Origin of the sequence: Neobacillus sp. KR4-4 (assembly GCF_042136325.1) — a bacterium.
Lineage (GTDB): Bacteria > Bacillota > Bacilli > Bacillales > Cytobacillaceae > Neobacillus.
In genome coordinates, this window is the sequence record NZ_JBHHJU010000006.1 from 171,688 (window position 1) to 228,308 (window position 56,621).

General features: G+C 37.8%; 31 protein-coding genes, 2 rRNA genes and 2 pseudogenes. 10 read left to right on the top strand and 25 right to left on the bottom strand.

Going from position 1 to position 56,621, the window contains the following annotated elements:
• The first annotated feature begins 267 nt into the window (after positions 1 to 267).
• Both ACE198_RS08945 and ACE198_RS08950 read left to right on the top strand, forming a co-directional pair.
• Positions 268 to 900 (top strand): YigZ family protein, encoded by a 633-nt coding sequence (locus ACE198_RS08945; protein ID WP_375375271.1) that lies wholly within the window; start codon positions 268 to 270, stop codon positions 898 to 900.
• A 144-nt stretch (positions 901 to 1,044) separates the two neighbouring features.
• Positions 1,045 to 2,064 (top strand): LCP family protein, encoded by a 1,020-nt coding sequence (locus tag ACE198_RS08950; protein ID WP_375375272.1) that lies wholly within the window; start codon positions 1,045 to 1,047, stop codon positions 2,062 to 2,064.
• A gap of 124 nt (positions 2,065 to 2,188) precedes the next feature.
• Here the strand turns inward: ACE198_RS08950 and ACE198_RS08955 are convergent, their stop codons facing one another.
• From ACE198_RS08955 to ACE198_RS09000, 10 genes and pseudogenes are all read right to left on the bottom strand, one after another.
• A complete protein-coding gene (locus ACE198_RS08955; protein ID WP_375375273.1) occupies positions 2,189 to 3,238 on the bottom strand; it encodes a glycosyltransferase family 4 protein in 1,050 nt (349 codons plus the stop codon).
• A 227-nt stretch (positions 3,239 to 3,465) separates the two neighbouring features.
• Positions 3,466 to 4,212 (bottom strand): WecB/TagA/CpsF family glycosyltransferase, encoded by a 747-nt coding sequence (locus ACE198_RS08960; RefSeq protein WP_375375274.1) that lies wholly within the window; start codon positions 4,210 to 4,212, stop codon positions 3,466 to 3,468.
• 84 nt (positions 4,213 to 4,296) lie between these two features.
• Positions 4,297 to 5,082 (bottom strand): annotated as a pseudogene (tagH, locus tag ACE198_RS08965) (teichoic acids export ABC transporter ATP-binding subunit TagH); the annotation flags it as partial.
• 17 nt (positions 5,083 to 5,099) lie between these two features.
• Entirely contained in the window at positions 5,100 to 5,930 is an 831-nt protein-coding gene (locus tag ACE198_RS08970) for an ABC transporter permease (RefSeq protein ID WP_375375275.1), read from the bottom strand.
• A 120-nt stretch (positions 5,931 to 6,050) separates the two neighbouring features.
• On the bottom strand, positions 6,051 to 7,259 hold the full coding sequence (locus ACE198_RS08975; RefSeq protein WP_251458254.1) for a CDP-glycerol glycerophosphotransferase family protein: 1,209 nt from the start codon (positions 7,257 to 7,259) through the stop codon (positions 6,051 to 6,053).
• Positions 7,240 to 7,638 carry a glycerol-3-phosphate cytidylyltransferase gene (gene tagD, locus ACE198_RS08980; protein WP_098576370.1) on the bottom strand — a complete coding sequence of 133 codons (399 nt, stop codon included), beginning with the start codon at positions 7,636 to 7,638 and terminating at the stop codon, positions 7,240 to 7,242. Before tagD ends, ACE198_RS08975 begins: the two co-directional genes overlap by 20 nt.
• Positions 7,639 to 7,856: 218 nt before the next feature.
• Positions 7,857 to 10,181, bottom strand: coding sequence for an SH3 domain-containing protein (locus tag ACE198_RS08985; RefSeq protein WP_375375276.1), 2,325 nt, complete (start codon positions 10,179 to 10,181; stop codon positions 7,857 to 7,859).
• A gap of 322 nt (positions 10,182 to 10,503) precedes the next feature.
• Positions 10,504 to 11,679 (bottom strand): annotated as a pseudogene (locus ACE198_RS08990) (CDP-glycerol glycerophosphotransferase family protein); the annotation flags it as partial.
• 81 nt (positions 11,680 to 11,760) lie between these two features.
• The gene (galU, locus tag ACE198_RS08995) at positions 11,761 to 12,645 is read right to left on the bottom strand and encodes a UTP--glucose-1-phosphate uridylyltransferase GalU (RefSeq protein ID WP_251458257.1); all 885 of its coding nucleotides are present in this window, start codon (positions 12,643 to 12,645) and stop codon (positions 11,761 to 11,763) included.
• Positions 12,646 to 12,698: 53 nt separating this feature from the next.
• Positions 12,699 to 15,824 (bottom strand): CDP-glycerol glycerophosphotransferase family protein, encoded by a 3,126-nt coding sequence (locus ACE198_RS09000; RefSeq protein WP_375375277.1) that lies wholly within the window; start codon positions 15,822 to 15,824, stop codon positions 12,699 to 12,701.
• A 314-nt stretch (positions 15,825 to 16,138) separates the two neighbouring features.
• Between ACE198_RS09000 and ACE198_RS09005 the strand changes: the two genes are divergently transcribed.
• Positions 16,139 to 17,476 (top strand): glycosyltransferase family 2 protein, encoded by a 1,338-nt coding sequence (locus ACE198_RS09005; protein ID WP_375375278.1) that lies wholly within the window; start codon positions 16,139 to 16,141, stop codon positions 17,474 to 17,476.
• A 53-nt stretch (positions 17,477 to 17,529) separates the two neighbouring features.
• On the opposite strand, the gene ACE198_RS09010 is transcribed toward ACE198_RS09005, so the two are convergent.
• The 6 genes from ACE198_RS09010 to ACE198_RS09035 all read right to left on the bottom strand — a co-directional run bounded on the left by ACE198_RS09010 (position 17,530) and on the right by ACE198_RS09035 (position 28,899).
• The gene (locus tag ACE198_RS09010; protein ID WP_375375279.1) at positions 17,530 to 19,890 is read right to left on the bottom strand and encodes a glucosaminidase domain-containing protein; all 2,361 of its coding nucleotides are present in this window, start codon (positions 19,888 to 19,890) and stop codon (positions 17,530 to 17,532) included.
• 311 nt (positions 19,891 to 20,201) lie between these two features.
• Positions 20,202 to 22,907 carry a bifunctional glycosyltransferase/CDP-glycerol:glycerophosphate glycerophosphotransferase gene (locus ACE198_RS09015; RefSeq protein ID WP_375375280.1) on the bottom strand — a complete coding sequence of 902 codons (2,706 nt, stop codon included), beginning with the start codon at positions 22,905 to 22,907 and terminating at the stop codon, positions 20,202 to 20,204.
• 48 nt (positions 22,908 to 22,955) lie between these two features.
• Entirely contained in the window at positions 22,956 to 24,158 is a 1,203-nt protein-coding gene (locus ACE198_RS09020) for a DHHW family protein (RefSeq protein WP_375375281.1), read from the bottom strand.
• 17 nt (positions 24,159 to 24,175) lie between these two features.
• Entirely contained in the window at positions 24,176 to 25,594 is a 1,419-nt protein-coding gene (locus ACE198_RS09025) for an MBOAT family O-acyltransferase (protein ID WP_375375282.1), read from the bottom strand.
• Between the two features lie 5 nt (positions 25,595 to 25,599).
• Positions 25,600 to 27,774, bottom strand: a complete 2,175-nt coding sequence (locus ACE198_RS09030) for a bifunctional glycosyltransferase/CDP-glycerol:glycerophosphate glycerophosphotransferase (protein WP_375375283.1) — start codon at positions 27,772 to 27,774, stop codon at positions 25,600 to 25,602.
• A 408-nt stretch (positions 27,775 to 28,182) separates the two neighbouring features.
• Entirely contained in the window at positions 28,183 to 28,899 is a 717-nt protein-coding gene (locus tag ACE198_RS09035) for a polysaccharide deacetylase family protein (RefSeq protein WP_375375284.1), read from the bottom strand.
• Between the two features lie 171 nt (positions 28,900 to 29,070).
• On the opposite strand from ACE198_RS09035, the gene ACE198_RS09040 reads away from it, so the two are divergent.
• Positions 29,071 to 30,195, top strand: coding sequence for an acyltransferase family protein (locus ACE198_RS09040; protein WP_375375285.1), 1,125 nt, complete (start codon positions 29,071 to 29,073; stop codon positions 30,193 to 30,195).
• On the opposite strand, the gene ACE198_RS09045 is transcribed toward ACE198_RS09040, so the two are convergent.
• From ACE198_RS09045 to ACE198_RS09055, 3 genes are all read right to left on the bottom strand, one after another.
• The gene (locus ACE198_RS09045) at positions 30,192 to 31,145 is read right to left on the bottom strand and encodes a C39 family peptidase (RefSeq protein WP_375375286.1); all 954 of its coding nucleotides are present in this window, start codon (positions 31,143 to 31,145) and stop codon (positions 30,192 to 30,194) included. The genes ACE198_RS09040 and ACE198_RS09045 overlap by 4 nt on opposite strands.
• Positions 31,146 to 31,215: 70 nt before the next feature.
• Complete coding sequence (locus tag ACE198_RS09050) at positions 31,216 to 32,487, bottom strand: serine hydrolase (RefSeq protein ID WP_375375287.1); 1,272 nt, start codon at positions 32,485 to 32,487, stop codon at positions 31,216 to 31,218.
• A 214-nt stretch (positions 32,488 to 32,701) separates the two neighbouring features.
• Entirely contained in the window at positions 32,702 to 38,767 is a 6,066-nt protein-coding gene (locus ACE198_RS09055) for an Ig-like domain-containing protein (protein ID WP_375375288.1), read from the bottom strand.
• A gap of 274 nt (positions 38,768 to 39,041) precedes the next feature.
• On the opposite strand from ACE198_RS09055, the gene ACE198_RS09060 reads away from it, so the two are divergent.
• A complete protein-coding gene (locus tag ACE198_RS09060) occupies positions 39,042 to 40,256 on the top strand; it encodes a HupE/UreJ family protein (RefSeq protein WP_375375289.1) in 1,215 nt (404 codons plus the stop codon).
• Positions 40,257 to 40,314: 58 nt separating this feature from the next.
• Here the strand turns inward: ACE198_RS09060 and ACE198_RS09065 are convergent, their stop codons facing one another.
• Positions 40,315 to 45,186 (bottom strand): bifunctional 2',3'-cyclic-nucleotide 2'-phosphodiesterase/3'-nucleotidase, encoded by a 4,872-nt coding sequence (locus tag ACE198_RS09065; RefSeq protein WP_375375290.1) that lies wholly within the window; start codon positions 45,184 to 45,186, stop codon positions 40,315 to 40,317.
• Positions 45,187 to 45,488: 302 nt separating this feature from the next.
• Here ACE198_RS09065 and tagU point away from each other — a divergent pair, with 302 nt between their 5' ends.
• The gene (gene tagU / locus ACE198_RS09070) at positions 45,489 to 46,412 is read left to right on the top strand and encodes a polyisoprenyl-teichoic acid--peptidoglycan teichoic acid transferase TagU (protein WP_375375291.1); all 924 of its coding nucleotides are present in this window, start codon (positions 45,489 to 45,491) and stop codon (positions 46,410 to 46,412) included.
• Between the two features lie 42 nt (positions 46,413 to 46,454).
• Here tagU and ACE198_RS09075 read toward each other — a convergent pair whose 3' ends face one another.
• Positions 46,455 to 49,445, bottom strand: a complete 2,991-nt coding sequence (locus tag ACE198_RS09075) for a S8 family serine peptidase (protein WP_375375292.1) — start codon at positions 49,443 to 49,445, stop codon at positions 46,455 to 46,457.
• Between the two features lie 350 nt (positions 49,446 to 49,795).
• On the opposite strand from ACE198_RS09075, the gene ACE198_RS09080 reads away from it, so the two are divergent.
• Positions 49,796 to 50,368: a 3D domain-containing protein gene (locus tag ACE198_RS09080; RefSeq protein ID WP_098576207.1), complete on the top strand. Its 573-nt coding sequence runs from the start codon at positions 49,796 to 49,798 to the stop codon at positions 50,366 to 50,368.
• A gap of 137 nt (positions 50,369 to 50,505) precedes the next feature.
• Here the strand turns inward: ACE198_RS09080 and ACE198_RS09085 are convergent, their stop codons facing one another.
• Positions 50,506 to 51,894 carry a L,D-transpeptidase family protein gene (locus tag ACE198_RS09085; protein WP_375375293.1) on the bottom strand — a complete coding sequence of 463 codons (1,389 nt, stop codon included), beginning with the start codon at positions 51,892 to 51,894 and terminating at the stop codon, positions 50,506 to 50,508.
• 322 nt (positions 51,895 to 52,216) lie between these two features.
• On the opposite strand from ACE198_RS09085, the gene ACE198_RS09090 reads away from it, so the two are divergent.
• Positions 52,217 to 52,828: a hypothetical protein gene (locus ACE198_RS09090; RefSeq protein ID WP_375375294.1), complete on the top strand. Its 612-nt coding sequence runs from the start codon at positions 52,217 to 52,219 to the stop codon at positions 52,826 to 52,828.
• Between the two features lie 39 nt (positions 52,829 to 52,867).
• Here the strand turns inward: ACE198_RS09090 and ACE198_RS09095 are convergent, their stop codons facing one another.
• Positions 52,868 to 53,800 carry a CPBP family intramembrane glutamic endopeptidase gene (locus ACE198_RS09095; RefSeq protein ID WP_375375295.1) on the bottom strand — a complete coding sequence of 311 codons (933 nt, stop codon included), beginning with the start codon at positions 53,798 to 53,800 and terminating at the stop codon, positions 52,868 to 52,870.
• A gap of 349 nt (positions 53,801 to 54,149) precedes the next feature.
• Here ACE198_RS09095 and ACE198_RS09100 point away from each other — a divergent pair, with 349 nt between their 5' ends.
• Together ACE198_RS09100 and ACE198_RS09105 are read left to right on the top strand one after the other, a co-directional pair.
• A complete protein-coding gene (locus tag ACE198_RS09100; protein ID WP_098576203.1) occupies positions 54,150 to 54,449 on the top strand; it encodes a DUF4359 domain-containing protein in 300 nt (99 codons plus the stop codon).
• Positions 54,450 to 54,700: 251 nt separating this feature from the next.
• Complete coding sequence (locus ACE198_RS09105; protein ID WP_375375296.1) at positions 54,701 to 56,230, top strand: vWA domain-containing protein; 1,530 nt, start codon at positions 54,701 to 54,703, stop codon at positions 56,228 to 56,230.
• A 68-nt stretch (positions 56,231 to 56,298) separates the two neighbouring features.
• Here ACE198_RS09105 and rrf read toward each other — a convergent pair.
• A 5S ribosomal RNA gene (gene rrf, locus ACE198_RS09110) occupies positions 56,299 to 56,415 on the bottom strand.
• Positions 56,416 to 56,492: 77 nt separating this feature from the next.
• A 23S ribosomal RNA gene (locus tag ACE198_RS09115) occupies positions 56,493 to 56,621 on the bottom strand; the annotation flags it as partial.

Below are 56,621 nucleotides of genomic sequence, written 5' to 3' on the forward strand. Positions count from 1 at the left end.
TTTAATTTCAAACAAATGAATTCATTATCTTTGGATTTTTACCTACATACCTTGTAACATATAATACATTGGTTTGATTCAATTTGCTATTCTTAACATACACGTTACCATTAATTTCAGTAAATAGTAGTAGTATAATAGGAGTGCCACTATTTCCCCATAACACAGGTATTTACTACTTTTATCTGTTTTATTATAACATGTATATTTTACTGCCATATTAAAGTTATATTACACCATTATGAAATTTAGGAAGGAGTGCACTGAATGCTGCCTCGATATCATACAGTCAAAAAAGCTGGTGAACATGAAATTATTATTCAAAAATCACGATTTATTGCCCACGTCAAAAGAACGGAAACTGAATTGGAAGCACAAGAATTCATTCAAGCCTTGAAAAAAAAGTATTGGGATGCCACCCATAACTGTTCTGCCTATCTCATTGGTGAGAATGATCAAATTCAAAAAGCCAATGATGATGGAGAACCAAGCGGTACAGCTGGCGTGCCGATTCTTGAGGTTTTGAAAAAAAGAAAACTAAAGGATACTGCCGTGGTCGTTACCCGTTATTTTGGCGGAATCAAATTAGGGGCCGGCGGTCTAATCCGTGCTTATGGGAAATCTACTTCGGAAGGACTAGATGCTGTCGGAATCGTCGAAAGAAAGTTGATGCAGGTCTTCCATATTACAATTGATTATTCTTGGCTTGGAAAGATTGAAAACGAATTAAGATCGTCCATTTATATTCTTAAGAATATTCAGTACCAAGAAAAGGTCGAATTTGAAGTATTTGTGGAAGAGGAACAGCAGCAGACATTTATAGACTGGATGACTGAATTAACAAATGGACAGGCCGAAATGGCAAAAGGAGAAATGACCTATCTAGAAACCGATATTTAGGCTTTCTCTGCTTTCACTTTGTCCAAATGAAGGAAATTTAAATTTACAAAAAATTTCATTTTACCAATCTCTATAAATATTATAAAATAGAATAGATTTTCAACAAAAGCTGACATTTTTCTACTTTATACTAGGAGGCAATCTATGTCTATAAATAGACAGGTTTATAAAAATAAGAAAAAAGGTAAGAAAAAACGAAAACGAATTTTGTTATGGATTATCATGCCAATTCTATTATTGATTATCGGTGCAACAGCATACGGCGGATTTCTATATAACAAAGCAGAATCTGTTATGAATAAATCCTACAAGCCGATTGAGCGCGATACAAAGGCAGCAAAAGCCAATGTTAAACTTGAAAATACATCGATCTTATTTATTGGTGTAGATGACAGTGAAAAACGAAAGGCGAGCGGCAGTTCCCGTTCCGATGCGTTAATGCTGGCTACTTTTAATAAAGAAGATAAATCTATTAAACTATTAAGTATCCCACGTGATTCCTATGTTCATATTCCTGAGAAGGATATATATACTAAAATTAATCACGCCCACGCGTACGGCGGCGTAAAACTGACGCTTGAAACAGTCGAAGAATTACTTGATGTTCCTGTCGATTATTATGTGAAAATGAACTTTAACGCGTTTATTGATGTCATTGATGCTCTTGATGGTGTCAAAATAGATGTCCCGTTCACCTTTTCTGAACAGGATTCCAAGGACCATGCCAAAGCTATTACCTTGAAAAAAGGTTTACAAGAACTAGATGGTGAAGAAGCTCTGGCATTTGCACGTACCAGAAAAATTGATAATGATATTCAAAGAGGTCTTCGCCAGCAGCAAATCTTTAAGGCGATTCTCGCCAAAGGTGCTTCCCTTAAGTCCATTACCAATTACACCGATGTCATGGAAGCGGTCGGGAAAAACATGTCGACAGACTTGACGTTTGATCAAATGAAATCATTTATCAGCTATGTCCAGGCTGGATCTGGAATTGATGTTGAATCGATGTCACTAAAAGGATCTGACTCTTATATTGATCGTGTATATTATTATCAACTTGACGAAGCAGCTTTAGAAGAAACAAAAGCTAAACTGAAAGCACAACTAAACTCAACAACAACAGCAAGTACAACAGAAACAGAAACAGAAACAGAAACAGAATAAACCAAAGAACCCGGATTTTTAAAGAATCCGGGTTCTATTTTTTTGCATAACTTTCAAGAAAAAGAAAACAATAAAAGGGTAATCCACAGTTGAGATTTACCCTTTTTAACTATTCTATTAGATTTTATCTGTTTTTGTTCAATAACCCCATAATACGGAGGAGCGGCCGATAATTTTTATTAATTAATCCAATCGTTTCAACAAATAGTTCAATCGCCAGCACAATAATGGTCATGATTAAGATTGAACCCCAAACGGTTGTGATGGTAAAAATAAAGGCTGCAAGGCCAAACATGGCGCTCATTGCATAAATTAACAGAACTGTTTCACGATGTGTAAACCCTAGTTCCAGTAAGCAATGGTGTAAATGGGATTTGTCTGGAGCTGCTAATGATTTCTTGTTGTAAATACGACGGATGATAGCAAAGAATGTATCCGAAATGGGAACACCTAAAATAATGATTGGAACAACAAACGAGATTAATGTTACATTTTTAAAACCGAGCAATGAAAGGACCGAGATCATATATCCAAGAAAAAGCGCACCGGAATCGCCCATAAAAATTTTAGCTGGATGAAAATTATAAATCAAAAATCCTAACGTGCTTGCTAGAAGGATTGTCCCCATTGCGACTACATAGCCATTCCCCATCACAATCGCCATTCCAGAAATAGTGATAAAGGCGATTGAAGATACACCAGCGGCCAAGCCATCCAAACCATCAATCAAATTGATCGCATTCGTAACACCAACAATCCAAATGACAGTAATCGGGATACTGAAGATCCCAAATTCTAAGTAGCCGTTAAACGGTAAGTTAATAAATTCAACTTCCACGCCGCCCCACATAACAACAATCAGAGCTGCAATGATTTGTAAAGCAAATTTTACTTTGGCTGATAATTCATAGATATCATCTAACATACCAGTAGCTAATATGATGACTCCCCCAGCAATAATGGCTGCATGGTAGGGGCTATATGGTTGGAGTATTAATATACCGAAAAGGAAACTAATATAAATCGCTAACCCGCCTAAACGCGGCATAATTTTAGAATGTACTTTGCGTTGATTAGGACTGTCCGTTGCTCCTAATTTAAAAGCCAATCTTTTCACAATTGGAGTAATTAAAATGGAGCATAAAAAACATAATATTAAGGTCAGATATAACATGAAGACCCTCCCTATTAGTATAATGCCCCATTAATAAATTTTAGAAACAGGCACATATTTCTAAGTACACTACAACGAACATATTATAGCACACCCAATTTTACTTTGGTATAAGTTAATAAATTGTTGAAAAATTCCGACTATAACAAAATAATTAGACCTATTAATGCCAATATATTCTCTTATAATGTAAGACATAAGAATGCTACAAAAAGTTACATTTTTTATTAACTTTCAGTTCTATTTCTCGTTAGTTTTACTTTAAAAATTTGTGATAAAAATTTAGGGATAGCAAGCATTCTTCTCCACCTTGAAGGCTGAGTAATCAAACGATATAACCATTCGAGGTTTATTTTCTGCCAGATTCGCGGGGCCCGTTGGACTTCGCCAGCGAGCACGTCGATGCTTCCCCCCACCCCCATAAATAATCCCTTTGAAAAATACGGAAGATTTTCTTTAATCCATTTTTCTTGTCTAGGAAAACCCAAGGCAACAAAAATAATATCCGGACCTTTGGCTTTTATCTCAGAGGTTATTGTGTTTTTCTGCCAATCAAAAAAACCATGATGGCTGCCTGCAATATGTATCTGGTTAAATTGCCTTTGGATAGTTGCTACAGCTTTTTGATTTGTTTCTTCCTTTCCACCCAAGAGGTAGATGCTCCATTTTTTCTTATTCGCCTCCTCTAGAAGTCGAATAGTTAAGTCATATCCAGTGACACGCTCATAAATAGGTTGATTCAATATTTTCGAAGCAATAATAATCCCAGCACCATCAGGGACAATCATATCAGCGGATTGAACAATCGTCAGATACTCTGGATGATCTTTTGCATACATAACAATTTCTGGATTTGCCGTTACGATGAAGTACTTTTTTTGGTCGTGAATGGCTTTAATAAGTATTTCCACTACTTCATTAAATCTTTTATTTAAAAAGTTAATCCCTAATATATTAACCAAATTAGTTTTCATATTTAGAATCCTCTTAACATTTTTCCTCAAAATTATTTATGTAAGAAAACTCGCCCACTGGCGAGTTAATTAAATTGTAGTTAAGCCTCTTTGTTTTTGCATTACTGCTTCACGGAATTTTTTCTGTTCCACATCAGTCATTGATTTATATTTCTTTAAGAAGGTTTCGTATTTTGGAATAACCTCTTTAACAGGACCAAATTCTTTTATTTCGCCGTACTCAAGCCAAACTGCCTTTTCACAAAATTCCTTTATCTGTCTCATGGAGTGACTAACAAAGAAAATCGTTTTTCCCTTTTCTTTAAAGTCAAACATCTTTTTCTTGGATTTTTCTGCAAAAACCTGATCTCCTACTGACAAAGCTTCATCAACGATGAGAATATCAGGGTTCACGGTAACAGAGATTGCAAAACCAAGACGAGATTTCATCCCGCTTGAGTACTTCTTAACCGGCTGGTCAATAAATTTTCCTATATCGGCAAAATCAATGATTTCCTGTTCCATATCTTTAATCTCTTTCTTTTTGAAACCAAGCATTAAACATTTTAATTCTATATTTTCCCTGCCTGTTAATTGATTATCAAGCCCCGAGGAAATGGCGATAATTGAGGTTGTACCTTTTGTGATGACCTCGCCGGAAGTAGGGGGAATTACCCCTGCAATAATATTAGACAAAGTCGACTTACCAGAACCATTAACCCCAACAAGACCAATTACATCACCACGATTGGCAGTAAAGGATATATCCTGAAGTGCATAAAAATCCTCCCCATACCCCCCTGGTAAAATTACGTCGAGAAGTTTTTCTTTTGGTGACCTATGCATCTTATACTTTTTAAAAACATTTTTGACATTTACTGTTTCATTCATTTGGATTCACCACCTATTTACAAGTAATCCACAAAGCGATTTCTAAATTTTAAATGCAAGACAGCTCCAATCATGAATAACCCAATGACAATTATCCAGAAATATAAAGTATATTCCGGGTATTCAAGCGGATACCACGTTGTACCAAGTAAGGCTGCCCTGTAGCCCTCTACAATATAGTATAAAGGATTTATTTTTAATAAAAAGGCATAATCAATTCCATTTATCACCAAATCATCAACATGCCATAAAAAAGGAGTAACATACAACAGCATTTTTAATATGGACTGGACCACCTGCTGTACATCCCTGACAATTGTTGAGAGAGTGGACGTCACTAGTGCAAGTCCTAATAAAAATAGTAAGGTTGCCAGCATAAAATATGGTAATTGAACAAAATATACCGTTAGTTTAAAATCGGTAAATTGTAAAAAAATAGTAACTACAACCACTAACATTAGGTGGGTATAAAAATTTGCCATAATCACAAATGATGGAATGGCACTCATGGGAAAACTCATTTTCGAGATCAATTGTATTCTAGAATAGATAGACCTAGAAGAAGCAGAAATAGCTGGATTCACAAAGAACCAGACAATCATTCCTGTGACCATCCAAATAAAAAACGGAACATCGATACCATTTTCCATCGGAACCTCTCGGCCTTTCCGAATTCCGGCTCCAAATACAAACCAATATATGGTCAACTGAATCATTGGATTCAGTATTTCCCAAAATCTGCCGAGATAATTATTCGTATTCGCACTCTTTAGTTCAAAGGCAGATAACCTCAGGATCAGGTAAAAGGAACTGATTTGTTCCTTTACAATAGTAATCATCGATTTCATGAAAATTGTCCTTCCTATAGCTAATAATAACCTTGTTCATTATACATTAATTTCTCCAAAGGGACATAATAAAAACAAAGCTTCGACATGAAAATATCGAAGCTTGTCATATTTATTAAATTAATACCCAGTACTCTTTGCCTTAAAACTCTCTTCAGCAAATATGTACTGCACAAGGTTTTGGCTTGAACAGCCTTTAGAATATTGGTTCCATTTTTCTGCATAATATTCGACAAGGCTAAGGTCGAAGCGGTTGTTTTGAATAAGGTCAATAATTGATTGGGTATCTTTGACAAGCGGTCCTGGTAAGTTGTCTTCAAATCCTTCCATTAGACCACGATGTTCTTTATACTCATCTAAATCGTAGGCGAAAAAGATGATCGGTTTATGTAAGATTGAAAAATCGTAGGGAATCGACGAATAATCAGTAATCAAATAATCAGCGGCAACCAGTAGTTCATTAATATCATACTGACTTGAGGAAAGGTCAACAACGAAATCTGAGTATCGCAGGACATACTCATCCTTGTGAACAATTGCCGGATGTAACCTGAGAATTAACCGATAGTCTTGTCCTAACTCATGTGCCATTTTTTCAACCTCTAAGACAAGGTTAAAGTGTTCTAACTCATGGTCTCGATAAGTAGGAGCATAGAGAATAATTTTTTTAGCTCTCAAGCTAGGATGTTGATGTAGTAAGGTGTCGATTGCCTTTCGTTTTGCCTCTTCATTATAGAAGAAATCAGTTCTTGGGACGCCTGTCGGCAGGATATTCTCCTTTTTGAGGTTAAAAGACTTCATAAAAATCTCTGTCATCACATCCGAGCCGGCTATTACTCGATCAAATTTCCTGTATACCTGTAAAAAACGCTCTCTCGCACGATCGGTTCTCGTTTTAATCGATTCATCTTCCAGACCGAACTTTTTCATCGCCCCCGAGGCATGCCATAACTGAATACACTTGACTTCTTTTTTAAAGGTTACGGCAGCTAGAAAGCCAAAGTAGTTATCAATAAAAATATGGCGGGAAGTGGCTATATGAAATACCGCTTTCAGCCAATTCATGATATGTTTCGCTTCAAAGAGAATAGTTGTGGCCTCTTGAACATCCTTAAATTTAGGGAACACCTTTTGTTCGCAGAGAAACACCACATCAGTTAAAATGTGCTGCCTGCGAATTTCTTCATACACATACTGGGTGTTATCACCAAAACTAACCACAAACGTGGTTTTGTTTCTTAGCGGCCACAGACTAAATATGGAAAACAGGCACTTAAAGACAAATAAATAAAAACAAATGGCTAGTTCCCTAACCATTTGTGACAGCATTTAAATCTTCTTTTATTTGTGAAGTAGAAATCCCGATTGTTCTTGGCAGGTAAACCACTTCACAATATTCTTTAAGAAAGTCAAATTTGCCTTTCCAATCATCACCCATCACAAAAACATCAATTTCATGTTTGATCACGTCTTGAATTTTTTGGTCCCAAGTATTTTCAGGAATCACTTCATCCACAAAACGAATGGATTCTAAAATTAACTTTCTGTTTTCAAAGCTGTGGTAAGCTTGTTTATTCTTGCCTTTATTGAATTCATCTGTGGATAGACCAACAACTAAATAATCTCCTAAGTCTTTGGCACGGCTAAGTAAATTTATATGACCAAAATGTAATAAATCAAATGTTCCATATGTTAACACCTTTTTCATAAGAGTAACTCCTCCTGCTATTAGTATTCGGAAAATGCGGCAATATTTATTCAATATCAAAAATTATTTTTCATTTTTAATGTAGTTGACTTCACCAAATCATTATAAGACTATCAAACTTAAAATTCAAATAAGAACTGAATAATTTCCAACAAAATACCATTAATTACTTAATTTTATTGAAAAAGCTGACTTGGTGAACAAGTCAGCCTCTAACACTATTTCAGTTCCTGAGTAATATACATTTTACTAACCCAGCCTTTGCTTCCATTGGCTGTTTTCACTTGATACCATGTTTTCGTCCCATCCATCGTTACTGTGCCATCTGCTTTCATGATAAGAGAAACATAATCATTTAACGGCAGCTTTCCTAGCGAGGAATTGGATGTGGATGGCCCGGTTCGGATATTTAACTCCGAAACTGTCACTCTCCCTAGATTTTGAACAGATATGTAGTTTTTATAGTTGCTAAAGTCTACATCATTGGTCCAGTATTCTTTATTGTCCATTTTCACCCGCAGCCAAAAGTCATTAGTTTTTTCTAGGACAGTAAAGGAGGTTCCTCTTTTCATCGTTTTCACTGCATCATGTACGCCCTTTTTACTATTTAGAACAATTTGTTTATTTGCAGGGATGGTAGCAATGGCGACGATATCAGCGGGAAACTTATCTCCGCCAGCAGGAATTAACGGCCTCTGAGGGATATTGGCATCGGGATCTGCCTTTGCATAATAGGCTTTATCATAGGAAAGAATCTTTTCCATATGCTGGCTGATTGCTTTACCCCAATACGGATCAGTAGCATAAAAGAAGTTCATGCCCTCACTACTAGCATCAATTCTTGCATTCGTTAATGATGTGGTACTGAAACCCAGATATGCCCCTTGAAACTTCCAATTAGCTGGATTTAAGTACGTAGATTTCATTTCACGGGCAATAAAGTCAATACACAACTCTACACTAGCAAAACGATAGGCAGCTACAAATGGCGCTGCATCATAGGCACCAAAGCCAAATAAGTTGTTCTTGGTAATCGAAATACTAGAGGTTCCATAGGCACTCTCATGAATGGCATGGGCTGCCAAGTAAAGTGGATTGACCCCATACTTTCGCCCGGCATCAATAAATACCTGTCCTTTATTCGTCAAAATACTCGGCTTCCCCGTATTTTTTACATAGCCAGCAATATAATTATTAATTTGACTTGCCTTAACAGGAGATTGAGTCCTTAAATCAATAAACTGATAGGTATCCCTCGTGCCCATTGGATCACCCGTTATCACCTGTTGAAGGTACGTGCCAAATACATAGCCGCTTTTCCCGGCATAGCTGACCTTATACCAGCCATTAGACGTCTTGCTGGTTGGAATAATGATTGTTCCTCTAGGAATCGAGGTTAAAATGGCAGCAGTTGTAGCCGCAGCTTGTCTAACATTTAATTGATCCGTAACCGCATAAGTTGTCTTGGTTATGGCTTGCTCGGCAATGGTATCGGTTGGAGGAATGTTTACCCCACCGTTGTCAGTTCCTCCCTTGTCGGTTGTCTCGGCAGGCTTAGCATATTTCGAAATATCGCCGCCATAGACATAGCCAGATTTCCCGTTATAGGAGACTTTATACCAATCTCCGATTCTTTGCTTAGAAGAAATGATTGTTTGCTTTGGTATCTTTACTAGTTTTGTATAGACCTTCCCATAGGATGCGTATACATATGTATCTAGTTTGGCCTGATAGTCTGCTGCCGCAAAGGAAGTCACCGGAGCTTTGCTTACCTCTCCGCTAAAAACATACAGTGTTTTGCCGTTGTAAGACACCCTATACCATACCTGCCCGACACTATTAACTGCTTGATAGGCAGAATAAAGTCCGTTTCCGCTTGCAAGGCTGTAAAGAACGCTTTTCTTTGTATCAGGAGTAGAATAAAGCTTCACTGTCTTTTTGGGAAAATAATAGCCTCCGGCAAACGCACTATATTTATAGTATTCCTTTAAAAAAGTCCCTTTTACCCAGCCAGTAGTTGTTACATTTTTCCCTTTAGAAGAATAGGTGTAGGTCACCTTATACCAATCCGTTACTTTCTCCGCGCTTGTGATGGTCTTGCCCTTTGGAATTGAAAGTAATGTTTTATATTTCGTGCTGGCTCCTGAGCGGATGTTAACATTATCGGTCGTCTGATACATTGTTTTTGCAAATTTAACCGTTTTTGGTGCTGTAGAAATTTTCTTGATATAGGAGGCGCTAACCCAACCTGTTTGGACGACTTTCTTCCCTTTTAGGGTGTATTGGTACGAAACCTTTACCCAGGTGCCTTTTTGTTCAGTGGCAGTGATCGTTTTTGATTTAGGGACCTGAAGGATTGCTTTATATTTTGTCGAAGGACCCGTTCGCAAATTAACATTGTCAGTCGTTTGGTAACTGATATTTGCTAATTTTATAGTGCTGGCGGCATAGGCAAGTTGCACCTTTGATGGAATAATTGGGGTGACAACCTCTCCTACTAATAAACTAGTTGATAAGAGAAGAACTTTCCCGATATTTCTCATTGACACACCTCCCTGTCGGATTTTGAATGCTGCATTTATGATTTTTCTACAAAAATATAAAAAAACTCAAATTATGCCGAAAGTTGCATCCTCCCATTAAATCTGGGAAAATATAACGTTATCAAATTCTATTATCGCTGATATCCTCTTAATTTTAAATAGTTTCCAATAAATACTTGTTGCAATTCGAAAAAATAGGTCGATTTACTCATGAGAATTAGGGGGATTCTTCGGAGAATTTGTCAACTATCACTGTCCTATGTGGGACAAAATGACAAAAACACCCAAATTTCAACCTTGGGTGTTTTCGATCCGTTTATTTTCAATTTTTTAAAATGACTTCATTGACCACTCTTTCTGCCGCATGCCCATCTTCTAGGTAACAAAACTGTTGATAAAAATCATTCATCCGTTCATTTGAAACCGTAGGATTGACTTGGTCTTTAATAGCAGCAATCACTTCTTCAGTTGTTTCGACGAGCGGTCCTGGTGCTTTTTCTTCAAAATTAAAGTAAAAACCTCTTATATCGTCCTTATATTCCTCAAGATCGTAGGTAAAGAATATCATCGGCCGTTTCAAATTCGCATAATCAAAAAATACAGACGAATAATCCGTAATCAGTAAATCACTGATTAAATATAGTTCTCGGATGTCCTCATGCTTGGAAAAATCCCAAGCAAAGCCTTTATACGCCTCCAAGTCAAAGTTTTCAGCGACTAGATAATGCATCCGGAGAATGATAATATATTCATCCCCGAGGTCTTGTTTAAGTTTTTCCAAATCCAACTGCAAATCAAGCTTATATTTACCTTCTTGATGAAATTGATTGTCGCGCCACGTCGGCGCATAAAGGATCACCTTTTTATCCTCAGGAAGCTGATGCTTCTGCTTAAATTCCTTGGCACGATCGTCACGATCATCTTTATAAAAAATATCATTTCGTGGATAACCCGATTCAATCATTTCTTTATCGAATTTAAAGGCACGCTTAAATATTTCTGTTGAATACCGATTGGGAGAAATTAAATAATCCCAGTTCCGTGATTCAAGATAAAATTCTTGCTTATACTGCTCCGTCGTTGTCCCTGCCATGAGCACTTCTTTCATATCATGGGCCAGCTTTTTCAAGGGGGTCCCATGCCATGTTTGCAAGTAAATGGTCTGCTTTGGCTTCGGAATCCACAGGGGCATCCGGCTATTCGTTACCCAAAACCTTGCCCTCGCCATCAAAAACAGCCATTTTACCGAAAAGCGTCGGGCATACGGAATTCCTTTCTCAACAAAGCCTTTTTCAAACCGGGGATCGACACTCCAAATAAGTTCATATTCAGGATGATTTCTTTGCAGGTATTCGTAAATCGCCCGAGGATTACAACTGTATTGCTTGCCAAGAAAGCTTTCAAACATAATTAATTTTTTCTGTGGCGGGAAAAGTGAAACCAACTGAAATAACCATTTGTATCCTGCTATTACTAACTTTTTCACGGATGATACCAATAAAACCGCGCTCCTAACCGTTGAAGAAGAAACACTGAAAGGGCTGCATAAAAAAAAGCAGCCTCGTGTTTACTCAAAAAACTATTTATTCATTTTCACTTCTTGATTAACCAGTTTCACTAGGTACTCAAGCAATTGCTCCCTTAGTTCCTCTCTGCTTAAAGCCATTTCAATCGTTGTCTTAATAAAACCAAATTTCTCACCCACGTCATAGCGGATTCCTTCAAAGTCATAGGCAAAAACATCCTGGATACTATTCAAGCGTTGAATCGCATCTGTCAGTTGAATTTCACCGCCTGATCCTGTTTCTTGATTTTCAAGGAGATCAAAAATCTCAGGTGTTAAAATATATCTTCCCAAAATGGCAAGATTTGATGGCGCTAACTCGACGGGCGGCTTTTCAACAAAATTTCTTACCTCATACATGCGTCCATCTTGCCGGCTGGGATCAATAATCCCGTAGCGGTTTGTTTCTTCCATTGGAACGGGCTGCACCCCAATAACAGAAGAACCTACTTTATCATATATGTTCATTAACTGTTTTAATGAAGGCACCTTTGCTTGGACAATATCATCCCCTAATAACACCGCAAATGGCTCATTGCCAATGAACTTTCTCGCACACCAAATCGCATGACCTAACCCTCTTGGCTCTTTTTGTCTTATGTAATGTATATCAACATTCCCGGGCTTACGAACTTCTTCGAGGAGCTCGAACTTCTCTTTACGAGCTAAATTTTCTTCCAGTTCAAATGCGCTGTCAAAGTGATCTTCGATGGCTCTTTTCCCTTTACCGGTTACGATGATAATATCTTCAATTCCTGATTCGATTGCTTCCTCAACAATATATTGAATCGTTGGTTTATCAACGATTGGCAGCATTTCCTTCGGCATTGCTTTCGTAGCAGGTAAAAACCTTGTGCCCAATCCCGCTGCTGGAATAATCGCCTTTTTGACTTTACTCATTTTTATGTCTCCTTATTTCGTATTCAAATTATGATCCATTCTACATTCCTGCATCAATCTAATATTTGATAAAACGATGCCATTGCCTTTTTATTGTATTCTTCTGGAATAAATTCATCAAGCTTAATATCCAGCTCATTTCCCGCCAATTGAGTGAGACCTTTTTCCAGCCCTTCAATGCTATTTTCAACTAATAACCCATACCGCCCATTTTCCAATACATTTCGATTCGCAACAATATCTGTCGCAATGATTTTCATCCCATGGGTCATCGCCTCTAGTAACACCATTGGCTGGCCCTCATAATGGGAGGAAAGAACAAAACAATCGCATTTCTTCATTAATATAAATGGGTTCTCTAATTGGCCCATCAAGTATACAGAATCTGATAGCTCCAATTCCGCAATCAAATTCTCCAAGTCATTCCTTAACGGACCTTCACCTAGAATAAACAACTTTGAATTTGGGAATTTCTGCTGAAATTGACTGAAGGCCTTAATCAAGTTATCCTGGCCTTTTTCAGGAGATAATCGTCCCATCGTAATGAAATTATAATTTTCTGCAAGCGGCTGAGGAGGGATCACTGTTTCTTCAATCGTTTCAAGTTTTTCTTCTATTTTAGTTGGAACCACTAGTTTGTATTTTTTCGAATGGAGCATTTTATACAACGGAGGATGGATCTTGGAATGAAGTTGCTTCCTTCCATCATATTCCCGAACAATCGTCAATGCCGACGAATCAATCCAGCCAATCATGGTTCCCTTGATAGAAAGCCGGCTATAGATTCCTTGCTGTGTTCTTGCTTCTTCATCTACATCGACTAATCGACCTTTATAATCCTTGCCAGAAGCGACTTTCTCTGTTCCTTCTAGATTATAGGGCATACTCCAAATGTCATATCTATTTCCATGAGAAATAATCGCTAATTTCTGCACGGGCGTATGGAATAAGACACGATCTGGAAGCAATTCAAAACAGCCTTGGTCAAGCCAGCCAACGATCCGGTCATCGATACTAAATTTATAATAATTAGTAGACTTTGTTTGCACCTCTCGTAAAATGGCGACTTCCTCGTTTAGGTATTTCAGAGCTGGTGCCACTTCAGCTGCTCCGCTTACGACAGGTGGTCTGTTCCAGATTACCTCGCTTTTTGGATTCGTGATCCTTGCACTTGCTTTAAAGACCGTATTACTGATGATTTGGTCTTCAGCGATAACCTCATTGATTATCGATTTCGTTATACTTTCTGTCCATTCTTCATTCCCTAGTCTCAGAATTTTCTCTGGATTAATCGAGTTCATGACAAAATCAAATTTAAATTCCTCAGCAAATTCCGCTAAATTACTTCTGTTTAGCTCCATTGTTGCTGGTGATACACTTACCAGTTTGTCAAACCGATCATAGACGGAAAAGAGACCCCGTAAATTTATTCGATGGGGACGACGCCCATTAATGACCTTTTCACTATCCGAACGGATGTCATTATGCATATAACAGATTTTTTTCTTTGCATCGGAAGCAAGCAAATATTTGGCCCAATACAAGCTGTAACCACTAAAATCGATGGCATAATCAAATTGTGCCCGACCTGATAATCTGTTGTATTCCCGCTTATAGGCGTTCTCTGGGTAAAGTTTTTTGGTCACTTTACTATGTGCTCCTCGATTATGAACAAATTTATCCCGATACACTTCAAAAAGACTATGTACTTCTAATCCATTTCGAAACAAGAACCTAGCATTCTTATTTACCTTTGCGATATTATTTAAGGTTTCTTTCGATTTTGGTGATTTCATGAAAATACTAACATCAAACTTACTAAAGTCAATATTGTCGACTAGATTGATAAAGGATGAGGTAATGCCATTGTTTTGCAACCCGCCCGGATAAATAAGGATTTTCTTTTTTTCCCGGTCCAATTGATTAATGATATTGATTGGAGTCTTTTCCTGGTTAAAGACGTATTGGACGATTCTAGCCGTCACCTTTCCATCATCATGTGATGTGAATTTGTTTTTTGCTGCCTGATAGACAGAGCGATAGCTATCACTTATTTTTTTAATATCTTGAACGGCGTCAGCTACTTCTTCGATGGTAAAGAGCGTAGGTCCTGGTAGTTCATCCTCGGATAAATACATACCTCTTTCTTCCTGGTAATCGTCATAATCCCAAATATAGAATAATATTGGTTTTTCAGTTACAAGGTAATCAAAAAAGATACTCGAGTAATCGGTGATTAAAAGATCCACAGTACTTAACAGCTCGTTAGTATCTACAAAGTCCGGAACTAAGATCTCTTTAATTTCAGTAAATTTCTTCGCTTGATTATACAAAAAGGGATGAACTTTGATTAAAAGGTTATACTCGTTTCCTACCTTTTGCCTCAAATAGGTCATTTCACTAATGATTTGGAACATATCATTTTTTGCTTTTGATACATTTGTCCCTTTCCATGTAGGTGCATACAGAATCGTCTGTTTATTTTTATCGATTTCTAGCCCTAATCGAGTGAGTAAAGAATGAAATCTATCTGCATCAGTATGATAGGTTAGATCTATTCTTGGATAGCCTTCTTGAATAATTTCTCCATTATATAGTCCGTTTAGTTTATAACTTTTAAGAAACATTTTGGTTGTATGGTCATTGGGACTTAAGAGATAATCCGCACTAAGAAAATTCCTCACTACATTCTGCGAGTGGGCTGGATTTCCAGGGATATCAAATCCCATTCTTTTTAACGGAGTCCCATGCCAGGTATTAATATAGACTTGCTCTTTTTTGGGAATAAAAAAAGGCTGAAAGGTAGAATTATTAATCAAGTACTTGCTCGTGGCTAACCACTTAAGATATTCCTTTGAATTCCGTTTCACAAATATCACATTTTTCAAGTCTTTATAGTTGGCGATCACGCTTTCTAACTCTTTCTCATGATGGATTGACCAAATATGTTTGAAATGCTGAAATTCGGGGTGATGTAAGAGGTATTTAAAAATAGCATATGGGCTATCGGTTACACTTTTTCCGTCCCTGCTTTCATAAAGTATAGTATGGTCCCTCACCTTTGATTTTCCATAAAATCTTCTATACTGAAAATTTCTGCGATGATTGGCCTTTCTAACATAATTATAGAGGGGTCCGAAAATAAATTTAATTCTTCTTTTTAAAACCTTTTTATTCATGAACATCTACAGCTCCCTTACCAGTTCACTTTCTTCTAATTTTTTATTAGTTATTCTTACCATTTTTGATGCATTATATGTACGGAGCTGACCATCTACTTTTTCTAAACGACAAAAAAGCAAATGGATATCAGGATTTCCCGGTCATCCATTTGCTTGATAAAGAACTTCCAATATTGTTCGTAGTGTAATAATAACTAGCAGTTGTTGCGAGATTGTTGAATTCTGATTACAAGGAATATTGTACTCATCCAGACACTCTACTATAATGAATACAATACCTACCACAAATACAGTTAAGGGGCAGTTACCGCATGCTTTTTTCGATGATCATTCCTGTCTATAATGCAGAGAAATATGTACAAGAAGCGATTGAAAGCCTTATCCATCAAACAGTTGACTTTAAACAAAATGTCGAAATAATTCTTGTTGATGACGGAAGTACCGATCAATCAAAAGATATCTGTCAAAACTACGTCAACCAATATCCTAGTAATATTAAATATGTTTACCGTGAAAATGCCGGTCCTGGCAGTGCAAGGAATACCGGCTTTGATCATGTATCACCACATTCAGATTATATTGGTTTTCTAGATGCCGATGACCTTCTGTCTGAGGATACACTTGAAAAAGTGGGTTCTTTTTTTTCGCGGAATTCTGAAATACAACTAGCTGTGATTCCTCTCTACCATTTTGAACGAATCGATACTCCGCACAGATTGAACTATCGTTTTGAGCAAGGAGACCGTGTTATCCATATTCTCGAGGAGTATACGGCGATTCATTTTCATATTGGCGGATGCTTTTTTAAAGCGAAACATTTCCTAACTAATCCGGATTTGCGATTTCAAACCGACATCAAATTTTGGGAGGATGCCCTCTTTATCAATACCTTTTTATTAGAGCACAAGCAATATGGGGTAGTCTCGGAAGCAAAATATCATTACCGCCGACGTGTCGATGAGGATTCACTTGTTAGTAATGCTTGGTATCAAAAATCACGATACACGGAAATGATTAGACGCTGTTATTTAACGTTGATTAACGAATCAAAGAGCCGTTATAACGAGATCCTCCCTTATGTGCAGTTTTTAATCACGTACCATATTCGGTTGTATCTTTTTCCAAAGAACAACCCGATAATCTTTGAAGTATTAACCAAAGAAGAACAAGATGAGTTTTTCGAGGAATTTGTGAAGTTAATTCAACTGTTTGATCAGAAATACATCAAGGAACAGGACATGCCTTTTTATTATAAAACCTATTTGTTAAACCTAAGTGAAAATGGCTGGCCGTACAAAGAAAATATAAGTCCCAAGAAGATTGAAAAACAGAAAGTAGTCATAACTGAATGTCATCACCGTGCATTAAAGTGGACAATAAAAGGTCACTTCATGAATAAAGTCTATTTTATGAAGGAAAATGATCGGCTGTTTATCCAGGCGAAAGACAAGATCACGTATTTGCCAAAAGTCGAAATTCCAGGAAAACTGCGGATCATCTGGGGAACCGTCGTCCGAAACTACGAGCATGCTGGTTTTGAAACCACTTTGCCCTTCTATCGGAGTAAATTCCAATTCGGCCTAGAAACTGAATCTGGCAGAAAATTTCTGTTAAACAAAGTAAACCTGAAAGTAGTAGACTTGAATTAATAGTAAAAAGGGTGAATCCAAAAATAAAATGGATCCACCCTTTTTCTTTTTCATTATTGATAAACAGGAATATCATAGAGCAGCGTAAATTGTGTTAGCGTACTTAACATCTGTGACATTCTCGTCGTTTGTTTTACAGCCCAGCCAATATCTGTTGCATATTGATGGGAGGCATAACCATAGGTATTCATCGCATCTGGATTCCAGCGCATTTTATAGAGCGTGTCTTGTCCTGCATGAATATACTTTTCAGCAGCAAACTTGGCACCGCCAATTATTGCTTTCTCGACAGTTGTCCACCCTTGTTCATAAGCAAACTGAGCACCATAATAATCTGGGTTGATGTCAAAGGCACCGACGCCATAAACATTATAGACCGTTACGCCATTTACTTTTATCCCAGTGGCAAGCTTACTTGAACCATTACCAGTTTCTAAAAGTGAATGACTGATGAGGTAGATCTCATTGACATGGTAAGTTTGGGCTGCATTTATATAGGAATTCCCCTTACCTGCAAGAACACCTTTTCCATAAAGAATCCGGTTATTCAACTCAGTTGCGTTTGTCCCTGCCGGATGCGACAAGATTAAGAATTGCAAATACGTATCCGAATTAGATTGGAAGTTTAGAGGGTCCAGATAATATTCAACTTGTTCGCTTGTAGCGGATAACCACTCTGCGTCTTTATCGGTTACTGGCGAAGCATTCTTTTGCATATTTACCGCTTGATCTAAAGTCAAATCATAGACCGTTATTCGCTGTTCACCAATATCTGACTTGTTAATATAGCAGATCACAACTTTTCCATTTACTGTAGCATAGGATTTATACCAGTGTTCACTATAGTTATAAAATTTTAGTATCATATTTTTCGGATAATCTCTTAGAATCTTCGAATCTCTTGAAGGCAATGAATAAACATGAGTAGATGATCTTAATGACAGACCTTGTAAAGTAGTATTCGAGAAGTTAGATTGCTCGAGATCATCCTTATGAATATAAATCGTCTGAACAGTCCCATTTACTGTTACATACGACTTTTTCCAATGAGTTGTATACGAATAATATTTTAAAATGGATCCTGGTTTATAGCTTTTCAATACTTTCGCATCCCTAGTTGGAGAAGCGTACAATTTGGTAGGATTTAAAAGCGCAATTCCTTCCTCTTTTTCCGCTTGATTAACCAGCTGGTCCACTTCATCCTTTGCAATATAGACAACAGTTGGGACCCCATTATAAGTCACAGTTGACTTATACCATTGTGATGAAAACGTGTAATACAATAACTTTGCACCGGGACGATAGGTTTTTAAAACCTTTGACCCCTTTACTGGAGCAGAGTACATGTTTGTTGGGTTTGATACCGCGATCCCGGATTGTTTCACAGGATTGGTTGTTGGTTTTTCAACATCGTCTTTATGAATATAAATCGTACGGATCTGTCCATTCACAGATACGGCCGATTTATACCAATCAGATGTATAGGTATAAAAAGAAAGATAGGAATTTTCTGCAAAGGTTCGTAATACTTGAGCATTTCTTGATGGTGAGGCATAAAAATTAGTTGGGTTCTTTGCAGCAAAACCTTCTTGTTTAACTGGATTAGCGATAATCTGCTCGACATCATCCTTGTTAATGTAGACGGATTGCAGCACACCATTAACATTCACGCTTGATTTATACCAACCGGATGTATAGGTATAATATTTTAATAGAGAGCCTTCGCTATAAATTCTTACAACTTTTGAACTTCTCATTGGTGAGGTGTATAAATTAGTCGGATCCTTCAACGCAATCCCTTCAGACTTAACCGGTGTTGAGGTGATTAAATCTATCTCACTTTTTTGGATATAACCTAACTGATTGGTGCCTACAACATTGGCTGTGGTAACATACCAATCAGCTGAAAAATCATACACTTTTACAGAAGTACCTTCCGTAAACGTCTTAATAGGGGCAGAATCTGTAGATGCTTCTCCATACACAACAGTCTCAGGCTGAATGGTTATCCCGGCAAGCTCGACCTCAACAGTCGCCATTTTAGCAGCCTTAGTCATATTGTTTTTTTCGACCGCAGCGTTTGAGTCTAACTGTTCTTTCTCAACTGTAGGTGGTGTTTCTTCAGTAACTGCTTCGTTCTCAACGGCCGTAGGTGATTCCTCAGCTTCTGTTTTCTGTTCAACATCCGCCGTAGATGATTTTTCAGCTTCTGTCTTCTGTTCAACATCCGCCGTATTTTCCTCGGCAGCTTGAACCTTATCATCCGAAGCCGTTGAATCTTGTTCCGTATCGACAGCAGTTATTGCTGCCTCAGTCGCACTCCCCTCTGCAAACGCAGGTAAAGGACTCATTGTTGTTGTGAACAATAAGCCTGCGATAGTGGCATGTCCAACTATTTTTCTAACCTTCTCCATAATGCCTCCCTAAAAAGTGATTATTAATTTGTAAAAAAGTCAATTACGACCCTCAAGTCCTCTACAAAGTTTGACCTTGAAATGAGAATCAACGTGTTCTCTATAAATCTAGCAATATTTCAAGAACATATTTCAGTAGACGAACTATTTTCTATTGTAACAATATAGTCATAGAATTTTAATCTATTTTTACAAATTACGACAAAATACTTATACCAAAATCGACAATTTGTGGGACTTTTATATCGGGACCACAAAAATATAGAGCTATTCCCCAAATGGAAAATAGCTCTTTTGAATCTTGCCCTAGATTATTTTTTTGGATATTTAGGTTGATTTATTTGGCGAATCGCTTCATAAACCCGTTTACAGTTATCTTGATCCGTAAAGGAATAAAATTGATTCACTCGTTCCTGAAACGCGGCTTCCATTTGACAATTTTGATTCATATATTGAATAATTCTGTCTGCCACTTGCTCACTTTCAGTCAAGACATCACCAAACCCCATCGTTTGATAATCAAAATAACCTTCTGCCAAATGGTTCATTCCAAATTGATAATATATTACCGGCTTCTTTAGATAAGCAAAATCAAAGGCGACCGAGGAAAAATCCGTGACCAGTAAACTGGATTGATTAAAATTATCACGATAACTGCTATTCATGTCCGCCACTTCAATCGAATCATCAATCTGATAATCCTTCAACTGCTGCCTGATATTAGGATGTGGGAAAAAGACAAGCTTATAACCTTTTTCTTTTGCTGCTTTTAATAACTTTTCATTGTTCAGCAAATCATTGAAGGCCTTAAAGTATTCTGATTCCTTAAAAACAGGATTATATTCGCGCGTTCCAGTGATTGGATTTAGTTTTGCTACCAAATCGCTGCGCCATGTCGGCATGATAAGAATCCGCTTCTTATCATCATTTTGCAGCTTATCAAAGCGCGGAAACCCTGATAAAAGGACCTCTTTTTCGGTGTAATCATAATGGCCATTTACAATCGAATCGTATTCCTGATTGGCCGCCGTGATAAACAGACGAATATTCTTCTTATATTTATTTAACCAACTCGAAATATCGTCCTTCGTGATGCCGTGCTGCAGGAAAATAAAATCATACGTAAATAAATCCTTAAGATACTTTTTCATTTTCCCAAATGGATTGACAATAAACTCATCGGCATGAGAGGAAATCAACTTGTCGGCAAGTAATAAATACCGTTTGTGCTGGCGCGATCCATATGGAATAACATTGCCAATTTTTTGAAGTCGTTTAAAATCTTCACTATCTTGATTTATAACAAAGTATTTCTGAATGCCATCCTGCTGCTTTGTCGCATATTCAAACAGAACTTCCGCATTGTCATCGGCTTTATTAACCCGGTCCATAAATAACCAAATACGCTTCTTTTGAAAGAAGTGCTTTTGGAAAAAATGATCTAATCTGATCAATAACGCCTTTCTGGAGCCTGGTTTATTCAATTTATATAAAGTCTTAAGTACGGCAATTTCTTTCCCACGAATTAATTTAAATTCACTTTTTCTAATCAAAAATTGCTTCTTCTTTTTCTGGTAAATAACCATGTAGCCGTTCTTATTAAAATAAGAATAACTATTATCTTTTAAGTGGCTTTGCCCGCTAAATAGCATATCTAACTTTACTTTACTCTCTTTGACGATTACATAAAAAGTAACTTTTAGAGATTTACTCTGTTTTCCTATTTTATCTAAAGGAAAGTTGAATTTAATCCCTAGCGCCTTTTTTATGTTTTTCCCAAAGACATTCGTATCTTTATAAAAACGTTCGACGATTTGTGTTTCAATCATTTCATCATTAACGTCAGCAACAATTTTCGTATCACTATTTTCAAAAAGGGAAGTAAAATGACCTTCAATGAAAAGCTGCTTATTCTCAATATTGATTAACTCTACTGCCAATTGATGCTGGTCCAAAGCATCCATGACCCGATTGCCATGTAATAAGACAGCATTATTAGGTGAATGGAATGGTTGGTAAAAATCAGCATAATTCTGGTCGTACTTAATTCGTAACAAATAATTCTTCCGATACATATTTAAATGCTTCTGTTCCAGAATAATATCCTCATCGATAAAACTTAATAACTCTTTAAGTTTTTTCAGGAAATTTTCTGTTTCCTCTGCTGTCATAAGTACATTTAAATCATTATTATTAAGACGCCACTGCAAATCATACATAATCATATATTGGAAGTATTTCGGAACAAATCCCAAAATCTCCAGTGACATATTAATGAACGTAAATGAAAAGTTCTTTAGACTGTGCAAATAATAATCCTTATCCTGTAAGGCTTGCTGGGTCGCCGAAGTATTAGTACTTCGTTTACGGTAATGATATTTAGCTTTTTTTACAACACCATATTCACACTTCTTCAAGATAATCCGATTTAACCATTCTGCATCTTCCCCATATTTAAGGGTTTCTTTAAATCTTTGCTCGCCAATTGCCGTCCTTCGAACAAACGAACTAGATGCAGACATTTGAATAAAGCGATGGTCCTTTAGTATATTGATGATTCTATTGGATGCGTATTTGTAATTTAGTAGATGCTCACCTTTAGCCTGGTCAAACCAATAGATTGGAATGGAAACAACATCGATATCTTTTCCTTGCTTTTCAAAAAAGTTATAGACTTTTTCTAAAGCATTTAATGATAATTTATCATCTGGATCGAGGAAGTTAACATATTTCCCCTTTGCTGCCTCTAACCCGGCATTACGGGCACTACTTACCCCTTGGTTTTCTTGATCAATAAAGACGATATTATTCGGATACTTTTTTTGAAACTTTTTACATAGTTTCCCGCTTTCATCTATGCTTCCATCGTTAATCAAAATCAATTGAATATGCTTGTCGAAATTTAACGTTTGATTAATGATGCTCTCGACAGCTTCTTTTAAATAGTCTTCAACATTATACACCGCCATAATGATTGAAAAATAAAAATCATTATAGGACCGATTTTCTGGCTCCAAATTTACTACCTCCGAAAGAATAGATTAGAAAAAGGGCAAGCATCATGTTTACTGATTTTCACCCTGCCCTGGATGATTAAAATTTGTTAATGCAGGGGTTACAAATATTGAGTTGATATTATTAAGTAGGATAACTTGGTCAATATTGTTTTTCTCCACATATTTTTCGATGGGCATTTTGTTGTAATGGCGGAGATCTAATACATGCGTCTCTTTATAGTGTGGAACAAGAAATTGAATAAATGCATTTGCATAAGAATCCTTAATCACTAATACCTTTTTTCCATTTGATTTATTAGGATTGGTTATTAGCAGGTGGGCATAATCCCCGCCTAAGTAGGCTTGATAACGATTGGTGTACGGATCTTCCATCGTTAAGAAATCCATATTATATAATCCGCTTTTTGTCCGATTTCCCCATTTCATTGTAAATGGCTGATGTTTTTCTTTCAGCTCTGCTACAAGAATCGCATCTGTCATTTTGGCATTGGCACTTGTTGTTTTCCGCGCATCAGAACCATAAAATGGTTTTCCTGATATTTTCCAATCATAATCGCTGTATTGGTAAACTTGATCATCGATTGGCTCATTTGCATTTATTTCAGACATGACATTTTGATAGGCATAAAAGGCAGCCTTTGCTTGCCAATGGTGGTCTGTATAGAAAAACATATAGTCTTCATTCATATGCTTATTTAGTGCAGCCCTGGAGTCAATCGGATGGGACGCTTTTTCAAGCTCCTTATAAAGTAGGTTCATATTTTTTTGACCATAGCTTGGAAAATAGGCAGGAAATTTATTCTCCATCATGGTTGATTTATTGGGCATTAATGCGGTATACACACTGACGTTCTTTTTTGAAAGATGAGCAGCAAGTTCATTAATTCTGCCTGCTGTTTGTTTCGCATCGGCAGGAGTAACCTCAGCAATTTGTGATAACAAATACCCATCATCCGCCACATAGACATCCTCAATAATATTTTGGCGGAAGAAATTCTTATTAATTAAGGCATTTGTTTCAATAAATGAATCACGCATCGGAAATTGATCATTGTAATATTGCTCAAACCGCTTGGAATACTCCCCAGTAAGTAAATTATCCTTATTTAAATCGGGCCTTTGCGCCAGCTTTCGATTTTCTAGTAACGACATGGACTTCGATGGGGTCACAAATGTAAAGATAAAGAAACCGAAGATCGTTAATAGAAAAATAGCTATAACGGCAATGCCTTGTACATTAGCTTTTTTCATAATTCCCTCCATACTCATTAAAACCGGAAATAAATAAATGGATTGAAGGTGGACGATACCACGCTAACAAGCGTTAAAAAGAAAATAACAGCATAACTTGCTGTAACCACAAAATCTCTGCCGCTTGCGATGCCCGTTGTCCCCGGTTTAATAACTTTGTCTTTGAGAACTTGGAATACAGGTGTAGCAGCAATGATAGCAATCAATAGAACGATTCCATATTGGGAAAGGTAAAAGCTTGCCTGCTGGTCCCAAATCGGGTTGCCATTCGCAAAAAACATCACTTTCAAATAATTAAACCCATACGTGAATGTCTCTGCTCGAAAGAATACCCAGCCAATCAGCACAGCAATAAGGGCGTAAAGATGCTGGAATACCCTCGGAATACTTTTGATCCATTTCAGTAAAAATGCTTTTTCTAACATGATTAACACTCCGTAATAAACTCCCCACGCGATGAACGTCCAGGCGGCACCATGCCAAATCCCAGTTGCAAGCCAGACAATGAACAAATTTCGGTAGGTTTTATATGTTCCACCACGGTTTCCGCCTAAAGGAATATATAAATAATCCTTGAACCAGGTACTTAAGGAGATATGCCATCTTCTCCAGAATTCCGTTGCAGAACGCGAAATATACGGATAATTAAAGTTCTCAAGAAAATCAAAGCCAAACATTCTTCCTAAACCGATGGCCATATCGGAGTATCCCGAAAAGTCAAAGTAGATTTGTAATGAATAAGCTATGATTCCAATCCATGCCATGCCCACGGACATTTCACCTGCAGGCATGGAAAAAACTTGGTCAGCGACCCAGCCGCAATTATTGGCTAGAATCATTTTCTTGGCAAGGCCAATGATAAATCGTTTCGTCCCATACGCAAATTTCGATATCGATTCTTTCCGTTCATCGATTTGGTGTGCCACTGTGACATAGCGGACAATCGGTCCAGCAATCAGCTGCGGAAACAACGCTTTATACATCGCCATATTGATTAGGTTTTTTTGTGCTTTCGCATCTTTTCTGTACACATCAATTACATAGCTTAGTCCTTGAAAGGTAAAAAAGGAGATCCCTAACGGAAACGGAATATTTCCCAATTCAATCGTGGTTCCAAACAGTTCATTAATGTTATCGACAATAAAATTTGCGTATTTGAAAACAATCAAAATGGACAAATTCGCAAAAATAGTTACCCCCATTATCCACTTAATCAAGACATGTTTTTCCCTATTTTGATCAACTAATAGTGCAAAAACATAATTGAGAACAATAGAAAGAAACAAAAATAAAACAAACTTTGGTTCGCCCCATGCGTAAAAAAACAAACTAGCCAAAAGTAAAACGGTGTTCCTTAACTTTCGGGGGGCTAAAAAATATAAAGTTAGTGTAAGAGGCAAAAATAAAAATAAAAATACGGTTGAACTAAATAGCACGATTTTTATCCTCCGTGATTCTCTGATTGTTTTTGAAAGCTTGGGTCCTCACCCAGCAATACTTTTTTAACGACCTTCTCCGTGGATTTTCCATCATGCCAGCTGCAGAACCGTTCATAGAATGCAGCGTATCTATCTGAGTACTGCTCACTTATCACATCAATGTTTGCAATCGCATCTATGACGGCATCACTTGTCCGCAGTAATGGTCCTGGGCCTTCATTTTCAAAATCCAGATAGAACCCTCTTAATTGGTCCCGATACTTATCCAGGTCATACGTAAAGAATAAAATAGGGCGCTTAAGATTGGCGTAATCAAAAAATACTGAAGAATAATCAGTGATAAGAATATCCGAAATCAGGTATAATTCAGCAATATCATCATACTTTGAAAGATTGAACGCAAAGCCATCCAAACCTTCCACATTAATATCATCCGCAATAAAATAGTGCATCCTTAGTGCGACTACATAGTCACCTCCAAGAGTTTCCTTCATTTTATGTAAATCCAACTGCAGTTGAAATTTATATTTTCCTGGCTCATAGAAGTCATCATCCCGCCAGGTTGGTGCATATAATACCACCTTTTTATGGTCAGGAATCCCTATGGTTTTCTTGACACGAGCCACAATTTCTTCTTTTTGCGGTGAATAAAGAATGTCATTGCGGGGGTAGCCAAACTCCAGCATTTCGTTATCAAACTTAAAGGCACTTCGAAAAATTTCAGAAGAATAGCGGTTTGGTGATAATAAATAATCCCACGCCCGTGACTGCATATAGAAATCCCGCTTATATCTTGGATTGGCCGAATAGACGTCCTTCATATCAAAAACCAATTTTTTTAGCGGAGTCCCATGCCACGTTTCCAAAAATACATTTCCCTCTCGCTTGACAAGATGGAGCGGTTGCCGCATATTATTGATCCAGTATTTCGATACCGCAAAATAATAATAGTAGGCAAGACTGAATCGTTTTACGATTTTCGCATTTCCAGGAATTTGACGATTTTTATCATTGAAAACCCAGATACACTGATAATCAAGATTGTTTTCAATAATATATTCGTATATATTTCGAGGACTATCCGAGTAGTTTTTTCCTAAGAAGCTCTCAAAAATAATGTAATTCTCCTTCATCGGTAATCTCAAGAAAAACTTATTGTAGATGTACCTTTTAAGCCTAGTGAACCCTTTTATCGCATTTTTAAAGTCCCTTGCTTCTACATGGAATCTATATCCTTTGATGAATTTATTCTTATTTCCAGCCCGTAACTGATTGACTTCCCTTTTAATATGACTAGGCTGCGAAGCAATGCTAGCTGGGTTGAGAATACTCATTGCTGAAGACAATAAGTCAAAGAACTCATCCATGTGTTTTTGGTCGTTAAAAATATTAATAACCTGTCGTCGATAGAACCTGAGAAGCAGCCTGTCCAAATATTCCTTCACTGATTGAGACGTTCCATACTGTTGATTCATTTCCATATAGACTTTGATAAAATCACGAGTTCTCTCTTGGATTGAACGTTGGACCAGACTTGGATTGGAAATGGGGTCATTACGAACCCGTTGAAAATATGTATGGATATTCAAGCTGGGTAAACTCTTTACGTATAAGAGAAACGGGATGATCCCCGATATATCTGTGGCTCCTTCCGTGTCCTCATAAAAGCGAACCTTATGTTCCTTGATGAAACTGCTCCGAATCAATACATTTAAAATACTTCCGCTATGGAATATTTTTTGAGTTGGTTTAGAGGTCACGATGACTTCTGGAGGCTGTGGAACCTCTAAATCATTAGGTCTTAATAATCGTTTAGTTTTTCCTGCAATGGCGGGTGCATCTTCAATATATGATAGAAGAATTTCAATCGCTTTTTCTGCTAGGATGTCCTCACTATCTAGAAAAAGCACAAACTCTCCAGTTGCGGAACTCAAGCCTTTATTCCGTGAGTAGGCTACTCCCTTTTTTGATTCATTTTTTATATAGACCATTCTTTTGTCGTGTTGCAACGTTTCAATGTATCGAGTATTTTCTGCATCCGAACCATCATTTATGATGATAATCTCCAGATTCGTATAGGTTTGTGATAATACGGAATTTAAACAATCTCCGATGAATTCCATGGAGTTATAATATGGGATGATGATTGATACCGTCGCTTTTTGTTTAATATTCATGCTTTTTCTGTCACACTCCCTGAAATTTCGACAATATTCCTATTAGATTTTAACAATTAATCATTGTTATGTATAGATTTTGTTAATTTATACAATTTTATCGGTTTATTAGACGATTTGTGTTAATGAAAATCAAATAAAATGACTGGGGACATAATTGATAGACAAGAATACACCATAAGGAGAAGGATTGAACAGATGAGAAAGTAGTATTTTTTTAGCTTTTTTCTAGCTGTTATTATTTATACAAAGTATCGGGGGAGTCCTTTGAATTTTCAGTTCAATAAGCCCATACCTTAGCCACAACAAAAAGAGCTGCCTCTCTTGCAGCCCTTTTTGCGTTTTATTATTGTAAGTAAATCTTAACTGTATCGCGGTCAAATACCTTATAATTAGTAAATGGTCTGATTAAAATCTCTTATCATTCCAAAAATTCTTAACAATATGTTTTTGCGGGTTATAGACCTCTAGTGTATAACCTTTTTTGCGCAGGTAATCAATAATAATCGGAAGCTGCTGTGCTGTTCCTTTTGAATCATGGAATAGAATCACGATTGGTCCCTTTTTACCTTTAAGTCCGGATTTCACTCTTGATGTAATCGTCTTCGGATTGGTCCGATTATATTTCCAATCAAGTGTATCAATGTCCCAATCCCACATTTTAAAGCCCTTTCTTGCTAATGCATCCCTTAAGGGTTTCTTCATATAGGGTTTGCTTCCATACGGCGCGCGGGTTAACATACTATTAAACTTCGAAACTCTTAACAAAGTTTGCCGTGTCTTCTCCATTTCGACTGCAACGTTCTTTGAACTTCCGCGATATAATTTTTTAACACTGTGGGAAACACTGTGTAATGCTGGATAATTGCCTTCTTTAATCATTCTCTTAACCGTTTTAGGATTTCGTTTGATATTTCCTTCGATCATAAAAAAGGTTGCATGTGCCTGTTTCTTTTTCAAAATATCCAGTATTTTAGGCGTGTATTGATTCGGGCCATCATCAAAGGTCAAATAAACAACCTTACTAGCTGTTTTCTCGCTCGCATACGTTTTATTTGTTGAAAAAAAACAGGTACTTAGCAGAAGCAGCATCGCAAAAATGACTGTGGTTGTTTTTTTTAACATATCTTTTTCCCCCTCTAAAATAAAAAACTCTAAATCTTCTATTCTAAGATATGCATTAGACGCTTTTCCTCAATTCTCGTGCAAAAGAAAAATCCTACGTGATGAATAATCCTGCATGATTCCAAACAACCTATGGATAAAACGAGATTTTTTTCCTGAGGTGAATGATATATGGAAGATAAACCATTTATTTTTTCTAGAAATATGACCGCAATTTCCAAGGGACTTGCCATCGTTTTAATGGTTTATCACCATTTATTTGCTTTTCCCAACCGTATTGAGGCTGTCCATTACAAGCCGATTATGATGGTGGATAACTTACCTTTAGACCAGCTCATTGGTCAGTTTGGTAAACTATGTGTAGCTATTTTCCTGTTCCTCAGCGGATTGGGTCTTTATAAAAGCTTCAAATCAAAACACAAGTTTACCTTCCGCCAGGGGCTGATAAGGGCATTTAACTTTTTTACTATTTACTGGCTTGTCTTTTTTATTTTTATTCCGATTGGACTCAAATATTTTGAGGACACGGTAAGGTATGCGTGGATCCCTAAACTGTTTATTTATAATTTATTTGCTCTGATTCATACCTATAATGGCGAGTGGTGGTTCATCTCTGTTTACATTGAATTGGTATTGCTTTTCCCACTGATTATAAAATTGATTGAAAAATGGCCGACTTTGATAAGTTACCTCTCGTTTATTTTTTTGTTTCTTTCTGCTTTCTTTTTACACATTGACGAATTTTTTTCTAACCTGGAACTAGTTCAGATTGGAATCAATCATTTAGGGACGTTATTTCAGTGGCAAATCATGTTCATTACTGGGATCTACTTTTCCAAATATTCTTTATTTGAAAAAATGGATGCATTTTTCTCTAAAATACATCTAAATAATAAGATCGTGTTTATGCTGCTTCTTGTTCTCTATTTTTATTTTAGACAGTACTCTTTCAAATTTATTATTGAAACAAGAGGGCCTGAAATAGAAGGGATCTATAATTACTCAGATTTTATTCTTGCCCCTATGGTGATCTTCTCGTTTGTGAAACTAGTTCAAAATATCACCATACTGGAGAGGTTATTTCTTCTATTAGGAAAACACTCAACGATTATTTGGCTGACACATACCTTTTTTATCTATTACTTTTTTCAAGAAATCAGCTTTGCTCCATACTATTCGACCCTAATCGTGGTTTGGGTGTTTATCCTAACCATCATGGTTTCGATCGGAATTAACTTCCTAATCGATCTGGTTCATATTCCTTTTTTCAGAAAAACAAGGATGGGAACGTCTTAATAATAACTAATCGCCTGGCTTCCAAATTGTTTCCATCCCTCAACAAATGTTTTGATCGGGCGCTTTTTATTCTTCGTTCCATCCAATGGATCATTGAAATAAACATATTTAGAATCGTACCCAGTGATCACAACTGAATGTTCCTTATAGGTAATCCGAACCGTTCCATGTGAAGTGTACCATGTCTGCCAATAAGTATTAGGAACACGGCTGAACCAGCTCGTATTAATAATCCAGACCGGATGGCCGGCACTTACGTAACTTAAAATCGTTTCGAACGGCTTTCCAGTTAAATTTTTAATCCGATTCGGTTTATATCGTTCTGCTAAGGCTTCAATCGGTTTATTAAAAACGCCTAACCCTGGTTTATTAAAGGTATACATATTGCCGACAAACCCATAATTGGGATGGCCAAAATAGATTTTGCCGTTTTTCCGTTTCATGACAGCTGGGTCCTTTTTCACTTGTTTGGCGAGTGTCATTTTATTTGCCTTTGTTCCTGAATAATTCAACAACATCGCTAAACTCGTCACTTCACACCCACGCGGCAGCTCAGGCATTTGGCGAATGACGGACACATTCAATTTCTGCTTTTTTAGCTTGGGCTGTGACTTAACAATCACTTTTCTTGCTAAACTTTTATTTTTAGCTTGATCGGCAGCATAAACTTCGATGACCGTTTGCTTTTTTTGCTGCGGAATCGGAAAAGAATAATTCCCGTTTTTATCTGCAGCCTTCTTTAAATAATACTTTGAGTTTCTATTTACATAAACGATGGCATTTGCCTCTGCCTTACCTGAGATCGTAAAGGACTTATTGGTCAGGTTATTTACCGTAGGCATTTTCGGCGGCGTTTTATCAATCACACCAGTGGCTGCCTCTGCCTTACCTGAGTTTGCTGTCAATAGCAGCAAACTCAGCAATGGCACCATCCATTTTATTCTTTTCATCTCTCGTCAACCCCTCCATAGAATGATGTAAAAAAGCTAGGGTGAATTCTCCCTAGCTAAGGCGGAAAATTTACATGCTTACACTAAGATCAGTAATATATTTACTAGCGACATATCCAACTCTTCCACCTAAATCAACAACATAGTAATCTTTGTCTATTTTGAAAAAATAGTAATCTTGGTCTTTATTAATATAGGCAATGACTCTACCTGAAATAGTTTTGTCGACCACTGGGGTTTTCTCCTTCATTTTAATGATGCCGATTTGGGGAAGGTTTGCAGCCCAGCCGCTTACTGTCGTTTTCTTTAGGGCAACCACTGATTTCTTTTCAATATATCCGGTCCCTTTTCCAAATTTGACTCCAAACCAAGTACCCTTGGTTGAGATAATTTTCAGAGTTTGGTACTTTTTCAATGTTCCAATCGCAGCTGTTTTGCTGTTATTTTGATAGATGGTAACATCTGCTTTACTCTTAAAATATGGTGCTGACGCCTTTGCTTTGTGATATTTGTTAACTATAGCCGCAACCCCGGCAATGACCTTTTGTGACTTCTCATAGGAAATACCTCTTGTCATGATCGCTAACACGTAAGGGTTTTTGTCATAGACAATCGCTGCATCGTTATAGATTCGGTCCATTGGAATCATCCCAACCTTGTGGGCCACGGGGGTCCCCTTAATTCCGCGTGAAATGGTCGTATTATAAACGGTCTTTTTCAAATAGCCGACTAGTTCTTTGCCTAACGGGCTTCTATTCGAGAATTGATAGAGCCTTTTCGCATAGATTGTTAAATCTTTTGCAGAGGTTAAATTTCTCCCATCCGGATAGGCATACTTGCCGCCAACGCTTTTCATATATTTAATAAAATTTTGTTGTCCGACTCGTTCCTTTAACATGATAAAGGCAATATTATCACTATAAATCATCGCTTTTTTAACCAAATCACGAATGGTGTAGTACGTCCCAACTTTATCCTTTTGAATGACGCCGCTGCCGCCATAATAATGATAACTCTTGTATTTCAGCTTCTGATTCAAATTGATCTTGCCTTTAGCTGCTTGCTCCATAATATAGAGGGCTAGCGGCAATTTAATCGTGCTTGCCGCACGGGTAGAGGTTTTCCCTTTTATTTGAAAGCTCTCACCTGTTACTAAATCCTGGTACTGCAGCATAACTACACCGCCAGATTTTTTTATGTACTTGTTTAGTTCAACAGATACCTTTTTAGTAAAATCCTGATGCGCTGTTAATTCTGCAGCATTTGCCTGTTGGCTAGGGATAATCATTGAAAATACTAAAAAAGCACTAATTATTCCTAGTAAAAAACGTCCTGCCTTCAACTCTTTCCCCATCCTTCTTACATTTTATCTTTCTTAAATTTTAACAAAATTCACAATTTATGAATATAGGATTCTACTATAAAAAGGAAATAGATAGTGGAAAAGGATATCCAATGTGGATACCCACAAAAAAAAGACTATCGGCAAACCCCAATTTTTAGGATTTGTCGACAGTCTGATGCGGAAAGAGGATGTTCCTATTCATTCCACTTTTTTAATTTTTTACTTTACCTTTACCTGCTTCTACATCAAAGGTTAATTCCGTTCGCGCTTCATAATAATATGAAGATAATCCGGAATTATATTTGTCTTTTGCTTCTACAAAAATAGTGTAGGTACCTGGACTTTTTGCTGTCCATTTTAAAGTATTGCTGACCCCGTAATCTTGTAATACGATTACTGCTCCCTTTTTATCAAGAATATAGAAGCGATATTCAGGGCTCCTGCTTCCTTCCGAAGTAGCTGTAAACTGAATTGGATCTTTAAATACCTGTGTACCAGGCTTGTCTGTTGCGACACTCACAGTTGTAACTTTTTCGTCTTGGACTGTTTTTTCAGTCTTTAAACTTACATTGCCCGCTTTGTCAGCAGCTGTTACAACAATTTTCACGCCTGCTGCTTGTTTAGCGATGGTCATTGTAAATTCACCTTCAGCAGTAGCATTTGCTGTGCCAATCTCTTGACCGTTAACGTGAGCACGAACTGTTGCCCCTGCCTCTGCTGTACCTTTAATAACTACATCGTTATCGTACACATCACCGTTAACTATTGGTGCTGCTGGTGCAGTTACGTCACTTACAGTTATTTCTGCTGCTTCACTTACATTGCCTGCTTCGTCAGTAGCTGTTACATTAATCTTCACGCCTGCTACTTGTTTAGCTATGGTCATTGTAAATTCACCTTCAGCATTAACTGTTGCTGTACCTATTTCTTGACCTTCTACTTTTGCGACAACTTTAGAGCCCGTTTCTGCTGTTCCACTGATTACCTCATCAGCTTCAGTCACAGCATTTACAAACGGCTTTTCTGGCGCAGTAGTATCTGCCGTTCCTATTAGTTCTCTTGTATCTCTTACACGGATACGTGTACCCTGTGCAAAAGCACCAGATAAACCAACTGCCTCTAGGGTGTCACCCGTTTTAAGAACTGGTACCTGAACATTGCTTTGGTTGATAATGTATCCATCTGTGAATACTAACACATTACCAGAACCATCATTGATGACATAAGAATTTTCGTCAAACTTAGATACGACTTGACCTTTCACTTTAACTAGGAATCCTTGGTTGGCAGCAGATGTTGCTTCTCCAGTTTGTACTAGTTTCGGCTCGACAGGATCACCTGATCCAAGTTTAATAACATCTTTTGCAAAGCTAGTAAACTCTAACTCAATATTATTATCAAATCTCTTAATGTGACCATAAACTCGTACTTTGTCGCCTGCTTTTAATGAACCATCTGGAACTTCAAGGTAAGCCATGATACCGCCAGTCTCATCTTGTAAGTTAAACGCATCAAAGAAGACGCCTGCACCAGTGGTAACAGTTCCTTCAACGACTACATCTGTGTCATCAACCAGTTTGCGAACATCGGCAATATTTTGCACTTTCATTTCGCGATGCGCTAACCAATTGACAGCGTTAAAAATTAATTCGTCATTGCCTTTTGGTTCATAAGATTCATCCATCTGTTTATCATTAAAAATGTTCATCCCTGAAACAATGATTCGTCCATTTTCGCCAATTTCTTCAGAAGCGATTAACGGAATCGCAGAACCGCCTGTTGCATCAGAAACGGCATCATAAGTGAATCCGCCTAAAACTTTGCCTTGGTACGTTGTTTCATTTCCTTTTGCAAGGATGGTTACTTTATCTGATTCGGTTAATGCCTTATTATCTGCCCCAGATAAACTTGTTCCGCTGTAATAATCAACAAATGATACGCGGTCAGTAATATGGTTGGATACTAATCCTGGATGTACTCTGACTGCATACGGACTGACAGCTGGATCACTCCAGAAGTTTCCACTCTTGCTATCGTCAAATACTCCATCATTCCCCATACGGATAGCTGATCCAATTTCGCTCAGTACTCCGTTATTAATGGAAGGATCCGTGCTGTTGTTGCTCTTACCGGCCATTAATAAGGAACCGCCATTTTTCACAAAATTAGCAACAGCTGTTTTTTCATCTGCTGTTAATGCTTTTCCGTGTGTAAGCACTAATACTTTTGTTGTGCTTAACACTTCATCTGTTAGTGCTGTTTTATTTTCAGCAACCGTGTAACCTTCTTTTTGAAGCATTAGCGTAAAGGCTTTTAAATTATCCTTATACGTTCCGCCATCTGTACTTGTGTTTTCGTTGTTATGGTTCGCATCGATTAACACCTTAATTCCAAGTGGCTCTTTGATCTTTACTGGTAATGAGAATTGAACATCACCAAGATTCAGTCCATCTAAGGAAGTTACAACGGCAATTAACTTATGATCACCTTTAATTGGGCTTGCCCATGTTGCTGTAGCTGTTGCTGAAGTTTTGGATAGAATCGAAGTGATATTGTTTGTACCAATAAGATTCTCCGTCTTAACTTCATCGTAATAGAAATCTACTTTTAGGTTTTTCACGACTTCAGTACCATTGTTCGCAACTGCTGCTTTTAATGTTGCAGGATTACCGCCAACGATGACTCCGCCGTCAATATCGATACTGTTCACTTTTACATCAACTGATTCTTCTTTAGACCAGATTGGTGAAGAGTAAATTCTCTCGCCATCCATTTGAGTAACTTTCACGACAAACCATTGCTGGCCGCCTGTTACCGTATATTCTGGTTTCCAAGTAAAGTCATTTTTCATTGGTGTAATTGAATCGACTACTTTGCTGCCATTTGAGATTAATTCAACTTTAGCAATTCTATCATCTGATTTATATGATGCTGGAAGATAATCATAGTCTGTGCTATTTTTCGCTTCCGCTACTAAGTCGCTTCCCTTAATATCAAATGTTAGGTTCTTACTATCAACCGTTGAACCCATATAGTAGCCATTCGCAGATACATCTAATGTGAAGTTCGGATCTTCTTCCATGTACACGCGCATATTACGCATCGAGTTCATTAAGGAATCTTGTGAAAGATCGTCTGCAACGATGACGGTACGAGCATTGATTTGTCCCCATGTTCCTTCGTGGTTATCTTCACCATACGTAGGAGCAAGGTGCCAGCCTAAATCTAATGTAGAGAAGTATTTTGCTTCGGCATTGGCGTAGCCATAGTGACCAGAACCATTACCTACTTCAAGCATGGTAAATAATTTATCTACATCGCTATTGTACGGCTTAAAATTGTTAAAAGCATTGGCTGACATATCAGGATGGTTAAATTGACCAACGATATTGTCATACGTTAATACCCATGCATAATACTGATTTAAGTCTTGGTATTGCTTACCGTTAATGTTACGGTCAATAAAATTATCTGTTCCAAAGATATTTGAGTGACCCCATGTAGTCGAAGTCATTTCAAAAGCTGGGAATACTACATATTCACCGTTCTTTGTATATTTTGTCGCAAGGTCTTTTGTCGCTTGCCATTGTGTTCCGCCAGTACGTTCCTGCATTCCATCACGGACTACGGTATCAGTACCAAGCTTCTCAGGGTCTATATCATGTGAATGGTCAGAGAAGGCAAACCAATCGTAATTATATTTTTGACCAGCTTTTAGTGCGTCTTCCGGTGTTCCCGCACCATCATGTGAAATGTTGGTATGGTTGTGTGTGGTACCACGATAGTGGTGTCCGCCATCAAAACGTGGAACGATTTCAAACGTCCATTCCTTTTTATTCTCGTTGCCTTTTGTATCTGTTGCAGACACCTTTACCTTATGGACCCCAATTGTAAGATCCTCTGTTGGTGTGTATTTAACCTGCGTTTTAGTAATAGTAGCTTCTGGAGCCTTCAATTCTTTGTCATCAAGCCACATTTGAACAGTTGACTCATCAACTCCGCTTGGATCATTAATAAGAGCTGTAATTTCAGGACGTGGAGTTTCCACTTTTACATCTATTTGTGGTGTCTCACCGCTGAAGGCAGGACCCGTTGTATCTTCAATCACTGCTACCGAATTTGGTGCTGCACCTGTTCCAACTGATTGTACCTTCGTGCCTGCTATAGCTTCGATATAGTAATCAAAGCCGTTTGCTGGAACGTTTGCTGCATCCAATGTTACTGTATAACGGCCCGTGCCGTCATTACCCATTGTCAATGGAATATACTCAGTTGTTGCTCCTTTGGCACGATAATAAACAGTTACACTTTCTGCACCATCGGCATTGGCTACAAATTCAACATTTGTATCTTTGTATACTTCTATTAATGGTGTGTGTGTAATTCCTAAGATAGAAGCTATATCTTTCACGTCACGCGGGAATACTTGGTATCCATTAACGTGTGTAGCATTTGATGTGTATTGACCAACAATACCTGTGATGGAGTAACTTTTACCAATTACTAGATCGGTATCTGGCTTGATGCCAGTCTTCTCCATAACTCTTAGAATAGTAGTTTTATTGTTTTCATCAACAATTGTTACATTGTAATTTGGTGCAGTTACTTCTACTGCAGAAATTTTTCCTGTTACTTTTACAAGGCTTCCTTCAAGAGGTTCAGCTGTTGCAAATGTAGTTACTTCTGGGATGGTTACTTCCTTAACCGTTGGAAGTGCTAGGCCTTCATCCAATTTCTGAATAGCAGTAGGCTCAAACTCTGTCATTCCTTTATAAACGATGACTTTACCTGTAACTCGTAACTTGTCACCGCGTTGTACAGTTAGACCTGAATCAAGGCTTCCAAAAACATTGATTCCGCCTGTTGCATCTTGGATATAGAAGTTGTTCTTCTGTGTACCAAGAATACCGTTTTGAATCGTTACCACACCTTCAACTGTGAAGAACCCGTTAAGATTTGTTAAAATCCCTTTCGAGTCAGTTGCTTTCACTTCGTTAAGTGGAGTGATTGTATTCAACACAGCCTTTTCAATGGCTACAGGAGCACTCTCAAGCATGATCCCTTTTGCTGTGCTATATTGCTGTGTTACATAAACTTTATCAGGAGCATTGCTGTTAATTTTAATGTTAAAATCTCCAGTTGTTCCCGCTGCTGCTGTTTCAAGTAGTTCGGTTGCATTTGCTGTGGCATATACATTGATGACGGAATCCTTAACGGCTGCGCCTGCATTACCGATTAATGTACCTACTCCACCTGATACCATGTAGTTCAATTTATCAGCAGCAATACTCGAGGATGCTTTGGCTACGTCGATTTGAATAGCCGCACTTTCGTCCATATCACCTTGTTTAGCAGACACATAAACAGCCGGAAGTGCTTTAGATGCTGTGAAGCTGATTTCAAAGGAACCGTCAGCAGCTGCCTTTGCTGTGCCAAGTGCTGTTCCTTTAGCTGCTGTTTCATAGATACTCACGGTTGAGTTAGGTTCAGCTGAACCAGCACCACCCTTTAAGGTAGCTGAATTATCTTGTTGTTGTAAAAATTGAATGGTATTTCCTTTTGGCTGCAAGCTGATTACTGGAACCATCGGGGCTTCAGGAGTGCTTTCAGTGTTTCTAGGTGCAGCAACCGGTCCTACATAAAAGTCTGCTGCGTTATCATCAGTGTCCCATGCATTTCCTTTTCCAGGAGCCGGATCAGTATTTGCATATGGGCGGCGCTGAACGCTTGTAGTATTGGAGGGAGCTTTTGTCGGAGCGGGTCCTTCATAGGCATTTGCACCACCAAATCCAACGAAATCAACTGTATCTGTTGGCTTTACACCCGATGCCGCTGTGGTTTTGTCCTTAAATAAAGCTACCTTACCAGCAGTACCAGACATGGCAATTGTACCTGAAGCATCTGGAGTTGGGAGGTCTATTCCAGCAGCACCGCCACCCTCAGAAATAAGGTAATACCCATGTGCAGGAATTACTCCAGTCAATGAAGTTGGTGTCCAACTCGTCCCCCCCGAAGAGCCATATTGAACAGACCATCCTGTTAAATCAACTGGTTGATCCGTCGGGTTATAAAGCTCAATAAAGTCTTTATTGTATGGAGCTGCTGTAGTGCCGCTTCCGTTTCCTCCCCCACCAAACACTTGAGAGATAACAACATGATCAGCCATGTCTGCATGTGCTCTAATGTTTAGACCACTGGGCAAAAAGGTACTGACCAAGAGAAGTGTTGCCATAGACGTGCTTGTCCAACGCTTAAACTTCTTTTGTCTTTCTATCATTCATCTACCACCCTTTGTAGTAATTTCATTTACCTTAGTAAAAAGCGCTTACATCGCTTTCATATCAAGGTATTATATTGCTCTATAATTCTACAAAATTTTCATTACTTTGGATATAGAAATATTCTACACTTATTTCTAAGAGGCCGTATTATTTTTCAATTAGGTATACAAATACTGTTAAAATGTGATTATATTAAGGAGGTTTCAGCCTTACTCATTTATTTGGTAAATTCAGTTAAATATTTTAAAACAACAATCAGGAGGTTCGTTCGTGTTTTCTTTCGTATACAATTTTAGGCATAACATTAGTTTTTTCGATAGAAATCGTTATTTCTGTGTTTTTCTTTCAATCCTTCTTATTACCTTCATCTCTTTCCCGATTTTTGCCAATGCCCATGCATATAGTGCTAGTTACACAAAAATAACAATGGACGAAAAGAAAACGGAGATCGTCTTCACCCTCGATACATTATCCCTTATAGAACTATTACCCGATATTGACCTAAATAAAAACTGGGTACTTGAAAAATCTGAGGTAAAAAAAGAGCAGCATCATATTGAGGAATTAATTACTGAAGGTTTGACCTTGGACAAGAACAACAAAGAAGTGACTCCTAAAGTAGAAACAATGAAGTTAGTAAAAAAAGAAAACAAAGAGTTTCTTTCCACGACGATGACCTTTCCGGCCTTTTCGGCTGGGGATACAATCGTTTATAATGATGGCTTTTATTTTAATGATACGGGGACGAATTATGTTGATTTGATTTCAGCCTCTTTTATGGGACAAACGAGTGAGGCTGTATTACAAGGGAAGGAACGGACTTGGACGATACTTTTAACTGAGGTACAGCAGGAACAAGGTCAGGACCAAACCACCCAGCCTGCGCCTGGCACGGAACAAGATCAAGCCAAGGCAGCTGCGCCAGAACCACAAACCACCACTTCTTCGTGGTTTTCATTTTTCAAATTAGGGATGCTGCATATTATTACTGGCTATGATCACCTATTATTTCTATTTGCCTTGTTGTTAAGAAAACAAACCCTCAAACAGTATATTTCTATTGTCACATCCTTTACATTGGCGCACAGCATCACCCTTAGCCTTGCGGTATTAGGCTGGATCACGTTACCTTCTCGTTTTGTGGAAGCCACCATCGCCTTTAGTATTTGTTACGTGGCTATTGAGAATATTTTCCGAAAGGAGATCAGACACCGCTGGGGTATCACGTTTCTGTTTGGTTTAATTCACGGTCTTGGGTTTGCTAGTATTTTAAAGGAAATGGAGATTGCGAAAAGCCATCTTGCTGTTGCATTAGTTAATTTTAACCTGGGGATTGAAGCCGTGCAGTTAGCGATTGTTCTTTTACTATTACCTTTACTTACTTATATTTTCAGATTAAAGATCTCACGTAGATTCGTTCAAATCGGTTCATCGATCATATTTATTTTAGGAGCTATTTGGCTAGTCGAACGAATTATTTCATAGATTTTAAACAGGAAAAACCCCTGAAAAATTTTTTCAGAGGTTTTTTCTGTTTAACTTATTACTTTACGGTTACTTTCTTAGCCTTACTTACATTTCCAGCCTTGTCTACTGCTACGACTTCAACCACTTTGCCAGCTTTTTGTTTTTTGATTGAGATCGAGAACTTGCCATATTTATCAGCTTTTTTAGAACCAATCACCTTGCCGCTCACTTTTACACTGACCGTTGAATAGGCTTCTGCTTTACCAGTTACTTTGGTAGTTTTCACCGTAATTTTATCAACAGAAGGTGTGCTTGGAGCTTTTTTATCAATTGCAAATTTGACAGTTGTTTTGTTACCAGCTGCATCCATTACCACTAATGTGTAACTTCCGTCAGTTTTCACTACTTTCTTAGTTGGTATAGCTCTATTATTCAATAATGCTTTACCTTCATTAAAGTTGATGGTTACATCTTTTTTGTAAAGTCCGTTATTTACAACACCTGTAACGACTGGAGCCTTTTTATCAATCGTGAACTTTACGGTTGTTTTGTTGCCTGCTTCATCAGTTACCACTAATGTGTGGACTCCTTCTTTAGCAACAGGCGTTCCATTTCTGAAGGATTTACCATCTAACGTTGCAGTTCCTTCATTAAATTTAACGGCAACGTTTTTATTGTAGATCCCATTATTAACGACTCCGCTTACGACTGGAGCAATTTTATCACCAACTGTAACAGTTGTTGCTTCACTCTTATTGCCTGATGGATCAGTTACCACGACAGTTACTACAGTTTTGGCACCAAGAGCAGATTTAAGAGATATAGAGAATTTACCATCAGCACCAGTTTTTGCAGTGCCTAGAACACCTTTGCTGCTAGATACAGTAACTGTAGAACCAGCCTCAGCAGTTCCAGATACCACTTTATCTTTGTTGCTTACTGCATTTACGACAGCCTTATTCGGAGCAATTACGTCAAGAACGACTGTATAGCCAATTGGACTTAAGTTGAATGATAAATCAACAGAGAATGCGAATATTTGGGTGCCTTCTTTAAGCGGCGCCATTAATGGAACACTGAAATTACCATTAGCATCTGCTGTTAAATGTACCTTCAAATTGAAACCATTTGTAATGTAAACATGTGTACCAGGTTCTGCACCGTGACCTTTAATTACAGTAGACAAATTGGTTACCGGTTCAAGAACAGGAGCATTTGGATCAGTTACGTCTTTAACAGTTAAGCGAACTTCTTTTACGTTTAGAGCTTTATCCGTAATAGAAACAACAACTTCAGTTCCTGCTTTTTGGACTGGAATCTCTACTGAGAAACTTCCATCTTCAGCAGCAGTGGTTGTTTTACTAATTTCACCAGCTGTTACCGCAACAGTTGCACCAGCTTCAGTTTTACCCGTTACAGTAGTCGATTGGTCTGTTACTTCATTAATGTCAGCAGTTACTTCTTCATCAAGAACAATTCTTCCTTCAATACCTGCAGTGATTGGACCTTCAATTGATTTAATATAGTCTACTAAGGCATCTAAGTCAGTTGTCCAAACCTTACGTTCTTTACCTTGTTTAAGGATTGTGAATCCATCTCCGCCATCAGCCATAAAGTTATTTACTGATACAGTATACTCTGCAGCTGGGTCCATTTTTGAACCATCTGGAAGGAAGATGTCGACAACTTTTTGTCCAAGTGGCAATTTATCTGACCAAGTGTATTTTAAGCCAGAAATTTGCATAATCCGGTACCGGTCTGCTTGGAATTGTTGATTAATTAATGTTCTTACTTGATCTCCGGTAAGCTTTAGGCTAACTACATCATTGCCAAATGGTTGAACGGCGAATAAGTCACCCCAAGTCACGTCTCCAGCCTTTTTGATTTCATCACGAACGCCGCCGATATTCATAAATGCAAACTGAGTACCAGTTTTAGCACGCATACTGTCGGCAATTAGGTTACCCATTGGAGCTTCCCCTGCTTTGTTTTGCGTACGTGAAATAGGTGCAGTTACAGTTCCTACAACTTGTTGTGTTTGTGGAGCGATATCAGCTTGGTATTGATCAAGCTCTGCTTTAATCTTTGCATCTGGTGTAATACTGTCTTTGAAAGTCGATGCAACTTCAGCAGTTTTAGTTACGATATCTTTTGTAATTGGGTCAATGGTAAGTTCAACATCTGAGAATGCTGTACCATAGGAATAAGATTGCACTAATAATTTACCATCAACAGTAGAGTTCAAGTATTTATGGTCATGGGCTCCATAAATTACGTCTACTTCATCATCAATCTCACTAGCCATATCAACTACTTTACCTGTTGGATTCGATCCATTTGTTGCGGAAGTACCAGGGTCATGGGCAAGAACAACGATTGATTCTACACCTTTAGATTTTAACTCTGCTGTATATTTGTTGATTGCTTCTACTTCATCTGTGAACTTAACACCCGCGACACCACTTGCTGTAACAATGCTTGGTGTTTCAGTTGTAACTACACCGATGAAACCAATCTTAACGCCATCCACTTCTTTGATTGCATATGGAGGTAAAATTAATTCACCCGTTTTTTCATCTTCAACGTTGGCTACCACATAATCAAAATTGGCACCTTCAAATGCACCATATTTCTCTTCTGTTTTAGGATGGGCACCGCCATTGATTAAACGTTTCATTTCTGCTACGCCTTCATCAAATTCATGGTTACCAATTGTACCTACGTCAATTCCGATTTCATTCATGAAACGGATGGTTGGTTCATCCTGTAATAGGGCAGAAACCGGACGGCTTGCACCTACTAAGTCACCAGCTTGTAACATTAACGTATTTGCAGGGTTAGTTGCTTCTCTTTGCTTTAAGTATGCAGCTAGGTATTCAATACCGCCGACCTCACGATTAGACACTTTGGTTGTATAATCCAATTGACCATGGAAGTCATTGATTCCTAATAATTGAACGTGTACATTTTGGTCTAATTCATATAGTTGGTAGCCTGGTTTTGTTGTTGATGGACCTAGGTCTTTAACATCTGGTTGTTGACCAAGGTATGCATTAGCATCTGGATTAGAGTGGAAGACAACCTTCGCTGTGCCCCCAACCGGAGCAATTTTCCAGTTGTTATCTGGAACCGGATTGATGGTACCTTGTGCACTAATATAATCCATAAGGATTTGACGATTTTCAAACGGAGAATCCACAACAGGCTTTAAATTCTTCAATTCTGCAAGACCGCCGCTTCCGCCAGCACGATAGTTATTTGTTGCGATGATGAATTTTTGGTCCATCTTAACAGGAGTTCCATCCATCATTCGGAGGTTCACAACACGCTCACCTTTTGGCTTTGTCACGTCAATGTCGTATTTTACCCCATCAATGACATCGTAATTGTAAGGGCGGAAATCATAATCGAGTAAATCTTGCTGCTCCGGATTATTAGGGTCAATTGTATTAAATTGTTTCGCTGATTCTTCGATCCAGCGCTTCACTTGATCACCTGTAATTTCTAGAGCCTTTAAGGTGTTATCAAACAAGTATAAATCAGCTGCACTCTTAATCGTGACATCGCCTTTAGCAATGTTTGTGTAATCGGCTACACCACCGCGGCCGCCTTTAAATGGTGCTGCAGCTGAAATAACTGGCACATCCTTATATTCTGTGTTCGCAATCGCTTTTTTCACATAATCCATTTGTGCATTGTTTACAATTTGTGTGGAGGCGTCATCCATAACACGAGTGAAGAAGCTGTGCATTGGAATATCAGTAGTACCGATTTTTCCACGTACATATTCAAGCGTTTTATTATGAATTTCTTGGGTATCACTAACAATGGTCTCGTCTGAAGCCGTATCAGCACTTACTGGACGGTTGACGGATTTTGAATTAGCTTTATCCACAAACCACTTGCCATTTGCATCTTGAACAAGTGCTAAGTCCATGACACCTAAGTTATTCCCCCAGAAGCCTGCTTCAACTGCCGGTGTGCCATTGATCGTACCTTTTGTATTATCGATACCTGGAAGATCTGGATTTTCTACTTTTCCACCTTGATGGAATTCTGGACCATTCGGGAAGTTTACGTGAGCATGTCCAAATAACATCGCATCAATGCCAGGTACTTTTGTTAAATCATAAACAGCATTCTCTGCGTCCTCTTGCCCTTCAGCAGTGATATCACAGCCAGAGTGGGCAATTGCTACAATAACATCGGCACCTTCAGCCTTCATTTGTGGAATAAATTTATTGGCTTGGGAAACAATATTTTTTGTAATGACTTTACCCGTTAGGTTATCTTTATCCCAATTCATGATTTGCGGTGGAGCAAAACCGATAACCCCGACTTTAATCATATGTTCATTGCCGGCAGCATCCTTAATGGTTTTGTCTACAATTTTATATGGAGTGAAATAGTTTACATCATTGGTTGAGTCGGAATCGTGGTCATCTTTATAAATGTTAGCGTTTACAATCGGAAATTGGACTTCTTCCTGAACATCTTTTAAGTAGTCTAAACCATAGTTGAACTCATGGTTCCCAACGATACCTGCGTCATATTTTAAATAGTTCATTGCTTTGTAAATAGGATGGGTTTCATTTGGTCCTAGTTTATTTACTTTTGCTACATAGCTTGCTAGTGGATTTCCTTGAATCGTATCACCAGCATCAAATAGCATCGAGTTGTCAACTTCTGATCGTGCTTGCTTAATTAGTGTAGCAGTTTTTGCCAAACCATAATTCGGCACCGCAGCATCCTTGAAATAATCATACGGTAAAACATTAGAATGTAGGTCAGTAGTTTCTAAGATACGTAGTGTAGCTGTATTCCCTGTTCCTTCAGCTTTTGCAGCCTGTGGGAAAATACTCAATGGAACAGTTGTAAGCGCTAACGCTGTTGCTAGAGAAGTATTAAGCATCCGTCTTTTCATGCTTCTTTTTATCTGTCTCTTCACCCTTTTTCCGCCCTTCGACAAAATAATTTGTATTGCATGACTATTCTACTAATTTTTCCAAAAGAATAATAGACCCTTTTTTCATAATTTACGATTTATTCACAAAATATTTTTTTGGTTTTCTTCCTTTTAATCTATTGTTTTTAGAGAATCCTCTCCATTTTTTATAGATTATTTATGAAAGAATTATTTCCAATAAATCAGTAAAAAAATATGTAAGTTTTTGAAATAAATGTATTAAATTTCGATAAATTCTGCTATTCTAAAATATAGTTCAAAATACCGTTGTGGAGGAAAATTTGATGAGAGCTGAGAAAAAGAAAAAGAGAACATGGCTACGCGTAACTGGGATTGTCTTACTTTTATTAATAATCGGTGTGGGAGTTTATGCCTATTCCGTCTATAATTCTTTAACAAATGCTGTCGAAACTATGCATCACCCTGTCGATCGTACATCAGAAAAGCGGACGGAGGAAGTATCCTTACAAAACAAACAGCCATTTTCCGTATTACTTTTAGGGGTCGACCAGCGTAAAGGGGATAGAGGCCGTTCAGACACCATGATTGTTTTATCCATTAATCCGAAGCTTAATTCGGTTAAGATGCTAAGTATCCCTCGGGATACACGTACAGAAATTGTTGGAAAAGGAACAGAGGATAAAATAAATCATGCCTACGCATTTGGCGGCGAAGAAATGGCGATGAACACAGTTGAACACTTCTTAGATATCCCGATTGATTACTTTGTAAGAGTGAACATGGAAGGTTTTAAGGATATCGTCGATGCTGTTGGTGGTATAACGGTGAATAATGATCTAGATTTTTCTTATGGAGGCTATCATTTTCCTAAAGGGGAAGTGACCTTGAATGGCAAAAAGGCTCTTGCCTATACTCGAATGAGGAAAGAAGACCCGCGCGGTGATTTTGGCCGCCAAATTCGCCAGCGTCAAATTATCCAAGGGGTCATCAAAGAGGGAGCAAGTCTATCTTCACTAGCCAATTACAGTGATATTTTCTCTGCACTCGGGAAAAATGTAAAAACAAATCTCACCTTTGATCAAATGGTTGCTATTCAAAAGAACTACAAAAGTGTAGTTAGTAACATCGATCAAATGACCATCGAAGGAAAAGGAACAAGAATGAACGGCATCTATTACTACGTCGTTCCCGCTGACGAAAAAGAACGGCTTCAAACAGAAATGAAAACACAATTGGAAACTACTTGAAGATAAAAACAGTCTGCCTAAGATCTGGCAGACTGTTTTTTATTATTCATTAATTTCATACCAATATTCATTTCCTAGTGAATCACGATATTCGATCAAATAGTAATACCAGGAATATTTTGAAGGCTTGGTATAGACAAGCGTATTAGAACCTGCCTTCACCGTATATTGCTTTTGGGCAATTTGCGAACTGCCCTCATCATTATAAACATGAAGGATAGCCGTAATCTGCTGTTTTGTGTTAATTTTCATCTGTAATTGATCGTTATAAATTTGATCAGAAGCTAAGTGAAAGCTAAAACTATGTGAAACTAACCACGCTGGGTTACCTGTTGAAGTCATTTTCCCCTTAACTGACTTTTGTCCGTAAGCATTCTTTGCGGTAATGACATAATAATACGTGTCACCTTTTTCATCGCCGCTAAGCCAGCTAAAAGATTGACTTCCTTCACTTACTGCTTTATCTTGTGCTATGGTTTTAATCTTTTGATTCGCTTGATTCAAAATTTCTATCGTCACATTCGCTGGCCGTGAGAGTTTGTAATGTACCTCACTGCCTTCACCTGGATAGAACATGACCACAGCAGGATAACTTATTTCGATTGTATTCAGCTCGACATGGACATTTCCTGCGTAGATTTGAGTGATATTATACTTATCAACGACTTTAATTTTAAACTGATAGAGACCATCGTTAAGCTGGTTGTTGGCATCATCCGTCCCATTCCATGTAAAGGAGTGCTGCCCCGCTAATTGGGCTGCATCTGTTTTAATAGTAGATAGGCGTTTTCCGCTTTGATAAATTCCAATGGTCACCTTTCCAGGTTTGTTTAAGGTATAGCCGATGGTCATGGCTCCTTTTGTTTTTAAATAATAATCTTTCCCCGAGGCGATTACAGGTACACGCCAGTCCTGCAGGATCAGTGAAGGGCTGTTTATCTTGGTTAAATTTCCAGCCATATCTTTTAACTGAACGAAATAACGGTACGTGCCTTCAGGGACCAGTTGATTTTTATCACTTTTCCCATTCCAATTGGCGGTGAGAGTACCAGGGTTAGCTTTTTTGTTAATCAATTTCTTAATGATTGTCCCTTTTTCATTGACAACATGAACGATTACATATGAGGTTTCTTTTAAATTCATTTTCAAGGTGTTCGTGCTTTTGGTGTCCATTTTAAACCGGGTGGATGATAGTGTTAATGTTCCAGTCGGCCGGACACTGTCCACTGTTAGTTGAACTTTTTTGGTTTTCCCTTTTTTATTGTGACTATCTGTCAATGTCCAAACGATCTGGTATGTCCCATCCTTCACTAGACGCCCTTTGGTTGTTTTCCCATTCCATACGATTGAATGCTTTCCGGCTGAGATGGTTTTTTTAGATAGAATTTTCTTAACGGTTTTACCGTTTTTATCCGTCACAACAGCAGTTACCTTCACTTTTTGCGTTAACTCATAAGGAATTGTAGCCTTCCCACTTACATTCGGAGAATAGGAGTAGGTGCCTGACACCAAAATGGCAGGTTTCGTATGATTAACAACCTTAATCATCGTACTTTTATAGTAGCTGTCTGACCCTTTGGTGATTTTCACTTCTACTTTATAGGTACCCGTTGTAACAAACTTTTTACTTGTTGATTTTCCATCCCACGAAGCGGAGATTTTCGCTCCTGTAGAGGTTTTATTAGATAGTACCTTTCTTACTGTTTTTCCGTGTGCATCTTTGATTGATAAAGAAACCTTGGTTTTACTTGTTGTTTTAAATGAAAATGCAGCTTTGTTTTTCCCTGTCATGGTATAGGTTTTTGTAGCCGTTATGGTTGAAATCGGTGCAGGTGTATTCGAAACTGCCTTATACGCATCAATTCTTCCATATCCGAAATCTTCATCCCATCCCCTGCTACCGAGATCAATTGTTGATTTTTTCAGAATGGTTTCTACCTGGCTTGGACTTAAAAATGGGTTCTTCGTACGGACAAGCGCAGCAATTCCTGAAACCATCGGTGCGGCCATTGATGTGCCGTCATACGAAGCATATGTGCTTCCAGCTATGGATGAATAAATATCCACCCCTGGAGCAGCAAGATCTATATAATTTCCATAGTTTGAAAAGCTGGCAATTCGATCGTTTCGGTCAGTGGCACTAACCCCTATCACACCCTCAGATGCGGCAGGATACATCGGCAAAAACGTACTAGAATTACCGGCCGCAGCCACGAGGACCACACCTTTTGATTTGGCATACTTTGTAGCAGACTCTAGTAAATAACTATAGCTATCATCTCCAAGGCTCATATTAATAACATCCGCATGGTGAGCTACGGCATAATAAATGGCTCGGATGACCGTATCGCTACTTGCCAGGTCTCCTTGAAAAACATTAATTGGCATGATTTTTACATCCGGAGCAATCCCAGCAATCCCATACTTATTAAAATTTCCTGCGATAATGCCAGCTACATGTGTAGCATGCTTATCAGGAGCATAACTGGAAGAACCATTTACGGCATTATAAGGGCTGACAATTTTTCCTTTTATGTCTGGGTGATCCTTCTGAACCCCGCCATCAATAATCGCAACGGTAATTTTCGAAGACCCCTTTGTTTTGTCCCATGCTTTAGGCAGTTGGAGTTTGGGAAGGTACCATTGCCTGCTATAGCCCGGCTCTTTCGGAAGGTATGCTTTTTTGAACTTGTAATTTGGTTCGACTAAAAGCACTTGCTTATTCATTAATAACTGTTTCGCAATCGTGGTTAAATTCGTACCGGGCGTGACTTTAACTAAGGAGAAATCCTGGTCATCTAATGGAGTTTCCTCTTCAACATCCACTTGTTTCAGTAAGTCCTCCCGTTCCGTTTGTGTCGTATCTGGCGCAAATTTGACGATTAGTTCTTCGGCAATGTATTCCGTTTTCTCCTTAAATACCACATCTGGATCGATTTTCTTTGGATGGGCATTAATCCCATCAGCACTGGCGTCCGAAGACATAAAAAGTAAGCTGAGAACCATCAGACTCAGAAACCAAATATATTTCACAAGTAAACCTCCATTATGATTATTTCACTTAATATGCCATTCTATTTATTAATCATTTTATCATTTCGTTGATAGATTAGGTGCAATAGAAGAATATTATTTCTCCACTAGTTACCCTAAGTAGAGAAAATAATATTGTAAAATAATTCCAAATTGAATAATAAATCCACTCCACACAGACAAAAACGTAGTTTTTGTCCACAAACGGTGCCTGACACCAAATTAATAACTCATTATTACTAAATGACACCTTAATATAACGAATTTGTCATGAAACTAGTAAGCTATTGAAATATTTGTGTAATATTATTGTGGTAACTTTTATATAACAGTAGAAAGGGGTTTTAGTTATGAAGAAATTCCTCGTCATGTTTGGTTTGGCAGGTATGATATTATTTGGAAGTAATCACGACGCATCCGCAGCATCCAATACATATAAAGTTAAGAGTGGCGATTCACTTTATCGTATTGCAAAAAAATATAAAGTCTCAGTAAATACATTAAAAAAATGGAATAACCTTAAATCAAATACGATTCACCCGAATCAAAAGTTAAAGGTGTCTGGCACAACGGCTAGTAAACCTGCTAAGAAGGCCACAACTACTACAACGAGCTCAAAGAAGCAAAAAGTAGTAAAAACAATTACTGTTAGCGCTACTGCTTATACAGCAAATTGTAAAAGATGTTCTGGTATCACTGCTTTAGGTTTAAATTTAAAGAAAAACCCAAAACTTAAAGTCATCTCTGTTGACCCTAAAGTCATCAAATTAGGCACGAAGGTTTATGTTGAAGGGTATGGCTATGCGATCGCCGGTGACACGGGCGGTGCGATAAAAGGGAAAAAGATTGATATCTTCGTTCCTTCTTATAAGAAAGCTATTCAATGGGGAAGAAAAACAGTGAAAGTTCAAATTCTAAAATAAACAAAGTTAAGTCCCAGGTGAGTTCATTCACTTGGGACTTTTTATATTAATCTACAATAAAAGAACAGCACCCGAATCACGAATGATCGAGTGCTGTCTTCCTTCTCGGCGCCATTTATTTCTCGGCACTTAAAATATTAAACTGGCATTGGCACCTTTGTAATAGTGAAATTCACTGTTGTCTTATTTCCAGCTGCATCAGTTACAACTAAAGTATGTGGTCCCTCTGTAGAAACTACCGTTCCTGATGTAAATGCATTCCCATCTAATGTTGCTTTTCCCTCATTAAAGCGGATGGTAACATCCTTGTCATAAGTTACGTTATTCTCTACTCCCTTAACTACTGGTGTTGTTTTATCAATGATAAATACCACCGTTCTCTTGTTCCCAACTGCATCTTTTAGAACTAATGTATATTTTCCAGCCGTTTTAACAACATAGCCTGTTTTAACTGCTTTTCCATTCAATGTTGCCGTTCCTTCTTTAAAAGTGAGCGTTACATCTTTATTATATATAGCATTATGGTTTACTCCACTTACCACTGGTGCTGTTTTATCAATGGTAAACACAATAGTTGTTTTATTACCAGCCGCATCTTTTACCACTAAAGTACGTTTTCCTTCTGTTTTAACTACATATTTTGAATTAATTGCTTTCCCATTTAATGTGGCCTTTCCTTCATTGAAGGTAATCTTAACATCTTTATTGTAAGTTTTATTGTTGATTACTCCACTTACAACTGGAGCTGTTTTGTCTTTTACAACTATTGTTTTGGTTTTACTGATGTTACCTGATGGATCCTTCGCTGATAAGTATAGTTTTTTCCCAGCTTTTTGTTTAGGGATTTTCACCTTGAATTTCCCTTTTGAGTCTGCTTTTTTAGTATATTTTTTAGAGCCAATTTTAACTGTAACTGTTGCACTCTTTTCTGTTACGCCCGACACTTCACTTGATTTATCAGAAACAGCAGTTACTGATGGGAACGTTGGAGCTTTGATGTCGATGTTTTTAAAATACGGTTTTGCTAGTTGATTAAAGGTTTTTTTCGAGGTAGTAATACGGACTTTCGCCCCGATTTTTACCTTGCTGAAAAGTTCAATTACCTCTTTATTATGCATCCGGATACATCCACCCGAGATATATTTTCCAATCGAACTTTCATCACTATTTCCGTGTATTGCATATGGGTAACCGCCATTTTCTTGTTTGCTTAACCCCAACCAGCGTTTTCCAAGTGGATTACGAGGATCGCCGCCAGGAATATTATGTTTATAATAAGGTCTATTTTTAATCTTTTCCCTTATGTAAAAAGTTCCTTCTGGTGTTAGTTTAGATGTTCTGCCTGTTGCAACATTGTATGTTTTTACTAATTTACCATTCTCATAAAATGCTAGTTTATTGATCTTTTTATTAACAATAATCAGTTGCTTCTTTGATATGGTGCTAGCCTCAGCTTGTTGAGCCTGAGGAAAAACAGAAAAACCTAAAAATAAGATAATAAATCCAATCAAAATACGCCTTAACACAAGTGAACCCCCCTGTAATTTCCATTTATATTACTACAATATTACAATATTACTACAATACCATAATTAATGTTTTAATAGAAACAGATAAACCTTATATTTATTTCGGCAAAATCCAACAAACTTTTCACATCCTATAGAAGTTACAAACTATGATGTAAAAGATGGTGCCTGACACCATTGCAGAAATATCGCCATTTCTCGGGAAATACCTTTCAAAATTTAGAATAATTCGAGAAAATATGGATTTTTTGTCGCTTGATGTAGTAGGATAGTAATAGATTCTCAATAAACCATACTAGGTAAATTGGAGGGCAGAAAGGTGCTCACAACCGCCCAACAAAAAGTAAAGCAAGAACTAGAAGAATTGCAGATTTATGCCCTTACCCATCCAAACAATAAACCAGTGATTTCCCGCAAAAGGCGTTCTAATAAAAAATGGATGCTAACGATAACGGCGATCATTCTGTTGATAATGACTTGTATTCTTTTATTTAAAGTGGATTGGAATCAAAACGAAATAAGCGTAACATCCTACTTAACTAATATTCATAATTACAACGAACAAAGTGAACAGATACTAACCGGCTTCCTCACAGGTAATAGTGAAAATCTAGAGCAAAGTAAAGTCCAACAAGAGAAACTATTAATAAAAGTAACAAACCTAAAGTCGGCGGATAAATTTCATGAATACCATCAGGATATCATCACTGTTTTCAAGCATCGTCTCGACATGATGGCCTCCTTTAAGGACCCCAGCCATTCCGACCAAGTGCAAATAAAAAGATCATTAATCGAGCTAAGTGTGATACAGGAATTAGCTAGGGATAGTTTGATCAAAGGTTTGGAGCAGGAAAAAATCAAGTATAAACAAAAAGAAAATGGGACCATTCAATACTGGATAAACTCCAAATCCTATTCTCTAAAAAATTAAAAGAAAAGAGGCCGCCGCAATACGGAAGCCTCTTTCCTTTTATTCTACCTTTTGCGACAACCCTTCCAACTGTTCTTCCTGAACTGTGACAATCTGTTGCAAGGATCGTTTTTGATGTATTTTTCCAAAAATAACAAGACACACATGAATCAGTAAAATACCCAACGTAAAATATTCCACTGCATAATCGATATAGGACCATGAGAGTGTAGCCGTTATGTCATATACAGCATGGACAATAACCGTCAACCAAAGGTTCCGCGTCCATAAAAGAATCACCCCAAACAAAAAGCCCATATTGGCGAAGGTTACGATCGCCCCGATGCGATTCGCCCATGGCTGTTCAGTATCGAGTGTATGATCAATCCCGAAAAGAATAGAAGTGATAAACAATGCTGCCATAAGGAAAACATCCCTTGATCCCCTCTCCCAGCGCCGTGGAAACACCTGTTTAAAAACAAAAAGCAATAGAATCATATAAGCAAGCCGCCAAACTTCTTCCAGGCCAGCTAATAGATCATTATAAATATCCGTACCAATCGAATCTATTTTTCCAAAAAAGTCCCCTATCGTTTGCTCTTGAAGGGCAGGAACTTCCGATTCATTCCCATCCCCATCAATGACCTGCGACTCCTTGTACTCTTGAACATATTGATTATAATCCTCGTTAAAATCTTCAAAAGTAAGACTTGAATAGACATTAACAAACGAGCTTCCCAGGAAAAAAATCAAAAAGGCTCCAGTGAATTGAAGCATATGCTGGCGCGGACTTTTTAGATGAGCCCGCTCGCCTCCAAGCCTGCCATAAAGCTTCCAGCCGATAAAAAACGAGGATACCATGACCGCATCATATAATGTACTGGCCAAATAGCTGTAACGAGTAAGATAGAGGAGAATTTCCGCACCAAATGTGACAATAAGTATGGAAAATAGTAGTTTTTTTGAAATCGGTTTGGTTAAATTTGTTGTCATCCCCATCATTCCCTACCTGCAAAATTTCGCGGAGAAATCCCGTTTCCCCCTTACCTGCCCAAAATCTTAACTGCAATGATTCCCAACGCATTCATAAAAAGCAGGAATAAGAAACAGAAAACCGTCCACTTCCATTTTCTCGTCACGAATTAATCCCCTCATTTTCATAATAGATGTTAGTATTAATTTAGCATATTAATAGTTAATAAGCATCCATATTATTTTTCCAAGTAATCAGAAAGTTTCAGTGATTTTTCATGTCGGGCTAACATATGCTTGTACAAGCAATCATAGATAAGTCAGTATATTATTTCCCATTAATCTTTTAAAAAGTTAGGAGTCTTGCTCAATGAAACGTATTGTTCCTATCATTATTTTAATCGTGCTTATCTATGTTTTAGCAACAACAAATCCTAAACGTTCTGCCTATATCGACTGGGTTAATCACAAGACAATGGATAAATCTTCGAGCTTGATTGAAAAAGGAGTTTTATCTCTAGCAGGGGAATCTATTTTCGATGCCGGAACTACACAGAAAGACTATTTTATTTTCACCATCTACAAAACTGACTTTTCCGAAGTAGGATTTGGAACCGTTACATCGATTGGCATCTTTAATAAATTTATCACCATCTCTAGTAAAGAATAATTGCTACTTAAAGGCCGGTCTCTTTCGGGACTGGCCTTTATTGTAATACAAAAGTAGATTTTCAGGGGAAATGTAAATTTTTGAAACTGCCGGTGCCTGACACCAATGCGAAAATTGTCGACAATTAATTCATCTCTTTTTTTACAATAATACTTAGGTTATTTGTGGTTCTGATGTAAAATGTATTATATAACGAACAAATTTTTCTCATTAAACAACAATACTTATTCCTGCCATTGGAGGTTAGATAGATGGTAAAAAATATAATAAGATATTTTTTCATGTTTATACTTTTTCTTATTCCGATGTTTTCTAGTGCTGCTCTCCATGCAGATGCAGTGGAAGGCCCAGTAAATTCCGTTTCTCAAATGGAAGGTGTTCTAGTCGTAGATGTCAGTAAATCCATGCTCACTAGTGATCCAAATAAGGTAAGTAACGAAGCAATGAAGATGTTTATAGATATGTCTTCACTTAATCGGGACAAAATTGCGGTCATTTCATACTCTGATGAGGTCCGCAGCAAGAAGGACCTCGTCAAAATCCGTACAGAAAAGGACAAAGAAACCTTAAAAGCCCACATTGATTCTCTCAAAAAGTATCCTGCTACTGATATTTCCGTAGGGGTAAAAGAGGCGGTCAACGTCCTTAATAAAAACCATGAAAAGAACTATCTTCCCATCATTGTATTACTCGCAGATGGTAACAATGATTTGCTGTCAAATAAGGGAAAAACGCTTAAGCAGGCCGATGCTGACCTTGCTCAGGCAGTGACTGAAGCTAAAGCACAGAGATACCCGATTTATGTAATTGGCTTAAACGCTAACGGGAAGCTTAATAAGGAGGTCCTCCAAAACATTGCCGCAAGTACTAACGGGAAATTTTTCGAAACAAGTAATGCGAATGATTTACCCGGAATCCTCCGTGAAATATTCGCCAATCATTTAAAGTTAAAAGTAGTTCCTGTAAAAGATCTATCTGCAAAAGAAGAATATCAGGATATTATAATAAAAATTCCGAATGAGAATGTTCTAGAGGCAAACATTTCACTTGTTTCAAACAAACCAGTGGAACTCAAAATTTATGATCCAGCAGAAAAGATGCATCCCCTGCCTTCGGACAATATCCTATTATCGAAATCTAAGAACTACTCCATTTTAAAATTATTGAATCCTGTCAAGGGGGATTGGATCCTTAAAGTAAAAGGCTTTCCAAAAGATAAAATTGACATTAAACTTGTGTTTAGCAATAATTCACAGACGACCGTTGCCCCACTTTCAAAGAAAATGGAGAGAAATACGCCTAAACTTAAAACTAGCGCGACAGATATTCCACACGCAAAAGAAGGGCAGCAGCGGTATCCGTGGATTTATATTATCCTTACGGTGGCGGGGGCTATACTTCTTGTAACGCTTATCTTGATTTTTATTGCAAAAAAAAGGAAGGAAAATCGTGGCTTTAGTGGTCAAATTGTAGTGGAGATCGAGGATGGTAATACAGAGGAACGTATAGAACCACAAATTAAGAAGTTGAAATCCTTTAAGGGAGAATTCCGTCTTAAAGAATTGGTTTCACTTGATTCTGAGTTTAATGAAATTGATAAAATTACATTTGTTCCAATTACTGATAATACATTACTAATTATCAATAAGTCGAACTGTTCAATTGAAATGGGAAATGAGTTGATTGACGCGGAGACAGGTCATCGATTAAGGCGCAACGATAAGCTGCGCATCCGATTAATGGACTATAATAAATGCATTTATATTGAGAATGTTAGTTAGAAAGATAAATCCATCTTTTTTTCCAGGTCATAACAAAAAAGGACAGCGCTTCAGCTGTCCCTTTTTGTGCCTGGCAACGTCCTACTCTCACAGGGACGCGTGTCCCAACTACCATCGGCGCTGAGAAGCTTAACTTCCGTGTTCGGTATGGGAACGGGTGTGACCTTCTCGCCATTGCTGCCAGACTATTTTATTTGAGGATTCATTCCCTCAAAACTAGATAATGCTGAAGAAGTTTGTAAACTCAGAGTTCACCTTAAAATTGGTTAAGTCCTCGAACGATTAGTATCAGTCAGCTCCACATGTTACCACGCTTCCACCTCTGACCTATCAACCTGATCATCTTTCAGGGTTCTTACTAGCTTGCGCTATGGGAAATCTCATCTTGAGG

Excerpts from the sequence above, each read along its gene's own strand:
- ACE198_RS08945 (WP_375375271.1), top strand. The coding sequence starts at position 268 with ATGCTGCCTCGATATCATACAGTCAAAAAAGCTGGTGAACATGAAATT.
- ACE198_RS08950 (WP_375375272.1), top strand. The coding sequence starts at position 1,045 with ATGTCTATAAATAGACAGGTTTATAAAAATAAGAAAAAAGGTAAGAAA.
- ACE198_RS08955 (WP_375375273.1), bottom strand. The coding sequence starts at position 3,238 with ATGTTATATCTGACCTTAATATTATGTTTTTTATGCTCCATTTTAATT.
- ACE198_RS08960 (WP_375375274.1), bottom strand. The coding sequence starts at position 4,212 with ATGAAAACTAATTTGGTTAATATATTAGGGATTAACTTTTTAAATAAA.
- ACE198_RS08970 (WP_375375275.1), bottom strand. The coding sequence starts at position 5,930 with ATGAAATCGATGATTACTATTGTAAAGGAACAAATCAGTTCCTTTTAC.
- ACE198_RS08975 (WP_251458254.1), bottom strand. The coding sequence starts at position 7,259 with ATGCTGTCACAAATGGTTAGGGAACTAGCCATTTGTTTTTATTTATTT.
- tagD (WP_098576370.1), bottom strand. The coding sequence starts at position 7,638 with ATGAAAAAGGTGTTAACATATGGAACATTTGATTTATTACATTTTGGT.
- ACE198_RS08985 (WP_375375276.1), bottom strand. The coding sequence starts at position 10,181 with ATGAGAAATATCGGGAAAGTTCTTCTCTTATCAACTAGTTTATTAGTA.
- galU (WP_251458257.1), bottom strand. The coding sequence starts at position 12,645 with ATGAGTAAAGTCAAAAAGGCGATTATTCCAGCAGCGGGATTGGGCACA.
- ACE198_RS09000 (WP_375375277.1), bottom strand. The coding sequence starts at position 15,824 with ATGAATAAAAAGGTTTTAAAAAGAAGAATTAAATTTATTTTCGGACCC.
- ACE198_RS09005 (WP_375375278.1), top strand. The coding sequence starts at position 16,139 with ATGCTTTTTTCGATGATCATTCCTGTCTATAATGCAGAGAAATATGTA.
- ACE198_RS09010 (WP_375375279.1), bottom strand. The coding sequence starts at position 19,890 with ATGGAGAAGGTTAGAAAAATAGTTGGACATGCCACTATCGCAGGCTTA.
- ACE198_RS09020 (WP_375375281.1), bottom strand. The coding sequence starts at position 24,158 with ATGAAAAAAGCTAATGTACAAGGCATTGCCGTTATAGCTATTTTTCTA.
- ACE198_RS09030 (WP_375375283.1), bottom strand. The coding sequence starts at position 27,774 with ATGAATATTAAACAAAAAGCGACGGTATCAATCATCATCCCATATTAT.
- ACE198_RS09035 (WP_375375284.1), bottom strand. The coding sequence starts at position 28,899 with ATGTTAAAAAAAACAACCACAGTCATTTTTGCGATGCTGCTTCTGCTA.
- ACE198_RS09040 (WP_375375285.1), top strand. The coding sequence starts at position 29,071 with ATGGAAGATAAACCATTTATTTTTTCTAGAAATATGACCGCAATTTCC.
- ACE198_RS09045 (WP_375375286.1), bottom strand. The coding sequence starts at position 31,145 with ATGAAAAGAATAAAATGGATGGTGCCATTGCTGAGTTTGCTGCTATTG.
- ACE198_RS09055 (WP_375375288.1), bottom strand. The coding sequence starts at position 38,767 with ATGATAGAAAGACAAAAGAAGTTTAAGCGTTGGACAAGCACGTCTATG.
- tagU (WP_375375291.1), top strand. The coding sequence starts at position 45,489 with ATGAGAGCTGAGAAAAAGAAAAAGAGAACATGGCTACGCGTAACTGGG.
- ACE198_RS09080 (WP_098576207.1), top strand. The coding sequence starts at position 49,796 with ATGAAGAAATTCCTCGTCATGTTTGGTTTGGCAGGTATGATATTATTT.
- ACE198_RS09095 (WP_375375295.1), bottom strand. The coding sequence starts at position 53,800 with ATGACAACAAATTTAACCAAACCGATTTCAAAAAAACTACTATTTTCC.
- ACE198_RS09100 (WP_098576203.1), top strand. The coding sequence starts at position 54,150 with ATGAAACGTATTGTTCCTATCATTATTTTAATCGTGCTTATCTATGTT.
- ACE198_RS09105 (WP_375375296.1), top strand. The coding sequence starts at position 54,701 with ATGGTAAAAAATATAATAAGATATTTTTTCATGTTTATACTTTTTCTT.